General features: G+C 62.0%; 60 protein-coding genes (1 of these 60 running past the window's edge). 27 read left to right on the top strand and 33 right to left on the bottom strand.

All coding sequences use genetic code 11. The features are described 5' to 3' along the window. Positions 1-144 precede the first annotated feature (144 nt). The 10 genes from AC1DY9_RS20565 to AC1DY9_RS20520 all read left to right on the top strand — a co-directional run bounded on the left by AC1DY9_RS20565 (position 145) and on the right by AC1DY9_RS20520 (position 6,449). A complete protein-coding gene (locus tag AC1DY9_RS20565) occupies positions 145-498 on the top strand; it encodes a hypothetical protein (protein ID WP_477667513.1) in 354 nt (117 codons plus the stop codon). 63 nt (positions 499-561) lie between these two features. Beyond that, a complete protein-coding gene (locus AC1DY9_RS20560) occupies positions 562-945 on the top strand; it encodes a hypothetical protein (RefSeq protein ID WP_477667512.1) in 384 nt (127 codons plus the stop codon). 79 nt (positions 946-1,024) lie between these two features. Next, a complete protein-coding gene (locus AC1DY9_RS20555) occupies positions 1,025-1,444 on the top strand; it encodes a hypothetical protein (RefSeq protein WP_477667511.1) in 420 nt (139 codons plus the stop codon). Between the two features lie 767 nt (positions 1,445-2,211). Next, positions 2,212-3,060: a DUF1444 domain-containing protein gene (locus tag AC1DY9_RS20550; RefSeq protein ID WP_477667510.1), complete on the top strand. Its 849-nt coding sequence runs from the start codon at positions 2,212-2,214 to the stop codon at positions 3,058-3,060. A gap of 104 nt (positions 3,061-3,164) precedes the next feature. Next, positions 3,165-3,743, top strand: a complete 579-nt coding sequence (locus tag AC1DY9_RS20545; RefSeq protein WP_477667509.1) for a pyridoxine/pyridoxamine 5'-phosphate oxidase — start codon at positions 3,165-3,167, stop codon at positions 3,741-3,743. A 130-nt stretch (positions 3,744-3,873) separates the two neighbouring features. Further along, positions 3,874-4,317 (top strand): DUF4826 family protein, encoded by a 444-nt coding sequence (locus AC1DY9_RS20540; RefSeq protein ID WP_477667508.1) that lies wholly within the window; start codon positions 3,874-3,876, stop codon positions 4,315-4,317. A 96-nt stretch (positions 4,318-4,413) separates the two neighbouring features. Continuing rightward, positions 4,414-4,851 (top strand): hypothetical protein, encoded by a 438-nt coding sequence (locus AC1DY9_RS20535; RefSeq protein ID WP_457278996.1) that lies wholly within the window; start codon positions 4,414-4,416, stop codon positions 4,849-4,851. Between the two features lie 36 nt (positions 4,852-4,887). Further along, positions 4,888-5,460: a hypothetical protein gene (locus tag AC1DY9_RS20530; RefSeq protein WP_477667507.1), complete on the top strand. Its 573-nt coding sequence runs from the start codon at positions 4,888-4,890 to the stop codon at positions 5,458-5,460. 39 nt (positions 5,461-5,499) lie between these two features. Continuing rightward, positions 5,500-5,700, top strand: coding sequence for a hypothetical protein (locus AC1DY9_RS20525; protein WP_477646891.1), 201 nt, complete (start codon positions 5,500-5,502; stop codon positions 5,698-5,700). 47 nt (positions 5,701-5,747) lie between these two features. Continuing rightward, a complete protein-coding gene (locus AC1DY9_RS20520; protein WP_477667506.1) occupies positions 5,748-6,449 on the top strand; it encodes a hypothetical protein in 702 nt (233 codons plus the stop codon). Positions 6,450-6,482: 33 nt separating this feature from the next. Here the strand turns inward: AC1DY9_RS20520 and AC1DY9_RS20515 are convergent, their stop codons facing one another. From AC1DY9_RS20515 to AC1DY9_RS20505, 3 genes are all read right to left on the bottom strand, one after another. Continuing rightward, positions 6,483-7,094 (bottom strand): hypothetical protein, encoded by a 612-nt coding sequence (locus AC1DY9_RS20515; RefSeq protein WP_457278992.1) that lies wholly within the window; start codon positions 7,092-7,094, stop codon positions 6,483-6,485. A 163-nt stretch (positions 7,095-7,257) separates the two neighbouring features. Further along, complete coding sequence (locus AC1DY9_RS20510; protein ID WP_477667505.1) at positions 7,258-7,551, bottom strand: YciI family protein; 294 nt, start codon at positions 7,549-7,551, stop codon at positions 7,258-7,260. A 63-nt stretch (positions 7,552-7,614) separates the two neighbouring features. Continuing rightward, the gene (locus AC1DY9_RS20505; protein ID WP_457278990.1) at positions 7,615-8,526 is read right to left on the bottom strand and encodes a LysR family transcriptional regulator; all 912 of its coding nucleotides are present in this window, start codon (positions 8,524-8,526) and stop codon (positions 7,615-7,617) included. 168 nt (positions 8,527-8,694) lie between these two features. Between AC1DY9_RS20505 and AC1DY9_RS20500 the strand changes: the two genes are divergently transcribed. Next, positions 8,695-8,937, top strand: coding sequence for a hypothetical protein (locus tag AC1DY9_RS20500; protein ID WP_457278989.1), 243 nt, complete (start codon positions 8,695-8,697; stop codon positions 8,935-8,937). A 46-nt stretch (positions 8,938-8,983) separates the two neighbouring features. Here the strand turns inward: AC1DY9_RS20500 and AC1DY9_RS20495 are convergent, their stop codons facing one another. The 3 genes from AC1DY9_RS20495 to AC1DY9_RS20485 all read right to left on the bottom strand — a co-directional run bounded on the left by AC1DY9_RS20495 (position 8,984) and on the right by AC1DY9_RS20485 (position 11,508). Next, on the bottom strand, positions 8,984-10,075 hold the full coding sequence (locus tag AC1DY9_RS20495) for a lipocalin-like domain-containing protein (protein ID WP_477667504.1): 1,092 nt from the start codon (positions 10,073-10,075) through the stop codon (positions 8,984-8,986). A gap of 8 nt (positions 10,076-10,083) precedes the next feature. After that, positions 10,084-11,163: a PLP-dependent cysteine synthase family protein gene (locus AC1DY9_RS20490; RefSeq protein ID WP_477667503.1), complete on the bottom strand. Its 1,080-nt coding sequence runs from the start codon at positions 11,161-11,163 to the stop codon at positions 10,084-10,086. A 72-nt stretch (positions 11,164-11,235) separates the two neighbouring features. Further along, a complete protein-coding gene (locus AC1DY9_RS20485) occupies positions 11,236-11,508 on the bottom strand; it encodes a DUF1127 domain-containing protein (protein ID WP_477667502.1) in 273 nt (90 codons plus the stop codon). A gap of 71 nt (positions 11,509-11,579) precedes the next feature. On the opposite strand from AC1DY9_RS20485, the gene AC1DY9_RS20480 reads away from it, so the two are divergent. Then, positions 11,580-12,473, top strand: a complete 894-nt coding sequence (locus AC1DY9_RS20480; RefSeq protein WP_477667501.1) for a LysR family transcriptional regulator — start codon at positions 11,580-11,582, stop codon at positions 12,471-12,473. A 198-nt stretch (positions 12,474-12,671) separates the two neighbouring features. Beyond that, positions 12,672-13,337, top strand: coding sequence for a glutathione S-transferase family protein (locus tag AC1DY9_RS20475; protein ID WP_477667500.1), 666 nt, complete (start codon positions 12,672-12,674; stop codon positions 13,335-13,337). Positions 13,338-13,423: 86 nt separating this feature from the next. Here the strand turns inward: AC1DY9_RS20475 and AC1DY9_RS20470 are convergent, their stop codons facing one another. Genes AC1DY9_RS20470 through AC1DY9_RS20460 form a run of 3 tightly spaced genes read right to left on the bottom strand, consistent with a single transcriptional unit; the run spans position 13,424 to position 14,961 of the window. Continuing rightward, positions 13,424-13,786 carry a hypothetical protein gene (locus AC1DY9_RS20470; RefSeq protein WP_477667499.1) on the bottom strand — a complete coding sequence of 121 codons (363 nt, stop codon included), beginning with the start codon at positions 13,784-13,786 and terminating at the stop codon, positions 13,424-13,426. 56 nt (positions 13,787-13,842) lie between these two features. Then, a complete protein-coding gene (locus AC1DY9_RS20465; RefSeq protein WP_477667498.1) occupies positions 13,843-14,517 on the bottom strand; it encodes a glutathione S-transferase family protein in 675 nt (224 codons plus the stop codon). Between the two features lie 21 nt (positions 14,518-14,538). Further along, entirely contained in the window at positions 14,539-14,961 is a 423-nt protein-coding gene (locus AC1DY9_RS20460; protein WP_477667497.1) for a DoxX family protein, read from the bottom strand. A gap of 80 nt (positions 14,962-15,041) precedes the next feature. Between AC1DY9_RS20460 and AC1DY9_RS20455 the strand changes: the two genes are divergently transcribed. Next, positions 15,042-15,950, top strand: coding sequence for a LysR family transcriptional regulator (locus AC1DY9_RS20455; RefSeq protein ID WP_477667496.1), 909 nt, complete (start codon positions 15,042-15,044; stop codon positions 15,948-15,950). A gap of 17 nt (positions 15,951-15,967) precedes the next feature. On the opposite strand, the gene AC1DY9_RS20450 is transcribed toward AC1DY9_RS20455, so the two are convergent. The 3 genes from AC1DY9_RS20450 to AC1DY9_RS20440 form a co-directional block, all read right to left on the bottom strand. Beyond that, positions 15,968-16,183, bottom strand: coding sequence for a hypothetical protein (locus tag AC1DY9_RS20450; protein WP_477646876.1), 216 nt, complete (start codon positions 16,181-16,183; stop codon positions 15,968-15,970). 297 nt (positions 16,184-16,480) lie between these two features. Beyond that, the gene (locus AC1DY9_RS20445) at positions 16,481-16,933 is read right to left on the bottom strand and encodes a hypothetical protein (RefSeq protein ID WP_477667495.1); all 453 of its coding nucleotides are present in this window, start codon (positions 16,931-16,933) and stop codon (positions 16,481-16,483) included. Positions 16,934-17,165: 232 nt separating this feature from the next. Then, positions 17,166-19,754: an ABC transporter permease gene (locus tag AC1DY9_RS20440; RefSeq protein ID WP_477667494.1), complete on the bottom strand. Its 2,589-nt coding sequence runs from the start codon at positions 19,752-19,754 to the stop codon at positions 17,166-17,168. 193 nt (positions 19,755-19,947) lie between these two features. On the opposite strand from AC1DY9_RS20440, the gene AC1DY9_RS20435 reads away from it, so the two are divergent. Further along, complete coding sequence (locus AC1DY9_RS20435; protein WP_477667493.1) at positions 19,948-20,919, top strand: threo-3-hydroxy-L-aspartate ammonia-lyase; 972 nt, start codon at positions 19,948-19,950, stop codon at positions 20,917-20,919. A gap of 24 nt (positions 20,920-20,943) precedes the next feature. Here the strand turns inward: AC1DY9_RS20435 and AC1DY9_RS20430 are convergent, their stop codons facing one another. From AC1DY9_RS20430 to nudK, 4 genes are all read right to left on the bottom strand, one after another. Further along, the gene (locus tag AC1DY9_RS20430) at positions 20,944-21,591 is read right to left on the bottom strand and encodes an ABC transporter ATP-binding protein (protein ID WP_477667492.1); all 648 of its coding nucleotides are present in this window, start codon (positions 21,589-21,591) and stop codon (positions 20,944-20,946) included. Further along, complete coding sequence (miaA, locus tag AC1DY9_RS20425) at positions 21,588-22,562, bottom strand: tRNA (adenosine(37)-N6)-dimethylallyltransferase MiaA (RefSeq protein WP_477667491.1); 975 nt, start codon at positions 22,560-22,562, stop codon at positions 21,588-21,590. The genes AC1DY9_RS20430 and miaA overlap by 4 nt, the downstream gene beginning before the upstream one ends. Further along, the gene (locus AC1DY9_RS20420) at positions 22,540-23,781 is read right to left on the bottom strand and encodes a multidrug effflux MFS transporter (RefSeq protein ID WP_477667490.1); all 1,242 of its coding nucleotides are present in this window, start codon (positions 23,779-23,781) and stop codon (positions 22,540-22,542) included. Before AC1DY9_RS20420 ends, miaA begins: the two co-directional genes overlap by 23 nt. Before the next feature lie 62 nt (positions 23,782-23,843). Next, complete coding sequence (gene nudK / locus AC1DY9_RS20415) at positions 23,844-24,491, bottom strand: GDP-mannose pyrophosphatase NudK (protein ID WP_477667489.1); 648 nt, start codon at positions 24,489-24,491, stop codon at positions 23,844-23,846. 95 nt (positions 24,492-24,586) lie between these two features. On the opposite strand from nudK, the gene AC1DY9_RS20410 reads away from it, so the two are divergent. After that, entirely contained in the window at positions 24,587-25,345 is a 759-nt protein-coding gene (locus tag AC1DY9_RS20410) for a DeoR/GlpR family DNA-binding transcription regulator (protein WP_477667488.1), read from the top strand. A gap of 43 nt (positions 25,346-25,388) precedes the next feature. Here the strand turns inward: AC1DY9_RS20410 and AC1DY9_RS20405 are convergent, their stop codons facing one another. From AC1DY9_RS20405 to mutL, 4 genes are all read right to left on the bottom strand, one after another. Further along, on the bottom strand, positions 25,389-25,748 hold the full coding sequence (locus tag AC1DY9_RS20405; protein WP_457278969.1) for a hypothetical protein: 360 nt from the start codon (positions 25,746-25,748) through the stop codon (positions 25,389-25,391). 27 nt (positions 25,749-25,775) lie between these two features. Continuing rightward, a complete protein-coding gene (locus tag AC1DY9_RS20400) occupies positions 25,776-27,107 on the bottom strand; it encodes an ammonium transporter (protein WP_457278968.1) in 1,332 nt (443 codons plus the stop codon). 106 nt (positions 27,108-27,213) lie between these two features. Beyond that, entirely contained in the window at positions 27,214-28,164 is a 951-nt protein-coding gene (locus tag AC1DY9_RS20395) for an alpha/beta hydrolase (RefSeq protein WP_457278967.1), read from the bottom strand. A 32-nt stretch (positions 28,165-28,196) separates the two neighbouring features. Then, on the bottom strand, positions 28,197-30,107 hold the full coding sequence (mutL, locus tag AC1DY9_RS20390) for a DNA mismatch repair endonuclease MutL (protein WP_477667487.1): 1,911 nt from the start codon (positions 30,105-30,107) through the stop codon (positions 28,197-28,199). A gap of 138 nt (positions 30,108-30,245) precedes the next feature. On the opposite strand from mutL, the gene AC1DY9_RS20385 reads away from it, so the two are divergent. From AC1DY9_RS20385 to AC1DY9_RS20375, 3 genes are all read left to right on the top strand, one after another. After that, positions 30,246-30,911 (top strand): hypothetical protein, encoded by a 666-nt coding sequence (locus tag AC1DY9_RS20385; protein ID WP_477667486.1) that lies wholly within the window; start codon positions 30,246-30,248, stop codon positions 30,909-30,911. Positions 30,912-30,959: 48 nt separating this feature from the next. After that, complete coding sequence (locus AC1DY9_RS20380; RefSeq protein ID WP_477667485.1) at positions 30,960-31,613, top strand: DedA family protein; 654 nt, start codon at positions 30,960-30,962, stop codon at positions 31,611-31,613. Positions 31,614-31,740: 127 nt separating this feature from the next. Then, positions 31,741-33,591 carry an AMP-dependent synthetase/ligase gene (locus AC1DY9_RS20375; protein WP_477667484.1) on the top strand — a complete coding sequence of 617 codons (1,851 nt, stop codon included), beginning with the start codon at positions 31,741-31,743 and terminating at the stop codon, positions 33,589-33,591. Here the strand turns inward: AC1DY9_RS20375 and AC1DY9_RS20370 are convergent. The 5 genes from AC1DY9_RS20370 to AC1DY9_RS20350 all read right to left on the bottom strand — a co-directional run bounded on the left by AC1DY9_RS20370 (position 33,575) and on the right by AC1DY9_RS20350 (position 38,267). After that, positions 33,575-34,831, bottom strand: a complete 1,257-nt coding sequence (locus AC1DY9_RS20370; RefSeq protein WP_457278962.1) for an ROK family transcriptional regulator — start codon at positions 34,829-34,831, stop codon at positions 33,575-33,577. The genes AC1DY9_RS20375 and AC1DY9_RS20370 overlap by 17 nt on opposite strands. Then, the gene (locus AC1DY9_RS20365; RefSeq protein WP_477667483.1) at positions 34,828-35,280 is read right to left on the bottom strand and encodes an RbsD/FucU family protein; all 453 of its coding nucleotides are present in this window, start codon (positions 35,278-35,280) and stop codon (positions 34,828-34,830) included. The genes AC1DY9_RS20370 and AC1DY9_RS20365 overlap by 4 nt, the downstream gene beginning before the upstream one ends. 146 nt (positions 35,281-35,426) lie before the next feature. Further along, positions 35,427-36,236 carry an ATP-binding cassette domain-containing protein gene (locus tag AC1DY9_RS20360; RefSeq protein ID WP_457278960.1) on the bottom strand — a complete coding sequence of 270 codons (810 nt, stop codon included), beginning with the start codon at positions 36,234-36,236 and terminating at the stop codon, positions 35,427-35,429. After that, positions 36,236-37,192, bottom strand: a complete 957-nt coding sequence (locus tag AC1DY9_RS20355) for an ABC transporter permease (protein ID WP_457278959.1) — start codon at positions 37,190-37,192, stop codon at positions 36,236-36,238. Before AC1DY9_RS20355 ends, AC1DY9_RS20360 begins: the two co-directional genes overlap by 1 nt. Before the next feature lie 85 nt (positions 37,193-37,277). Further along, positions 37,278-38,267, bottom strand: a complete 990-nt coding sequence (locus AC1DY9_RS20350) for a substrate-binding domain-containing protein (protein WP_477667482.1) — start codon at positions 38,265-38,267, stop codon at positions 37,278-37,280. Between the two features lie 129 nt (positions 38,268-38,396). On the opposite strand from AC1DY9_RS20350, the gene AC1DY9_RS20345 reads away from it, so the two are divergent. The 3 genes from AC1DY9_RS20345 (at position 38,397) to AC1DY9_RS20335 (ending at position 41,342) form a co-directional block, all read left to right on the top strand. After that, complete coding sequence (locus AC1DY9_RS20345; RefSeq protein ID WP_477667481.1) at positions 38,397-39,410, top strand: carbohydrate kinase family protein; 1,014 nt, start codon at positions 38,397-38,399, stop codon at positions 39,408-39,410. Between the two features lie 118 nt (positions 39,411-39,528). Then, positions 39,529-40,851, top strand: coding sequence for an SRPBCC family protein (locus tag AC1DY9_RS20340; protein WP_477667480.1), 1,323 nt, complete (start codon positions 39,529-39,531; stop codon positions 40,849-40,851). A 29-nt stretch (positions 40,852-40,880) separates the two neighbouring features. Further along, positions 40,881-41,342 (top strand): aromatic-ring-hydroxylating dioxygenase subunit beta, encoded by a 462-nt coding sequence (locus AC1DY9_RS20335; protein ID WP_457279778.1) that lies wholly within the window; start codon positions 40,881-40,883, stop codon positions 41,340-41,342. Between the two features lie 65 nt (positions 41,343-41,407). On the opposite strand, the gene AC1DY9_RS20330 is transcribed toward AC1DY9_RS20335, so the two are convergent. From AC1DY9_RS20330 to tsaE, 3 genes are all read right to left on the bottom strand, one after another. After that, positions 41,408-41,623: a glycine zipper 2TM domain-containing protein gene (locus tag AC1DY9_RS20330; RefSeq protein WP_457278955.1), complete on the bottom strand. Its 216-nt coding sequence runs from the start codon at positions 41,621-41,623 to the stop codon at positions 41,408-41,410. 190 nt (positions 41,624-41,813) lie between these two features. Then, positions 41,814-43,205, bottom strand: a complete 1,392-nt coding sequence (locus AC1DY9_RS20325; RefSeq protein ID WP_477667479.1) for an N-acetylmuramoyl-L-alanine amidase — start codon at positions 43,203-43,205, stop codon at positions 41,814-41,816. Continuing rightward, complete coding sequence (gene tsaE, locus AC1DY9_RS20320; RefSeq protein ID WP_477667478.1) at positions 43,202-43,690, bottom strand: tRNA (adenosine(37)-N6)-threonylcarbamoyltransferase complex ATPase subunit type 1 TsaE; 489 nt, start codon at positions 43,688-43,690, stop codon at positions 43,202-43,204. The genes AC1DY9_RS20325 and tsaE overlap by 4 nt, the downstream gene beginning before the upstream one ends. A gap of 15 nt (positions 43,691-43,705) precedes the next feature. Here tsaE and queG point away from each other — a divergent pair, with 15 nt between their 5' ends. Further along, positions 43,706-44,758 carry a tRNA epoxyqueuosine(34) reductase QueG gene (queG, locus tag AC1DY9_RS20315; RefSeq protein WP_477667542.1) on the top strand — a complete coding sequence of 351 codons (1,053 nt, stop codon included), beginning with the start codon at positions 43,706-43,708 and terminating at the stop codon, positions 44,756-44,758. Between the two features lie 204 nt (positions 44,759-44,962). Here queG and AC1DY9_RS20310 read toward each other — a convergent pair whose 3' ends face one another. From AC1DY9_RS20310 to AC1DY9_RS20300, 3 genes are read right to left on the bottom strand one after another with little or no spacing between them, the layout of a single operon-like run. Further along, on the bottom strand, positions 44,963-45,694 hold the full coding sequence (locus tag AC1DY9_RS20310) for a DnaJ domain-containing protein (RefSeq protein WP_457278952.1): 732 nt from the start codon (positions 45,692-45,694) through the stop codon (positions 44,963-44,965). Between the two features lie 47 nt (positions 45,695-45,741). Then, on the bottom strand, positions 45,742-46,266 hold the full coding sequence (locus AC1DY9_RS20305) for a hypothetical protein (RefSeq protein WP_457278951.1): 525 nt from the start codon (positions 46,264-46,266) through the stop codon (positions 45,742-45,744). A gap of 55 nt (positions 46,267-46,321) precedes the next feature. Next, the gene (locus AC1DY9_RS20300; RefSeq protein ID WP_457278950.1) at positions 46,322-47,227 is read right to left on the bottom strand and encodes an AEC family transporter; all 906 of its coding nucleotides are present in this window, start codon (positions 47,225-47,227) and stop codon (positions 46,322-46,324) included. A gap of 110 nt (positions 47,228-47,337) precedes the next feature. Here AC1DY9_RS20300 and AC1DY9_RS20295 point away from each other — a divergent pair, with 110 nt between their 5' ends. Further along, positions 47,338-48,318: a tripartite tricarboxylate transporter substrate binding protein BugE gene (locus AC1DY9_RS20295; RefSeq protein ID WP_457278949.1), complete on the top strand. Its 981-nt coding sequence runs from the start codon at positions 47,338-47,340 to the stop codon at positions 48,316-48,318. Between the two features lie 89 nt (positions 48,319-48,407). Continuing rightward, complete coding sequence (gene xerD / locus AC1DY9_RS20290; protein ID WP_457278948.1) at positions 48,408-49,310, top strand: site-specific tyrosine recombinase XerD; 903 nt, start codon at positions 48,408-48,410, stop codon at positions 49,308-49,310. Between the two features lie 285 nt (positions 49,311-49,595). On the opposite strand, the gene AC1DY9_RS20285 is transcribed toward xerD, so the two are convergent. Together AC1DY9_RS20285 and AC1DY9_RS20280 are read right to left on the bottom strand one after the other, a co-directional pair. Further along, positions 49,596-50,882, bottom strand: a complete 1,287-nt coding sequence (locus AC1DY9_RS20285) for a class I SAM-dependent methyltransferase (protein ID WP_477667477.1) — start codon at positions 50,880-50,882, stop codon at positions 49,596-49,598. Positions 50,883-50,980: 98 nt separating this feature from the next. Beyond that, the gene (locus AC1DY9_RS20280) at positions 50,981-51,793 is read right to left on the bottom strand and encodes a ferritin-like domain-containing protein (protein WP_477667476.1); all 813 of its coding nucleotides are present in this window, start codon (positions 51,791-51,793) and stop codon (positions 50,981-50,983) included. Positions 51,794-51,944: 151 nt separating this feature from the next. On the opposite strand from AC1DY9_RS20280, the gene AC1DY9_RS20275 reads away from it, so the two are divergent. Next, positions 51,945-52,469 (top strand): gamma carbonic anhydrase family protein, encoded by a 525-nt coding sequence (locus tag AC1DY9_RS20275; RefSeq protein WP_457278945.1) that lies wholly within the window; start codon positions 51,945-51,947, stop codon positions 52,467-52,469. 161 nt (positions 52,470-52,630) lie between these two features. After that, positions 52,631-52,729: the 5' portion of an Hsp33 family molecular chaperone HslO gene (hslO, locus tag AC1DY9_RS20270; RefSeq protein ID WP_477646843.1), read on the top strand. The gene runs 870 nt beyond the window's last position; the window shows 99 of its 969 coding nt (coding positions 1-99); it begins with the start codon at positions 52,631-52,633; the stop codon falls past the right edge of the window.

The raw sequence follows: 52,729 nt of genomic DNA, 5'->3' as shown, positions 1-52,729 counted from the left end.
TACGGTAGAGCTCACATGCGCAAAATTGCACCACTCTCACTTTTCCTAGTCTTCGCTCTCATGGTTGGGTGCGATCAACCCACTTCAAAAGCGACATCACCCGTACCATCCCGGTCGGTTCAAATTGAGCGAGCAGAGTTCGGCTTGTTCACGATTGAAGACGGTAAAGCAAGTTTTACCCCTTCGAAGACCGTTCCCCTGTCGGTCAATCAGGCCTACGGATGGGTTGTGGAGCTAAGAACAAAACAAGAGAAGGTCAAGTGGCGAGAGGAATTTACTCTGCCGTCAGCTCCAGCTGTGTGGGGTAGTTCGCCCGCGGGTTCTCAAGAATTTTCAGCCGATAAAAGGACTTCCATTCTTGAGCGAGAAGTTGCTCCCAAAAACGGAAAAATTTTTAACTCATGGTCTGTCGCTGCAGGCGATCCACCGGGTCGCTACACCATCCGTGTATCAGTTGCAGATGCTGAACCAGTAGTTTTCGAGTTCGAGGTCCGGTGAGTCCTAACCCTTCCATCGAGAGGACGTCTTGCAGCTGGCTGCACCAGCTGCAAGCCGCCTCTCATGTCAAACGTTGAACTGCAGAATATGTACAGATTTCCCAAGGAGCTTGACCTGTCGTCAGTTGTCGGTGAGTTCACTACGCAATTGCGGGTTGGGCAGTTCGATCTCCAATTCACGTTCGGCTCTGTGAGCTTCGCAGTTCAATCCCCAATAAGCATCTTTCGCGACGGCGAACTGGCGGCGTACTGGGAGGAAGGAAAATGGCCAGAGCCCGGCTTCTACGACGTCATGAACGCCGGAGTCAGACGTTGCGAAATCGTCAGCGACAAGCTGTTGGTGTTTGAGTTCGAGAATGGATTGCAGATGCATCTTGAAGACAATTCAGATCACTACGAGAGCATGCAGATTGCTATCGAAGGGGACCCCAATACATGGACAATTTAATGAGCAAGCCGTTCAACAGGTCGCCCAGGGCGGACGCCTTCGGTCCCGCTTGGCTTCGACGTTGAGGTTCACCAACGAAATGTTTCTGGCGCTCAAAAGAAAAGTTGCGGATGGGTTTCTGGTTGTCGCTGATGTGGCAGGCTTGGTTCTGTCCGCTTCTGGGGCATCCGTCGTAGCCGTCCTGGGCAAATTAATGCTTGCAGTTATTTTGGGTGCTATCGCGCTTGGCTTTTTTCTGCGTCTTGCCGGTCGGCGTCAAAAAAATGCCTCGGTACCCGCGCGCACACCTGCTTGGTGCTACGTCGCCTCAGTGGTCTTGGCTGCTTTGGAGGTTGCCTTGCTGGCCGAAGCCACTAACCTGCCCCTTCGTTTCTACCAGCCAGGTTTTGAGGCGTGGCACTGGGCGCTCGTTGTGGTTGCCCTCTTCGTTGCGTACGTTGTGCACATGCAGGTCTTCCGCTCATTTACACGGAGGCAAGGTGTCGCAGCGCAGCCTTAACAAGTCGCTCGGCTGGGACAGGCCACAACAGGAGGCCACTTCGGGGCTGATGTGGCGTGCCTGGCAGCTCCAACGCTACGTGCTACATGCGTGTCGTTTCCGCCAGGGAGTCGAGTATGCTCGTGTGGAGTTTGCTGGTATTTGGCCTCATCCTGATTGCGACGGGTTGGGCGCTAAAGCCGAAACGATCGGAGAAGTGACTTATGCATAACATGTCAATCGACACGGATCCACAACTGCAGGAGGCGGCTTCGCCCCCAGTTTTGATGGTCCGGTCATCTTCACGTTAGGCTCCTTCTTCCCTGCCTCATGCTTGCAAAGCTATTCGCCGCACTCCTGGCACTCTCTGGAGTACTGCTGGTCCTTGTAGGGAGCGCGGCTATCATCCAGGCCGAACCCAACTCACCCATGTTCTTTGGAATGCTATCTGCCATCGTTGCGTTCGGAGTGGGCTGCCTCATCGCCTCCATTGGTGTCTTCAGAATGCGGCGGTACGGCTTCGTTTTATGCATTGGCCTGGGCGTCAGTGCTGCCGGCCTCGCGCTTATCGTTTCTGAACCTGTAGGCCAGGGAGTACTCTGGCCAATCTTTGCGTTCATGACGGCCAGCGGCGCTGCCGGCTTGTTTGTAAAGTCAGGCGCCGATGCTACGGGAAGAGCCGCGCCGTGACCAATCGTTCGATTTTCTTGACGGCATATTGCCTTCGCTCTACAGCCTGACAGCTCACGTCGAACTTTCGGCGTCACCAATTTGCAAGGGAGTTAGTTTTGAACAAAGCATGTGCAGTGTCGGCAAGTTTGTTGGCCTTCTTGTCAGTTGAAGCCGCAGCCCAAGCCATACCAATGGAGGAACAGACATTTACTGAATTTGCTGCACAAGCAGTACGGCGCGAGGTTGGCGACACGCCCGTCGCAATAAAGGGGCCATTTACACTGTCGGTTGGCGCATTGCAGGCCAATCTAGACAGAGTTTTCGGTTTTTGCCGCTCTAATAATTCTGGTTGCGCATCCGAAATTGATCGGTATGCCAAGGGTGTGGCGCAAGTGCTAAAACAACAGAATGCGCCGGTAGACAGAAGCTCAGTGCGCCTCGTTGTCCGGTCAAGCGAATATATCAAGCGAGCGCAGGAATCGTTGAGTAGTGATGGCCCGACGCTTCAAACGAAGCCACTCGTTGAAGGGCTGGTATCGGTAGCCGTGCTCGATACGCCGCGCGCGATGAGACCGCTTGACGATCGCGACCTGAGAAAGCTCAACATGTCACAGAATCAGCTGTTTGAGCTTGGTGGTGAGAATCTGCAAGCCACACTGAAGCCTCTCGCTGACAGTGCGAAGCCCGTCGGAAGCGGACAGATTGGCGCTATTACAGGTAGCGTGTATGAAGTCGGCCGCGTCGCCATTCTTTCTCAGTGGGCACCTCTTGCAAATGCTCAGCAAGGTCTCCTTGTTATAGCTCTTCCAACAACGGATATGGTCTTGTACATATCGGAATCTACTCCGTCAGCAATAGATGCACTTCGGGCGCTCTCAAAAGACACCGCTGCAAAATCATCCAATCCTCTTTCGCCAACCACCGTACTCAAATGGACCGCTGAGCGATGGATGCCCGCACAGTGAGCGCCAAGGTGGCCGCATCAATGCCTGACCCTTCTATCAAGAGGGCGCACCCCGGCATGCCGGGTGGAGCCGCTCATCTCAAACCTTAGACGTCAAGAGAAAATATGCGCAGTCCCATTGAGCGTTTCAAAACCGTATGGCTCGACGCCAGGAGCCGTGGGTCGTCCAAACACAGGAACGCTGTTTGTGTTTCCACCATCGATGCGGATGGATACCCCAGTTCGCGGTTCGTCGATTTGAAGGAAGCGGAAGAGACGGGTTTCGTCTTCTGCACGCATTTGGACTCTGGCAAGGCCTTGGACATCGCTCGCAACCCCAAGACCGGCATCACCCTGTGGTGGGAGCATGTCGCCACGCAGGTGCGTATCAAGGGAATTTGCATGGCGATACCGGAACAAGAGGCTGATGTCCACTGGGCGGGCCGCCTGCGGGATGCCCAAATTGCCACAGCGACATTTCAGCAGAGCCGTCCGCTTGCAAGCCTCGAGTCGCTTTCGGATCAATACGGACGCGCCGTAGCTGCGTACGATGGCAAGCCAATCCCTCGCCCCGCGAACTGGGGCGGATTCAGGCTCCGGGCCGAGCACATTGAATTTCTGGAGTTCAAAGAGAGCCGCCTGCATGCGCGCACGACCTATTCCCGCATTGGTTCCAGCTGGGAGCAAGCGTTCCTGCAACCTTAGGGTATCTCGCCGGGAGTAACCCATCATCTGAGCGGACCGCAACAGCAGGCCACGTGACACCGTGCTGTTAGTTCCGGTTCCGCGCGGCCTGCTGCTACAGTCCACTCAGCCCAAATGTTAGGCCTTAACAATGCCCGATTACGACAACCCCGAAGTTGAAGCCCAGTGGTGTGCAGAGCGCCGTGCTGAAGTATCCGAATACTTGCGGCGAGAAGGCCTGGTGCATGGCCGGATCGGCGTTGAGCCTGTGTGGCACCTTGCCCCCTATGTCTCAGTTTGGACCGTCGAAAGCCTTGAGAGCCCTGGTTCGGTGGGCTGGTGGGCTATCTCTGGCGATATGCCGAACGACTATGTTTCCTCAAGCAAGGCTGGAACTCCACGGGAAGCGGTGCATGCCATCGCTTCTCTCTGGCAGGACGCGGCTCGATGCATGGCGCGTGGAGAGCGGCACCCAACGTTTGTCATTGGTACGGGAGAGAACATGGAAGAACTCGCCCCCATGCTCGCATCGAGGGCCGGGTTACTGCTGGAATGGGCCGATGACCCAGCGGTATGGGAAGACGATGAGCTTTAACGCGCTAGAAATTTTTTCTCTAGTGACCTCGGTCTTCTCGCATCACAGGCCTGAGCCTTGCTTCGGGTGGGCACACAAACCTTAAGTTCTTCGCATATGCCATCAACAACTCAAGCCCTGTTCATTTTTCTCGCGTGGTCTGGTGTCCAGGCCGTATTGCTTCTTGCGTCGCTGCGTTCCAGGCAACCCTTGCCGGAATTGCTCGCAGCTGTAGAGAAAGTCGAGCCTTCGATGGCGCCGGCGGAAAAAGGTGACATGGCCAGAGGATTCCTCTGGATCAGCGTTGTCTGGTTCGTCCTGGCCACAACCATTGCGGCGGTTTCTTTCAGTTCGGCATCAAAGGGAAGCCTGTGGGCCCTGGCCGTTTTTACCGCCATAGGTGGCTGGTCGCTCTACGATGCAGCGTCAAGCCCTGTCGTTCTGGGCCGCATGTACCCAGGGAGCATTAAATGGACAAACTGGCTTACAGCTGTATTGAGCTCAACGGTCTGGTTATTGCTCTTTGTGATGCTGGCCATTCAATGGCTCTCCTGAAGCCGCCTGGCCTTCTTATCTCAAACGTCAGGCGTCATGATGACCATTTATGCAACCAGCAAGGTCGTACACGCTGCGCTGAGGCGCGCGCTCAGTCCATGGTTTACGGCGAACGGCTGGAAGCGGCGGCCCGGTTACTCCTGTGCGTTTATTCGACCTGCCGGGCCGGGCTATTGGTGTCTGTGGTTTCAGGTCAATTCCTGGGGAGGTCAACTCTCGGGAAGTTCGTTCACACTGAATCTGGTTCATCAGGAGTCTGCGGAATCGTCACTCTGCGGTGGGCCAAATGCCCGCGTGCTGCGTACTCTGAGTGCAGCCGATATAGAGCTCGGTTTTTCCATCGCAGCGGAGCTGGCCAAACGCATTCCAGAGCCCGCGGCATCGGATCCAGTACACGAATGGGCAAAACTTCCGGGCTATCAGGGCGAGATGTGGCGCAAGAGAATCGCTGATCTTCAGACAGTGAATCCTGACGCCTGGAAGCCGGATGTCGATGTCTGGCTGCCGTATTACGCGGTGGCTGACCTTGATCTTTGGGTCGATTTTCTGCTTCCGAGGTTTCCGCACCTTCTGCGCCAGAGCCAAGGGCAGGATTTCACCGCACAATGACGCTCATCATCCATACGCCTCCAACTACCCCGTTCACCCATGGAATCTCCCAAACTCAGAGTCGGCCAACCGATTACGCCCGAACAGTTCGATGAACTCACGGACGCGCAGCTGTCACGGCTTGTTCCCAAGGCGTATCGCGAATTTTTCCCCGGTAAAGATTTCTGCGCTGATGGGTACTTCTATCTTCACGACGGAACTGCCTGGAGCTTTTACCGAGGTGATTTCCTTGATGAATAGTGTTTGCCTGTCGCTGAGTGGCTTGGCAAACCTTTAAGGCGCCACAAATGCCGTTTCACCATAGAAGATGGCTCGTCCTGGTCGCGTTCCAGCTCGCCGTCACGCCGGCCCTGGCCATGGAATTCAATCTCATTGGGGAAACGCTGATCATGTCCGGACCGGTTATTGGCGGTGACGTTGCCCAGCTCAAAGACCAGCTTGCCACGAATCAAGTGAAGCTCGTTTTGCTGCACAACAGCCCCGGGGGCGATCTCTGGAACGGGCAAGAACTTGCAAGGCGTATTCGGGATGCAGGCCTCGACACTGCAGTCTCAGGAAAATGCGAGTCCGCATGCGGCCTTGTTTTTCTCGGAGGGGTCCACCGCTACTACAGCGACGGCGCTCCTCTGGCGAAAACCATGATTGGCCTGCACGGCGCGCACAACAGGGAAACCAAACAGGCGATGCCGCAACTTGGGGCCCGGATGGCCTATCTCATCAGGGAAATGACCGAGAAGAAGTTTCCGGACGATCTTTTGGATCGCACTGTCTATTCAAAAGATCCCTCGGATCTCACCTACATCTTTCATCCTGCGCGTTTCAAGGTGGATGGCAAGTCTCGTGGTGTCATGGAATGCAACAAACAGGCGGATGCGACTTTCAAATGCACGATGGTCGATGGCCTGGACGCGATATCAGTCGGGGTGACAACAAGCCCGGAAGTTCTTCGCCTCAGCGAGGAAGTGAAAGCAATGGTTGCAAGGCCGTGAGGCGTCGCGCGTGAAAGTGCCTCACACGCTTATTTATCTGCCGCCGCCGATCAGCACGCTATAAGCCTCACGCGTCTCCGGCGACACCGAATCCACCAGCTGCGCATGGGGTGTCTTGTGCCGCACCAGCACGCGGGCCGAGGCGATGGCCTTTGATTTGCAAAACCAGTGGCAGGTGTGCTGCATCAGGAAGAGTTCGGCCGACATCGTGAAGGCCTTGGCCTTGGGGCTGAGCCCGGCGGTATTTTGGGCCACGCGCGCAATACCGGCGGCGTGGATCGCCAGGGCAATGCGCATGTCGAAGCTCATGGCCGGCAGGATCAGCGTCGCAAAGGGAAAACTGATGGGCAGCCGGCTGACGCGGGCCTCGGGTTCAGGCACCCTGGCAAACTCTGTCGCAAATTTGCTGAACTGCACGGCCAGCTGCGCTTCAGAGTTGGCCAATTGTTGCCAGACCTGTTCGCGCCGCTCGGGCTCTTTTTCGCCGAGTGCCCGCAGGTAACCGTCAGCCAGCGTTTCCATGAGTTTTTCAATCTGGTAATTGCCCAGATGGCTGCCCAGCAGCGCTATGCGTTGGCGTTCTTCCCTGGCTTTCAGGAGGTAGGTGCCGATGGCGACAAAGGTCACCAGGAGAAAAAAGTCCATTTCAGTTCCGGTTGCATGAGGAAAAGGCTGGCAAGAGGCTTACCAGCACGGGTCGAGTGTAGTCACGCAGCCTTTTCCCGCGCTTGCGTCACGGAACACCCCTTGCTCTTGGTCCCTTTCTATCGCTGAACGGTGACATGGGTGCGACGATGTTGGGGTTTGCTTACAAAATCACCTGCCTGTCAGCCAATGCCTTGCCCCAGGCCAGCAGCCGGTAGCTGCGATGAGCCGGCACGTAGTAGGGGTCGTTCTCGACCAGCTCCGCGGCACGCGCCCTGGACGCAACCTCCATGACCCAGAGGCCCCCTACAAAGCTGTCGCCGGGCGTTTCACGCAAACCGCCTGCGATGAGGATTTCGTCCTGGTGTTGCCGAAGGTAGGCAAGATGAAGGGGTTCACGCTCCTGCCGGATCGCCAGCATGGCAGGTGTGTCGTCAAATAGGGCTATCCAGCGCATTGGGCCATCCTGATTGAAGTGATGAATGAAGTGATGAAGGTGAGGGACTTGGGGCTGTGAGATTCACGATGAGGGTTGTTTGCCCTTGCCGGGAGCCTTTGCCGGCTTGGCAGTGCGCACCTTGCCGCCCTGGCTTCCCGCCGCGGCTTGCCTTAAGCCTGCCAGGGCGGGTTCCAGTACTTTCATGTCTGCGTTGGCTGCGTAGACGGCATAAGCGGGGTACAAAAACTCCGGCTTGCCTGGCACGCGAAACAGGCGGCCTTCCTTGATGTGGTTGCGCACCACGTTTTGCCGGAAATAACCGGCACCGCCCACCGCAAGCAGGTACTCCAGCCCCAACGGCCCCAAGCTGGAGGAGACCCCGACACTGGAAAGCTCCGGGAACGCCAGGCTGTGCTGTGCCGAGAATTCGCGCCCCCAGTCCACGTAGACGTAGTCGGCGGGCTGCGGCATCTCGAGCCTGGGCGAGGTGGTGACCAGCACCAGTTTTTCTTCGATCAGCAGTTCGATCCTGAGGCCGGGGCGCTGCCGCGGTGCATAGGCAATGACGATGTCCAGTGTTCCGTGGGCCACGCGTTCCAGCAGGTCTTCTGCAACGCCCACCTCGGTGCGAAGCGCCAGATCGGGTGCGTTTTTTCGCATCCAGAACAGCCAGTCGAGCATCAGCGGTTGCCAGAGGCTGATTTCACAGCCAACGGTCACCAGCGCGCGGCGACCGGGTGGCACGGCCATCTGATGGCGGGCGCGCTCCCAGACTTGCACCAGCGTCATGGCGTGCCGTACAAACTGCTCGCCTGCGGGCGTGAGCGATGCGCCGGCCTTGTTCCTGACGAAGAGCGTGCGTCCCAGCAGTTCTTCCAGCGTTTTCACACGAGCGCTGACCGCGGTCTGGGTGACATGCAGCCGTTCTGCGGCCTGGACAAAGCTGTGGCAGGACACGATTTCGAGGAAGGTGCGGGCGAGGTTGATATCCATGGCGTGTCTCCCATTTGTCCGGCCTTAGAGGCCGTGCTCTAAATGCAATTTTTCTGCATTCAAACGCAATATAAGTCGTTTTACTTTTATACTCGTAAACCCTATATTCTCGTCATGACCTCTGTTTTGGCAATCGTTGCCGCTCACGTCACTTCGAAAGGACCTTCCATGACACGCACCGCATTTTTCACTGAGCCCGCTTCCGCCAACGCCTCTGTCGGCGGCCGTTCGTTGCAGGCTTCTTCCTCGTTGTCTTCCTTGCTGCGCAAGGTGATGGATGCTGCGCAATTTCTGCTGCCCGGTGCACCATCTGTCGCCGCTGCGCCTGGCCAGCCCTACCCATGGCTGACGGCAAATATCCGCCGCAACATGAGCCCTCGTGCCCAGCGCCTGATCCGCGCCGACTATTGATCCCTTTGGGCGCTGCGCCGCAACTGCGGCCGGCGCCGGCCTGGCGCTACATCTTCAGGCGCTGCGCATACCCCGTCATCTCCAGGTACCCCATCCCCACGCGCTTGCCGTTGCTGTCGATCAGCTCGCTCAAGCCTTCCCAGTAAATCGCGCCTGTCGACTGGCGGCTGTCCAGCTCCTGGTTGTCGATGACGGCCCTGACCGTATAAAAGTCGGCGGGCGTGCGGACGATCCACTCGACCGGATAAGTCGCTTGCGTCAGAGGGCTTTTCCAATAGCGCACGGGTTTGAAAATCACCTCGCCGCGGCTGAAGGTGTACAGCCCTCCTTTGGTTGAGCGGAACGAGCCCCCATCCCACAGCGTGTTGCCGTCTTTGCCCCGCAGCCTGAAAGCGGTGAGGGCGCTGCCGTCCAGCAGGTTCATGCCTATCCAGTCCCAGCCCGTGGCGTCTGAATGCAGGATCTCTTCGCTCCACTCGTGGTCCAGCCAGGCTGTTCCGGTAACGGCAAAGTTTTTTCCTTTGACTTGCAGGGTGCCGCGCGTGGCAAGCTGCGGCTGGCTGTAGTAGTAACTAGCCTGTTTTTCGTCAGGCCCTTTGCGCGACAGGCCCTTGTTGCCTTGCAGCAGCACGCCTTGCGTTTCTTCAAACTGCAGCTTGAGCGCAAAGTCGCTGGCCGGGAGTTCTGCGGTGTACCTTGCGCCTTCGGCTTTCAGGGACCAGTCGCGCAGTTTGACAGCCATGTCCTGCTCGCTGGCCATTGCAACGCCAAAACCTTCCCGTGCGATGCGCTGGTCGTGCCAGAGTTTGTTGCCCTGCACATCGGTGATGGCGGCATGCGCAAAAACCAGTTGCCTCGCGGCGAATTTTGACGACATGCCCTGCGTATCGTCCACGCGTGAACGGAAAAAGGTCAGCTGAAAGCCGAAGAGGCGACTATCCGCGGCCGTGGCCTGGCCGGTGATGTACCACCACTCGTTGCGAAAGCCGGGGTGGGCGCCGCGGTCGCGCGGGAACGCCAGTGTTTTGGCGGGCAGGGCGTGGGCTTTTTCAAAGCCTGCCAGACTGGCCAGGCCCGCCGCGCCGCCCAGCAACAGCTGGCGCCTTGGCAAACCGGCGGGCAACAGTGGCAGGCGCATCGGGCTCTTCAGGCCTGCGCAGGCCGCATCAACCGGTTGATCTGCTCGTTCGCTGCCGTGCAGTCGCCCATTTTTTCAGCGACCCAGTTGGCGTTGTAGTACGTGGGCAGGTAGCGCTCGCCGGAGTCGCACAGCAGCGACAGGATAGAGCCCTGTTCGCCGCGCGCCAGCATCTCATGCGCCAGCGTAAGCATGCCCACCAGGTTGGTGCCGGTCGAAGGCCCGACCCTGCGGCCCAGCAGTTGCGACAAGGCCTGCATGGCGGCCAGCGAGTCCACGTCGGCCACTTCCACCATGCGGTCTATCACCGTGCGGATAAAGCTGGCTTCCACGCGCGGGCGGCCAATGCCTTCAATGCGCGAGCCTGCGCCGGTGAGGCCGGCATCGCCGGTGCGGTGATAGGCGCTGAAAACAGACCCCATCGGGTCAGCCACGCACAGCTGGCTGCCGTGGCGCTGGTAGCGCACATAACGCCCGATGGTGGCGCTGGTGCCGCCCGTGCCGGCACCCACTACAATCCAGCGCGGCACTGGGTGCCGCTCGCGGGCCATCTGGCTGAACATGCTTTCGGCGATGTTGTTGTTGCCGCGCCAGTCGGTGGCGCGCTCGGCATAGGTGAACTGGTCCATGTAGTGGCCGCCGGTTTCAAGCGCCACTTTGCGCGCTTCGTCGTACACCTGCACCGCGCTTTCCACCCAGTGGCAGCGCCCGCCATAGAACTCAATCTGCGCCACCTTCTCGGGCGAGGTGCTGCGCGGCATGACCGCGACAAAGGGCAGGCCCAGCAGCCGCGCGAAGTAGGCTTCGCTGACTGCGGTGGAGCCGCTGGACGCTTCAACGACGGTGGAGTTCTCGTGGATCAACCCGTTGCACAGCGCGTACAAGAACAATGAGCGTGCCAGCCGGTGCTTGAGGCTGCCGGTGGGATGGGTGGATTCGTCTTTAAGGTAAAAATCAATGCCGCGCGCAGCGAATGCCGGCAGCGGCAGCGGGATCAGGTGGGTGTCGGCACTGCGCAGGTAGTCGGCTTCAATGCGGGCGATGGCGGCGCTGAGCCAGGAACTGCTGGAGGTCTGGAGGGAAGTCATTGCCCGATTCTCGCAGCAAGACCTGTTGGCGTAAAACGTCTTCTGCCGGCTTGCCGGTCCGGCGCAGGGGTTTCAGCGCCATTCCCAGCGGCGGGGCCCGAGGTCATCCATCAGGCCGGGGATTTCACCGCGGCCTATGCCGAGGTCATTGAGCTGGTGGTCGCTCATCAGCCGCAGCTCATTCAGGTTCCGTCGCCTCTGCGCGTTTTTGCGCAGGCCGGCCAGAAGCCTTTGGCTTAGCTCTCTGGCTGGAAAGCCGGGCAGGGCTCCCGGAAAAATTCTCATCGTCTTCGTCAGCATTTCGCGCGCTCCTGGTAGGAAGTGCCCTATGGTGCTGAAAATCATGATATTGTGGAAGTTGAATTTTCTGATCGAAACTATCAGAATTACTGATATCAACTAACAAGCCACCTGCCATGCGCGAACTGAACCTGGACCAGCTACGCACCCTGGTCGCCATCACTGATTTGGGCACTTTCTCTGCCGCGGCGCAGGGCCTGCATCTGGCGCAGCCCACCGTGAGCCTGCATGTGAGCGAGCTTGAAAGCCGGCTGGGCACGCCGCTGGTGGTGCGCGGCGGTCGGCGCGTTGAGCCCACGCCGGCGGGCGCCGTGCTGGTCGAGCGGGCCCGCCGCCTGCTGCGCGACGCCGACGATGCGGTCGATGCGGTGAAGCGCCACGTCGAGGGCCGCACCGGCCGCGTGCGCCTGGGCACCACTACCGGCGTGCTGGTGTACTTTTTGCCGCAGGTGCTCAAGGCCATGGAACAAGCCCACCCCGACATCGATGTCGAGGTCAGTATTCTTGGTTCCGCCGACACGCTGCAGCGCTTGCTGGACGGCACGCTCGATGTCGGCCTGGTCGCCACACCGCCACCTGCGCAGCGCGGCATGGTGATCACCCACTGGCGTAGCGACCCGATGATGGCGTTTGTACCCAAGCGCTGGAAGGCGCCCAAACATGCCACGCCCGCATGGCTGGCCACCCGCCCGCTGATCTTCAACGAAACCCCGACCCATATGTACCGCATGACCATGGCCTGGTTTGCCGATGCGGGTTTCACGCCGCGCGCGCGCATCGAGCTCAACTATTCCGAGGCCATCAAGAGCCTGGTGGCCGCTGGGTACGGCGCTGCGGTGCTGCCGAGGGAGCAGTCGCTGGAGGAGTCCAACGTGCGGCATGACGTGCAACTGGTGCCGCTCAAGCCCGCGCTGACGCGCCACACGGCCATGGTCCACAGGCCGCTGGATGTGCTCGACGGCGCCACCCGTAACCTGCTCAAGACGCTGGCGAGTTTTCGGCAGACCTGAGCAGGGGCGTGATCTGCGACGACGGGTACGCTGCTGACGGCACCCAATTTCCTTTTTTTCTCAGAATTTGCAAAAAAAGTGGCGCCGGGATGTCGATTGGGCTCTATCCCGAACGTCGTGAGGTAGGTGACCGGTCAATCGCATGTCCGGCATCAACAAAACACTCAACCAGGCATCTCAGCAAAAGGAGAAACCACCATGACCCTTCCGACGACTCCCACCATGACGGCCTTTGAACGCTCACCCGACCGCGGCCGGGGGCTGGCGCGTGACATGCGCGTTCGCTGGGCGCTTGAAGAAGTGGGCCAGCCTTACGAGGTTCGCCTTGTTTCGTTCGCGGCGATGAAGGAACCCGCCCACCGTGCGCTTCATCCTTTCGGGCAGATTCCAACCTATGAAGAGGGTGATCTTGCGCTGTTCGAGTCAGGGGCCATCGTGTTCCATATCGCAGAACGCCATCGAGGTCTGCTGCCAGCCGATGTGAATGCCCGTGCGCGCGCCGTCACCTGGATGTTTGCCGCGCTCAACACGGTAGAGCCGCCCATCATTGACCGCTCAATGGCCGTGCTCTTCGAGCGGGACAAGCCCTGGTATGCGGATCGCCTGCCCGCGCTCGAGGACAGCGTCCATGCGCGGCTGGGCGACCTTTCCAGCCGGCTGGGCAATGCCGACTGGCTTGACGGTGCCTTCAGCGCCGGTGACCTGCTGATGGTGACGGTGCTGCGCAGGGCGGGCGTATCGGGGCTGCTGGAGAAATACCCGAATCTTTCGGCTTATGTGGCCCGTGGTGAAGCGCGGCCTGCCTACCAGCGTGCTTTTGATGCGCAATTGGCAGTTTTCACTAGCGGGTCATCGGCCGCCTGAGGAGGGGCAGCCTTGGGGGCCGGTTGTTTTACGGGCTGATGGGAAAAAGCGCTTCCGTTTGGGTCATTGCCGACACTGCAACAAGCTCATTTCATCTTGGAAAAGTATTCCCAGAATCTTCCGGTGTGGACCCAGTAGAGCGTTGGGCTTAAAAAATGCAGGTGTTGCGCTGTTTCTTCACCGATGCGGCCAAACACAACAACCACGCTTGTTTCTGACTTCCAAATAACCCGATACGGTGTGACGGACCTGGCGTCCTCGAACATCGAGGTGAAGCGTTTTGGAGTGAATAGCACCTCTGTCTTGCCGAGTGTCCGAAGCATAATCGCCTGAAACTCTGTAGAGCCTGGGGGATGCTTACCCCATCCGTCAACGGTCAACCCTTTGTCAGAGCGCCAACGGCCCAGCAACCAATCGGCGGGGCCGGAGGAAGGTGTTTTGGATGGCATCGATTGAGATGACGAATTTCGACTTCTGGCCAAAAGCGGCCATCCGCTTTATAGCATCAGGCTACTTCACGCTCCGCGATGCGGCGCGAGAGTTCGGAGCCGCGGGCCAAGAAGAAGCGATGCAGCTCGCGAGCATAGCCGCTGCCCACCGCTTGCTGGACTGAGGGACGCGCAGCGAGAGCGGCGCGCCAGGCCTGCACCTTTGGCAATTGCTCAAAGAACCCAATCTCACCCACGTCGTCCAGCACATCGAAATAACGGAACACGGGCCCGAACACGGCATCGACCATGCTGAAAGATGCACCGGCGAAATAAGGCCCCTGATCCGGCAACACGGCCTCAAGCTGGGCAAACCGGCGCCCAATGTCTTCGCGGTGCCGCGCGAGGGACGCCGCATCGGCAGCGTTGTAGAACGCTCCGATGGCATTGAGCAGGGCAGAGCCGAACTCCATCCAGGCGCGGTGCTGGGCCCGCTTCAGGGCATCCGCCGGGTGCAGGCGCGGCAGCAGGGTGTCGTCCAGGTATTCGCAGATCACGGCGGATTCAAAGATTGCGTCGTCATCTACTTGCAGCACCGGCGTCTTGCCCAGCGGCGAGATGGCCTTGAACCAGTCGGGCTTGTTGGCGAGGTCGACGTTGATGCGCTCGAAGGCGACGCCTTTTTCGGTCAGCACGATGGCTGCGCGCTGCACGTAGGGGCACAGTGTGTGGCTGATGAGGGTGAGCTTCATGGTGATGTCTTTCTGCGCAGATCAGCGCGGCACCAGCAGGCGGCTGCGGCGCGCGGCCCAGGCGCCGTCACCCAGCAGCCATTGGGCGAGCGAGGCTACCAACAGGAACAGCGGGTATTCCCAGCCGCCCTTGGGACTGGTAAACACCCAGCCGTTGGGCCAGTGCACCCAGACGACCACCAGCAGCACTGGCGCCAGCAGCAGCGATGCCTGGCGGCCATAAAAGCCCAGCAGCAGCGCCGCACCGCCGAGCAATTCGACCGCCACGACGACGTAAGCCATGAAGCCGGGCAGGCCGACCGATTCAAAGAACTGTGCCGTGCCGGGCAGGGTGAAGACGAAGATTTTGAGCAGCGCGTGGGTGACCCACATGGTGCCAAGGGCCAGGCGCAGCAAGGTGGCGCCATGGCTGGCGCTGAAGTTTTCAGAAGTGTCGGTGGTCATGGTGTAAAGCCCGGCAAAGGGCGTAGCGTTGAAGGAGCCGCCACTTTACGATTGCAAGAATACAATGTAAATTGGCAATCATGAAAACATCTATTGCAAAAACGCAATACGCTTTGACGGCGTCGGACCTGGAAACTTTGCTGGCCATGGTGCGCGGCATGACGCTGGCCGAGGCCGCGCGGCGGCTGGGCGCGGATGCGTCCACGGTGTTCCGCTCGGTGCAGCGCATCGAAAAAAACCTGGGCCAGCGCCTCTTCGAAAGGTCGCGCCTGGGCTACCTGCCCACAGAGACCATGCTGGGCCTGGTGCCGCATGCGGAGCGTGTGGAGGCCGAGCTTGAAGCCGTGCGCGCCAGCATGCAGCGGCCGCATGAAGGCGTTTCAGGCCTGGTGCGGCTGACCACGACCGACGCGGTGCTGCGCGGGCTGGTGCTGCCTTCCCTCAAGCCGCTGCTGGTGCAGCATCCACTGTTGCAGCTCGACATTCGCACCGGCAATGAACTCGTGAGCCTGAGCCGGCGTGATGCCGACCTGGCGCTGCGTGCGACACGCAAGCCGCCCGACCACCTGGTGGGCCGCAGGCTGGGCGCTGTGCGCTTTGTGGTGTGCGGATCAAAAACGCAGGCCAGGGCGGTGTCGTCCAAAAAAATCCCCTTGCTTGATGCGTTGGCGGGCTTTGACTGGATAGCGCCTGACGAATCGCTTCCGGAGCACCCCTCGGTGCTGTGGCGGCGCAAACAGTTGCCCAAAGTTATGCCGCGGCACTATGCGGACGGCATTGTGGCGGTGATGGATGCGATCAAGGCGGGGTTGGGGGTGGGCATTGTGCCGCGCTTCATGCTGGCGGGAGAGCCCGGGCTGGTGCCGCTGGGGGACACCCTGGCCGACTGCGAGTCAGACCTGTGGCTGCTGGCGCACGCGGAATCGCGCCACCTGCGGAGAATTTCCGTGGTGTATGACCACTTTGCAAACAGCATCAGGCTGGACTGATGCGATGGACTTCGACTTCAAAATGCTGAAGTCCGGAAGACGACTTCCCCGCTGGGAATGTGCACGACGCGCACTTCCTGCCGCGTGGGGTCGGCCACACTTTTCACGGCCACCGCCACAGCCAGCGAGTAGTCTGCGAAAAGATGATTCGAGCTCGACGGCAGCAGGCTGCCTTCGGCCGGATCAACGTTTTCAATGCGGTAGTCGTGCGGCGGTGCTTTAGCAGGTCTCATGATGCAAGCCCTCTCTGGTGAATGCCTCCATGGTAGGAGTTCATCCCGGCGCTGTGATGACAATCGCGCGTCAGAAACGTGACCATGAGTAAGCAAACGAAAACGCCTTTCGGCGTGGTCGCCTGCATTGGAGAAAGCTAAAGATGGGAAGGCGGCAGGTGCTGCACCATGCAGCGCGCAGGCCCTGTATTCATTGGCCAACCCGCGGAGCGCCTCGTATCAAGATGTACAGCACGATAAACAGGATGAGACGAGGCTCGCACGGGGACGCGGCCATTGCCTGGCGGGCAGCAATTCTCAGTGCAGTTCGCGCCGCGGATCGTGGTCGGAGAGCTCCAGGTTTTTCATCTCGACGGCGATGGACTTCAGCATGTCGAGTGCGGTTTCAGGCGTTTGCACAATGCCCAGCCAGCCAAACAGGTGGTGGCGCAGGAACAGCAGGATCTTGCCGGTCAGCGGGTCGCAGGCAACCCAGTGCCGCGGGCTGTAGCTGGGCTCCAGCGCACTCAATGGCGGGCAGTCCAGCGGATAGGGCGGGTCCATGTCCGCGCGCAAGCCGGCAAGGCTGGCGACGAGTTCTTCGAGTTCTTCGGCCTGCAGCCTCAGGGGCTGGTTGAGTGCCAGGGTCACGCTGCCGTCGTCATTGCGGGTGAGCTGCAAGCCGTGGGACGGCCGGGAGGAGGCATGCCGTGCGAACTTGCCTGTCGGGTTCGCGTTGGCGCCGGTCAGGGGGCTGGTGTTGGTGGTCATCGCGTTCTCCGCAGGCATTTGAAAGAGAAAAAGGGAGAGAAAAAGGGGCGTGGGAGACAAGGGCTGGCAAAAAAACCTGCGCACTTGACGGCCATCGCATGAGTCACAGTGTGATGCCGGGAGCGGCCGGATGACGTCGGAAACCGGCCTCCACGCCTGTAGGACGGTACACGGGGGCTGCCCCTTGCCCGTGGCGTATCCTTTCGCGGCAAATGCCGCAAAGGGGCAAGGCTTACCAGTCTTCTTTCACCGCCAGCACGGCGTCCCGGCCTGCGGCCGCGCGGCCCGCCAGCCAGGCCGTTACGGTGCCGGCCGCCACCACCGCGGCGCACAGCAGGGCCAGGCGCAACCAGGGCACCATCAGGTCCATGGTCCAGTGAAAGCTTTGCGGGTTCACCACGTACACCAGCACGGTCGACACCGCGAGTCCCAGGGCCAGCCCCGCAAGCGCGCCTATCACCGTCCAGGCCGCGCCTTCGCCGGCCACCACGGCCAGGATTTGCCGGCGTGTCAGCCCGAGGTGCGCCAGCAGGCCAAACTCCTTGCGGCGTGCCAGCACCTGGGCGCTGAAGCTGGCGGCCACGCCGAAAAGGCCGATGGCGATTGCCACGCCCTGCAGCCAGTAGGTGACGGCAAAACTGCGGTCAAAAATCCGGAGCGATGTGGCGCGCAGCTGGCTGACGGAGGCCAGCTCCAGCAGCGCGCCGGCGCCGGACTGCTGCTCGGCCAGGCCGCGCACGGCCTGCTGCACCTGGCTGTCGCTGGCGCCCTCCGTCAGCCACAGCGCGAGGTCGTTGGTGCGCTGGTCGCCGGTCAGGCGTTCGAAGTCCGTGTGGGCGATGGCGATGGCGCCGAACTGGCGTGCGTAGTCGCGCCAGACGCCCGCCACATAAAACACGGGCGTCCCGGATCCCACCTTGCTTGCTATCAAATCAGGAGCTGCTCGCGCTCGTCCTGATTGGGCTAGAGCCATAAAAGCTTGTGAAAGTGGGCGAAAAACGGTGCCTGGGCGTGCCCCGTACAGGTCCACCATCGGCTCGCTCACATAGATGCCAATGTGCCCGGGCGGCACCGGCAGCGCCTGGCCCACCAGCGGCAGTGCGGTGGCCGGGTTGTCCAGCGGGCGGGCGATCAGGGTGACGCTGGGCCTGGCGGTATCCAGCAGCAGCTGCGTGGTGCGCAGGCTGCCCACCCGCGCCACGCCGGGCAGGCGGCCCAGCGCGTCGACAAACTCCGGAGAGAAGTACGCCGTGTCGCTGGCGGAGGTTCCCAGCGCCGTGCGCACATACAGGTCGGCCGGCAGCACCACGTCCAGCCAGTGCGTGACCGACTCGCGAAAGCTGGTCACCATCACCGTGAGCGCCACGGCCAGGCTCAGCGATGCCACCACGCCGCTCACGGCCACCGCGGCGCTTTCGCGCACGCGGCGCGCGCGCTCCACAGCCAGCAGCGGTAGCAGCCGGTGAGCCACCCGGGGGCTGAGCCGGTTGTAGATCAGCGAAATCAGCCAGGGCAAGGCGGTGATGCCGCCGACCAGCAGCAGGCCTACCGACACGTAAGCCGCCAATGGAATGCCAAATAGCGGTGGAACCAGCGCCAGTAGAGCGCCAGCAGCTATCAAAATGATACTGAACCAGTGGCCGCCGCCGGTGCCTGCCGCAGCGCCGAGGCCCTTGAGGGTTTGCGCGGGCGGCAGTTTTTGCGCCGCACGAGCCGGCCACCATCCTCCCACCCCGGCGGCAGCAATTCCCAGCGCACCGTAAGTGAGTGCGGCCCAGCCGTTCCATTGCAGGGTAGGTGCGACGCCGGAAAAGTAGCCGCCCCCCAGGTCCCCGCCCAGCAGCCGCAGCGCCAGCGCAGCCAGGCCGGAGCCCAGCGCGATGCCCAGCACGCTGCCGGCCACGCCCAGCAGCAGCGACTCGGCCAGCACCAGCTGCAGGCGTTCACGGCCGGTCAGGCCCAGCACGCCCAGCAGCGCGAATTGCTGCGCGCGTTTGGCCACACTCAGCGAGAGCACCGAAAACACCAGGAAGGCGCCTGTGAACAAGGCCACCAATGCCAGCACCGTCAGGTTGACGCGGTAGGCGCGCGACAGGTTGCTGACGCGTTCGGCCGCATCGCCCGGCGCCGTGGCGGTGATGTTGGACGGCAGCTGCAGCGACTCGATCACACGGCGCGCATCGGCGCCGGCGCTGAGCCTGAGGTCGATGCGCGAGAGTTGTCCGGCCTTGCCGAAGAGTTCTTGCGCGGCGGCAATGTCCATCACGGCCAGGGGCCCGCCACCGGCGCCGACGCTGCCGGCCACAGAAACCCTGCGCAGTTCAAGGCCGCTTTGCAGGCGCAACTCCGGCGAGTGCAATGCTTGCTGCGCGGCGGGGTTCAAGAACACCTTGCCAGGCGCAAACAGGGCGAAGCGTCCCGCGTCGGAAGACGGCACCGGCATCAGCGACGGCGCGATGGCGGCCACCGCCAGCGCGTCGACGCCGATGATGCGCAGCGGCAGGCGGCCGGTGGGGGAGGTGTCGTCCAGCGCATACGTGCTGATTTCAAGCACCGGGCTGGCCAGCGCGACTTGCGGATGGTTGGCCACGCGCGCGTACACCGCCTCGTCAAAGCTGCCCTGCACGGCACGCAGCTCCAGGTCGGGTTGACCGTTGACCGCGCGCACCGCCTGTGAGAACTCACTGAGTGCCGACGCATTGATGAGCTGTACGGAAAACGCCAATGCCACGCCCAGCATCACAGCCACCACGGCGGCGGCGTTGCGCCAGGGGTGGTGTTGCAGTTCCCGCCAGGAGAAACTTGAAAGCAGGGCGCGCATGCGCTCATTGTGCCTTTCAGCGCCGCGGCGAAACCTGCTCGCAGCAATTGAACGAATCAGCCATCTGTATCGGTACAGAATCGGGCTTTCTGGCTCTGCCCAGAAAATGCCTCGTCATTTAAGCTTGCAGTCTCTTTTGGATGCCTCCCCGGATCTTTCTGAGTTTCTACCCCGGAATGAAAGCGTATTCACCATGCAACTCCCTACCTACGACGACGTCACCGCCGCTGCCGCGCGGCTTGAAGGCCATGCGCACCGCACGCCCGTGTTGCGGTCCAGTACGGCCGATGCCCGCTGGGGCGCGAATTTCTTTTTCAAATGTGAAAACTTCCAGCGCATGGGCGCTTTCAAGTTTCGCGGCGCCTTCAATGCGCTGTCAAAGTTCGACGCGGCGCAGCGCCGGACTGGTGCCATCGCGTTTTCGTCGGGCAACCATGCACAGGCGATGGCGCTTTCAGCGCGCCTGCTCGGTATGCCCGTGGTCATCGTGATGCCCAAAGATGCACCCGCTGCCAAGCTGGCCGCCACGCGGGGCTATGGCGCGGAAGTGGTGCTGTACGACCGTTTCACCGAAGACCGCGAGGCGCTGACGAAACGGCTCGCCACCGAACGCGGCATGACCTTGATCCCGCCTTATGACCACCCCGACGTGATTGCCGGGCAGGGTACGGCAGCGAAAGAGCTGATCGAAGAAACCGGCCCGCTGGACCGTCTCTACATATGTCTGGGCGGCGGCGGGCTTACCAGCGGTTCGGCGCTTGCAGCCCGCGCCCTGTCGCCGCAGTGCAAGGTCTATGGTGTCGAGCCTGAAGCGGGTAACGACGGCCAGCAGTCGCTGCGCGCAGGCCGCATTGTGCATATTGAAACGCCAAAAACCATTGCGGACGGCGCACAAACCCAGTACCTGGGCGATTACACCTTTGCCATCATCCGGCGCGATGTGGACGACATCCTCACCGTCAGCGATGCGCAGCTGGTCGAGTCCATGCGCTTTTTTGCCGAGCGCATGAAGATGGTGGTGGAGCCTACTGGTTGCCTGGCGTTTGCCGGGGCGTGCGCCGCGCTGCAGGCCAACCCGCCGGCTGCCGGCGAAAAGGTGGGCGTCATCATCAGCGGCGGAAATGTTGATTTGAAGCGCTACGCGGAACTGCTCGCCCAGCCTTGACGCCCTGAATGCGAGGAGCGCAGCTTAGGGAAGAATCCCGTCTGCGTTTAAATGCAGCCGGCGGTCTGCGCGTGCGGCCGCGGCTTCGGAATGGGTGACCAGCACCAGTGACGCGCCGTGCTCGCGGGTCTGGGCAATCAGCGCATCCATTACTTTGGCGGCCGTCGTTGGGTCCAGGTTGCCGGTGGGTTCGTCGGCCAGCAGCAGGCTGGGCCGGTGCACCAGGGCGCGGGCAATCGCCACGCGCTGCAGCTGGCCGCCGCTGAGCTGTTGGGGCAAACGCCCGCCCATGCCCGACAGGCCGACCGCATCCAGCAGTGACTGCACGCGCGCGTCGTCCGGCTCGCCGAGCAGCAGCAATGGCAGGGCGACGTTTTGCGCGACATCCAGGTGCGGCAGCACATGAAAGGCCTGAAACACAAAACCCACATGGCGCCGCCGCAGCAGCGCACGCTGGTCATCAGTCATGGCGCCCAGGTCCTGGCCGTTCAGCAGTACCGTGCCTTCGTCCCAGGTATCGAGCCCGGCCATGCAGTTGAGCAGCGTTGATTTGCCGACGCCTGATTCGCCGATGATGGCGACGAATTCGCCGGGCTCAACATCCAGCGTGACATGGCTGAACACGGCAGTTGTGCCGTAGCGTTTGGCGAGGTCCCTGAGTTGAAGGCTCACGTTATCTGCCTCACGGAAGCGTCAACCAGCGCAAGCACCTGCTGCAACGCATCGGCCGCATCGCAGGCCACGACCTGGCGCTGCGGCATGGAGCGCAGCCAGGTGATCTGGCGCTTGGCCAGCTGGCGCGTGGCGAAAATGCCTTTGTCGCGCAGCTCGGCCAGCGGGTAGTTGCCATCCAGTGCTTCCCATGCCTGGCGGTAGCCGACGCAGCGCATCGAAGGCAGGTCGGGGGTGAGGTCGCCGCGTGCGCGCAAGGCTTTCACTTCGTCCATCAACCCGCCGGCCAGCATGGCGTCGAAGCGTTGGGCAATGCGCTCGTGCAGCCAGCTTCGGTCTTGCGGTTCAAGGGAAATAAGGGCTGTAGCCATTGATGGCTGTGCGCCAGCAGCTATGTTTTTTGTAGCGTTTTGCTGATGAAAGGATGACAGCGGCTGGCCTGACACGCGGAAAACCTCCAGCGCACGCGAGATGCGCTGCGAATCGTTCGGTGCGAGCCGGGCGGCCGTGACCGGGTCCACCCGGGCCAGTTCGGCATGCAGCGCCGGCCAGCCGTTGGCGGCTGCTTCGTCGGCAATCAGGGCGCGCGTGGCGGGGTCGGCCCTGGGCATGTCGTCCAGCCCGTCGAACAGCGCCTTGAAGTACAGCATGGTGCCGCCCACCAGCAGCGGCAGTTTGCCGCGTGCGCGGATGTCTTCCATCAGCCGGTTGGCATCGGCCACAAACTCGGCCGCGCTGTAGGCGTGCAGCGGATCGCGGATGTCGATCAGGTGGTGCGGCACAGCGGCCAGCTCGGCCGGTGTGGGCTTGGCGGTGCCGATGTCCATGCCGCGATAGACCAGGGCGGAATCGACGCTGATGATTTCCACTGCGTGGCGCTGCGCGATGGCCATGGCGGCGGCGGTTTTGCCGGAGGCCGTCGGCCCGGCCAGCGCGATGCCGCGCATGTCAGGCCCTGGCTGCGGCCTCATGGGCAGGCTCTCCGTATTTCTGGATCACGGTCCAGGCCGTGGCGGCGATCAGTACGCTCCAGAACCAGACGCCGTTGGTCAGCGGCCGCACCGTGCCGTCCATGTGGGTTCCCAGCCAGCCGCCCATGCCGAAGGCTACGACCATCATCAGAAAACCGTTGAGGGCCGAGGCAGCGCCCGCCGCCTGGGGGAAGGGGCCTACCGCGCCGCTCTGCCCGCAGGGCTGGTGCACGCCATGCCCCAGCATGAACAGGTAGTAGGGCAGCATGATGGCCCAGACGTTCTGGATGCCGGCCCAGGCCAGCACGCCCATCAAGGTTCCGCCGGCCAGCGTGAGGCACGCGGCCACAGCCACCGAGCGCCGCACGCCAAAGCGTGGCAGCAGCCGACGGCAGATGAAAGTGCCGGTGAGGTAGCAAAAACACATCGAAAACATGATGAGGCCGTAATGTGTTTTGGTCAGGCCCAGCACCTTGATAAACACGAACGACGAGGTGGCCAGAAAAGTGAAGAGGCCGCCGTAGGAGGCCGCGGTCAACACCGAAAACGCCAGGAACGTGGGGTTGCGAAGAATATGGACCCAGGTGCGCAGCAGTGTGGCTGGCTGCAGCGCACGCGGGTTTTTCTGTGCCAGGGTTTCTTCAAACCGCAGCAAGACGAGGGCCAGCGTGGCCGCGCCGAACACGGCCAGTGCCATCAGGGCCATGCGCCAGCCGAAAAGCTCGGACAGCAGGCCGCCCAGTGGTGCACTGATACAGGCCAGCACGCCCAGGCCGCTCAAGCCCTTGGACATGGCGCGGGCGCCTTCAAGCGGCTGGTACAGGTCGCGCACAATGGCGCGCGCGCACATCACTGCCGCGCCCATGGCGGCGCCCTGCACGATGCGCCAGGTGATCAGCAGCGTCATCGACGATGCGAGCGTGCTGCCGACGGAGGCGAGGGTGTAGGCGCACAGACCCCAGAGCAGGATGGGACGGCGGCCGAAGCGGTCAGACAGCGGGCCCCAGATCAGCTGGGAGGTGCCGAAGGCCAGCAGCAGGGCGCTGAGCGTGAGTTGGGCCTGCGACATCGGCGCGCCGAAGCCTTCGGTCAATGCGGGCAGGGCGGGCAGGTAGAGGTCGGTCGTGACCGGCTGGATGCCCAGCAGCATCGACAGCACCAGCACGACCATGCCGGGCGACATGGCAGGCGCCGCGGTCTTCGAAACAGGAACATCCATTGAGCTGAGCGTATCAGACAAACGCTGGCGTGGCTCCGCGGAGCGGCCGTCTCCAGAATGGCTCAGGACCCGGAAGAAGAGAACGGAGGGCGCAGGGGGAGCAGGCGGTCCAGGCCGGTGATTTTTGCATGCTGCAGCAGCATGATGGTCTTGGCGTCTTCAATGGCGCCGCTGCGCACCATGGCCAGCGCGTCTTCCAGCAACAGCTCGATCACCTCAATGTCTTCGCCTTCATTGACGATGCCGCCGCCTTCCCCGGTGCGGTCCGAGCTTTCGTAGGAGGCCACGAAGAAGTGCAGCTTTTCAGTGACCGAGCCCGGGCTCATGTAAGCCTCGAACACCTTGTGCGGTGCCTGGATGCGGAACCCGGTTTCTTCGGCTGCTTCGCGGCGGATGCAGGTCTCGGGGTCGTCGCCATCGAGCAGTCCGGCGCAGGCCTCAATGAGCATGCCGTCGGCGCAACCATTGACCCAGGCCGGCAGCCGGAACTGCCTTGTCAGCACCACGGTTTGCCGCCGGACGTTGACAAGAAGGATCGCTGCGCCGTTGCCGCGGTCGTAGACCTCGCGTGTCTGCTGCTGCCACGTGCCGCCGCGGCGGCGCAACTCGATGGTGAGTTTGCGCAACACATACCAGTTGTCGGACAGGCGTTCATCGCCGAGCACGCGCACGTGTTGTGCGGGCGGTGGAGTCAGGAAGGAAGGGCGCATTCGGGTTGGTTGATTTCGTGTAATATCGTGCATTATCATGAAATTTCGTGCAATGTCCAGTTCCAGACCGCACAAGAGACCGGAGCCGAAACCCGATGCTGACCAGCCAACGCAAACACCTGCTGCTGACGCGCCTTGACCGTGACGGGCAACTGGTTGCCAAAGCCGTCAGCCAGGAATTGGGTATTTCGGAAGACACCATCCGGCGCGACCTTCGCGAGCTGGCCCAGGCAGGCAAGCTCCAGCGTGTCCATGGCGGGGCCTTGCCTGCTTCGCCGGCCGTCGGTAATGTGGCTGTGCGTGAGCAGATTGCGCCGCTGGACAAGCAGGCCATCGGCCAGGTGGCGGCGGCCATGGTCCTGCCCGGGCAGGTGGTGATCATTGACGGCGGCACCACAGCGTTGCAGATGGCGCGGCACCTGAGTGAAGACCTCCATGCGACGGTGTTTACCCACAGCCCGGCGGTTGCCCTAGAACTGGCGCGTTGTCCCCACATCGTGATTCAGCTGCTTGGCGGGCGGCTTTTCCGGCACTCCATGGTGGCCATGGGGGCCGAGTTGATGGAGCAGCTCTCGCGCTTGCGGGCGGATGTGTTTTTCATGGGGGCGACCGGCGTGCATGCGTCGGCGGGCGTGACCACGGGAGATTCCGAAGAAGCCGCCGTCAAGCGGGCACTGCACCGCTGTGCCTCGGAGACAGTGCTGCTGGCATCGGGCGAAAAACTTGGCGCGGCCTCGGCCTGCCGCATCATGGCGTTGGCCGATGTGTCGGCGGTGGTGGTTCACAGGGGCACGCAAGCAGCGTGGATCAGCAGCGCCAGACGTGCCGGCGTGCGCGTGGTGAGGGCCGGCTGATCAAGCCTGGGGTATCAGGGCGCTGTCGGGGCGGCCAGGCTGTTCAGCGCAGGCCCGACTTGTACCGGGCGATGGCCTTGGCCCGCAGGTCTTCGCTGATTTCTGTTTCGCTTGCGGCGGGAGCGGCAGCCACTACGGCGGGCGATGCTGCGGACGCTGACAGCAACGGTTCGCTGCCGCTGCGGGGTCCGAAAATCTTGGTCTGCGCATAGGCCGCGTAGCTGCGCAGGCGCTCGTCCTTGCTGTTGAGCGCTTCCTGAATTACCTCAGTGGCGTACGGCAGGTCGTGCAGGAATTGATGGACATTCAGTGAACGGCCGAACTCCCGCTTCATGGGAATGACCATCCGCACCGCGTAGGCCATGAGATCGGAGTCGTCAGGCGGTGTCATGGTTAACAGCATGGTTTACGTGTCTTGATGGGTGGGAACTCAAGCACCTGAAATCATCTCGCCGTGCTGGGCAAGGTCAAGGCCCAGTTCTTCCTCTGCCGCGGTGACGCGAAGGCCTGCCAGGGGTTTGACCACCAGCAAAATCAGCCAGGTCGCGACGCCTGCGTAAGCTGCAACGGCGCAGGCTCCCACGAGGTTGGTAAACACGGTGGCGGTCACGGGTGCAATTTCCTTGAGCGCAAAGACCGGGGTCAGGACCGTGCCGATGATGCCGCCCACGCCATGCAGGGCAAATACGTCAAGCGAGTCGTCAATTCCTGTGGCACGCTTGAAGCGGGTCACGGCCAGGAAGCAGCCGACGCCGCCCGCAAAGCCCAAGACCGATGCGCCCATGACGCCGACAAAACCGGACGCCGGCGTGATGGCGACGAGGCCGGCAATGGCGCCTGTTGCCATGCCCAGCACGCTGAACTTGCCGCGCTGGACATATTCGCAAATGCCCCACATGAACGCGCCGACGCAAGCTGCCACCTGGGTGGCCAGCAGGGCGCCCACGGCGCGTGAACTCGCCTCAAAGGCCGAACCGGCATTGAAGCCGAACCAGCCCGCCCACAAGAGCCCGGCGCCGATGATGGATATCAAGAGGTTGTGCGGCACCATGGGTTCGGTTCCGAAGCCTTTGCGCGGACCCACGACCTTGGCCGCCACCAGGCCGCTGAAGCCGGCCGCGATGTGCACCACCGTGCCGCCCGCAAAGTCCATATGCCCCATGCTGGCGAGCCAGCCGGTGGGTTGCCAGATCCAGTGCGCCACAGGGGCGTATACCAGGATGGTCCAGAAGGCCGCAAAGAAAATGGTGGCGCTCAGGCGCATGCGCTCCACGGTGGCGCCGATGATCAGTGCGAAGGTGATGATGGCGAATGCCAGCTGGAACAGGAAGAAAGCGGATTCCGGCACGGAAGGCGCTGAAACGTGCGCGCCGACTTTTGCGCCCAATAGTCCTTCGCTTAGCGCGCGGCTCATGTCGCCGATCCAGGGGTTGCCGGGCGTGAAGGCCAGTGAATAGGCAATGCCCGCCCAAACCAGCGTGACAACCGTGGTGGCCGCAAAAGTGTGCGCCACGATGGAGAGCGCATTTTTGGCCCGCATCATGCCGCTGTAGAACAGCATGATGCCGGGAATGGTCATCAAAAGCACCAGCACGGTCGAGATGAGCATCCAGGCGGTGTCCGCGCCATTGAATTTCGCAACGGCAGGCGCCGCGGCAGCGGCGGCGGTCTGGGCGTGGAGAGGGGTAGATGCCAGCAGCGCCAGCGCAGGGGCCAGCAAAGTGAAGGCAGACGACCTGCGGGTAACCAGGACTTGGCTCATACATTCCCCTCTCGTTGTTTCAGCTGTTATCAGCTGCTATGCGGTACGGGGAATGTTACATCCGGCTACATGTATTGGGTAAGTAAAAAATACCCGTTTTTGGGCATTATTCCTTGTTCTGTAGCATTTCGGCTTGTTTTGGGGCGCGTTTGCCGCCAGCCACCTGCAATGCCTCATTGTGCGCACCGTCAGCAAGGCTCCTGTCCATCCGAAACAGCTGTGCCAGCGCTTGTCGGTACTGGGGCTGGCCGACCAGGTTGGTGTCGTGGTGCGAGCCACCCGGCACCAGCAAGAAGAGCTTGGGCTGCGCTGCAGCGTCATAAAGCTTGCGCCCCAGGTCCGGCAGGATCAGGCGGTCTTCGCCGCCATGCACCACCAGCAGGGGGGAGCCGATCTTGCCGACTTTTCGGACGGCCTCGAAACGCTGGGTGATGAGCAGCGACACCGGCATCCAGCCCCACTGGGACGTACTCACGACATCGGCGATGGAAGTGAATGTGCTTTCGACAATCGTGCCGCTTTCATCGGCCACCTCCGTGGCCAGGTTGATGGCAATCGGCCCGCCCAGCGAGTGTCCGAAGATGTAACGGGGACGGTCGGGGTACTTTTTGGCCAGCCAGTCCCAGGCGGCGCGGGCGTCTTCGTAGGCCGATGTTTCCGACGGCAGTTCGTAGGTGCTTTTACCAAAACCGCGGTAGTCGATCCCCAGGACCGAGAAGCCGAGCTCCTGCATGCGGCGCATGCGCGGCGCGGAGCCGGTGACGTTGTAACGCGCGCCATGCAGGTACAGCAGCACGGGGGTTTTGCTTGCGGCATCCGACTCGTCTGCCGGCAGCCACAGGCCGTGCAGGCGGACGGGGTGGTCGCCGCCACTGCCGCTGGCGGCGTTGAAGTCAATCCAGACGTCTTCCATTCCCACCGCGGCGGCTGCAGCCCCGCCCCAGGTGCGGTCGCTGGGCTGAAAGATCCAGGCTCGCTGCTTTTCGTCAAGGGTGGCACAGCCCGCCAGCAACGCCAGCGTCATCAGGAAGGAAGTAAAGAGGTGCCAGCGTTTCATGCAAGTGAATGATTCGCCGGGCGCCGGAAAGTTCAGCGTCCGCGCATGAAGAGCGTGTCAAGCTCCCGGATGCTGACCTGCCGCCAGGTGGGCCGCCCGTGGTTGCACTGGTCGGAGCGCTCAGTGGCTTCCATCTGGCGCAGCAGGGCGTTCATTTCGTCGAGCGTGAGCTTGCGGTTGGCGCGCACGGCGCCGTGGCAGGCCATGGTGGACAGCAACTCGTTCCGGGCCCGCTGTATGACGGTGCTGGCGTCGTGCTGGGCCAGTTCGGCCAGCACGCTGCGGGCCAGTTCCACCGCATCGCCCTGCGCCAGGCTGGTGGGCACGGCGCGCACCGCCAGGGTTTTGGGCGAAAAAGGCGTGATTTCCAGGCCCAGCGTTGCCAATGCCTGGGCGTTGGCCTCGGCCGTGGCCACTTCCTGGGGGCTGGCGGCAAAGGTGGCCGGAATCAGCAGCGGCTGGCTGATGATGCTGGCGCCATCGGCACCGTCCATCTGGGTTTTCAGGCGTTCATAGACGATGCGCTCGTGGGCAGCGTGCATGTCCACAATGACAAGGCCCTGGGTGTTTTCGGCCAGCACGTAGATGCCCTGCAGCTGGGCGATGGCGCGGCCCAGCGGCCAGTCGCCGGAGGGCAGGGCGCTTGCGCCTTCAGGCACGCCCGCCATGCCATTTCCGACCGGGGGAATGGTGACGTACAGGGCATCCTCGCCAGATTCCCGCTGGCTGGGCGCGACGGCTTGCGATGACGGCCACATGGCGTCAAAGTCGGAGGCCCTGTGACCGCCGTTTGCTACAAAATTGATAGCTGGTTGCGCCCATCCCTGTTGCGCAAAAGCCTTGTTTTGCTCAAGAAATCCGGTGGGCGTGACAGCAGCGTCTTCCGCGCCTGCCTGGGCAGCTGCCGTGGAGCGCGGGATGGCCAGCGCGTTTTCGGTGGCGTGGCGCACCGCCTGGTGCACCTCACGGCTGTCGCGAAAACGCACTTCGATCTTGGTCGGGTGCACGTTCACGTCCACGCGGGACGGATCGATCTCGACATACAGCGCATAGACCGGCTGGCGGTGGCCATGCAGCACGTCTTCATAGGCGCTGCGCGCGGCGTGGGTCAGCACCTTGTCGCGTACGTAACGGCCGTTGACATACGCGAACTGCTGGTCGGCGCGCGAGCGGGCGGCATCCGGAATGCCGGCGACGCCCCAGACGCGCACGGCGGGCAGGCCGTCGGCGCGGCGCGCTGAACTCTCATAGCTGACGGTCACGGACTGCTCGACAAATTCGCTGCCCAGCACATCGGCCAGGCGCTGCTGGTGGGCGTTGTCGCCTGTCGCCGCGCGCCATTGTTCGACCAGCTTGCCTTCGTGCCAGATCGCAAAACCCACATCGGGCCGCACCAGTGCATGGCGGCGTACGGCTTCGATGCAGTGGGCCAGTTCGGTGGCATCGGTCTTCAGGAATTTGCGGCGCGCGGGCGTGGCGTAAAACAGCTCCCGCACTTCCACGCTGGTGCCACGGTTGCGCGCGGCGGGCTTCAGTTCGCCGGTGCGGCCGTCAAGCTGCCATGCGTGTTCATCCGCGGCGGTTCTGGACAGCAGGCTCATGTCGGCGATCGAATTGATCGCCGCCAGCGCCTCGCCCCGAAAACCCATGGTGCCGACGGCTTCCAGGTCTTGCAATGAGGCAATCTTGCTGGTGGCATGGCGCCTCAGGGCGACGGGAAGTTCTTCGCGCGGGATGCCGAAGCCGTCGTCTTCGACCACGATGAGCCGTACGCCGCCGGCCAGCAGCCGCACAGTCACTTGCGTGGCGCCGGCGTCCAGCGCGTTGTCCACCAGCTCGCGCACGACGGACGCTGGGCGCTCCACCACTTCGCCGGCCGCGATCTGGCTGATCAATTCATCGGGAAGTTCGCGGATCGGGCGGCGGGCAGGAAGAGGGGTCATTGCTACTGATTTTACGGGTTGGGCTTTTTGGAGTGAGGAAGCAACAAGTCCGGCAACTGCCCCTTTTCCGGATCTTGTAAGATTTTGTTGCGACAACCATCATGGTTCCGATTTATTTTATTGATGTAAGGGAATCCCATGCGATTGAAAGCCCAAGCTTCTTCCTTGATCTTCGCCCTTTTTCTTGCCGGTATGGCGCAAGCGCAGGTGCAAACACCCAAGGTGCCCGTGTGCATACAGGATGAAAGCATCAAGGAGCGGTTTTTGCCAGTCGAACTTCTCACCGGCAACCCCATGACAGATAGCCGGGAACTGGTATTTGCAGCGGTTGATCGGGTGTATCCGTTTGTCGACGAGTTACCCGATGGTTCTGTGGGCAAGGCAGACGTGACACTCAAAGGACCCATGCAGTGGGAAGGCCAGGGCGGTACTGTCTACGAAATCTACGAACGCAAGGTCCCGCGTGCGCACGAGCGTTTTGCGCTGACGCCCGACCGTACCGCCATTGGCCGGGTGTATGACCAGCGTTTTGGCAACGCGACCAACGAGGGGAAGTTTCCGGTGGGCATGTGGTCGCAGGGCCAGGTACGCCGCTACAACACCACTTATTTTTCACCGAGAGGCACGCGCAACGAAGTGACGTCCGTCGAGATTGAAAAGCTTTCATGCGTGTATGACGGCACACCCGGTGCCGTGCAGTATGGCTGGAAAACCGGTTCGGGGACGAGCTACGGCTATATCTATGCGCCTGGCAAGGGTCTGGTACATGTCATGACGCGGGTCAGCGGCAACAGTGGCCGCTGAGGCCGGTACGCGGCGGGCGCGGGTTTCATACCTGTCAAAATCACCGGTATGGAATTTGCCACCTTTCTCATTGATTTCATTCTTCATGTCGACAAGCACCTGGAAGCCTTTGTCACCAGCTACGGCGCGTGGGTGTATGCCCTGTTATTCCTGATTATTTTTGTGGAAACCGGCGTGGTCGTCATGCCATTTTTGCCGGGTGATTCACTGCTGTTTGTGGTGGGCGCGATGTGCGGCGTCGGCCTCATGAGTTTTCCGGTGGCGGTGGCGTTGCTGTTTGTGGCAGCTGTGCTGGGCGACCAGTGCAACTACGGCATAGGGCGAGCGTTGGGTCCCAAGGTGTTTCAGTGGGAAAACTCGCGTTGGTTCAACAAAAAGGCTTTTGACCAGGCCCATGCGTTTTACGAGCGGTACGGCGGTATCACCATCATCGCGGCGCGTTTCATGCCGTTTCTTCGTACTTTTGCCCCCTTTGTGGCGGGCGTGTCGGACATGACGCGCAGCAAGTTCACGCTGTACAACCTTGTGGGCGGTGCACTGTGGGTCGGCGGCATCGTGACGGCTGGTTATTTTTTCGGCAACATCCCGTTCGTCAAAACCCATCTCGACAAGATCATCTGGGCCATGATTTTTATTCCCGGCCTGATTGTTATTTTCGGCGCCTGGAAGGCCAGGCGCAAAGCAGGCAACGCCGGCGCCTGAAGGTGCGCTGATACGCATCCGCCCAAGAGGCCTGTTGTTGAACGGGCTTGATGCAACGCAGTCACGCGCAACTGCGCACGTGATAAAAAATGACAGTGCCGCCTTTCTGGCTGGCAGGAAAACCTGAATGAACATCACTCCCCTGGATATTGCCGCAGTGCACACGCTGCCGGAATTACTGGCCTTTCGCGTGGCACACAGTCCCGAGGCTGAGGCTTACCGTGAATTTGATGCCCTCACCGGGCAATGGCACAGCACCTGCTGGGCTGAGGCCAGCGAGCGGGTCGCGCAGTGGCGGCGCGCGCTGGCGGCCACGCAGCTGCCGGCCCATGCGAGTGTTGCGATCCTGCTGCCCAACGGCCTCAATGCCGTGAGCATCGACCAGGCGGCCCTGTCGTTGGCGCTGGTGCCTGTACCGTTGCATGCCATTGACAATGCCGGCAGCATTGCCTACATCCTGGCGGACTGCGAAGCTTCCCTGCTGATGGTGTCGTCGCTTTCACAGTGGCAGGCCGTTGAGGCTGTCGGAACGCCCTTGCCGGCGCTGCGCTGCGTGGTGGTCGCCGTGCCTGAAGCGCCGTTGAGCGGGGCGGGTGGGGCGGTGGCAGTTGTGCCCCTGGCCGACTGGCTGGCGGCGGGGGAAGGGTACGCCGGCTTGCTGCCCGCACCGCAGGAGGACGACCTTGCGGCCATCGTCTATACCTCAGGCACCACGGGCAAACCCAAGGGTGTGATGCTGACGCACCGAAACATCGTGTCCAATGTACGGGCCATCCTGTCGCTGGTGGTACCGATGGTGGACGATGTGTTCCTGTCGTTCCTGCCGCTGTCGCACACGTTTGAACGGACCGCCGGTTATTACCTGCCCATTGCCGCCGGAAGCTGCGTGGCTTATGCGCGTTCCGTGCCCTTGCTGGCCGAGGACCTGAAAACCGTGCGTCCCACCGTGCTGATTTCGGTGCCGCGTATTTACGAGCGCGTATTTGCCAAACTGCAGGAGACACTGACGCAGTCGCCGCTTAAAACACGCCTGTTTCTGACGGCGCAGTCTGTCGGCTGGCGGCGGTTTTGCCGCGCACAGGGATTGCTTTTGGCGGAAAGCGAAAAAAGTCCGTGGGCATGGCTGGATCCCCTGGTTTGGCCCCTGCTGGAGCGGCTGGTGGCCGGAACCTTGCGGGCGCAGTTTGGTGGACGCGTGCGGGTGGCGGTGAGCGGTGGTGCGCCCTTGTCGCATGCGGTGGCACGCTGTTTCCTCGGGCTAGGCCTGCCGCTGCTGCAGGGCTACGGCATGACGGAGACATCGCCCGTGGTGTCGGGCAATGGTGTGGACGACAACGACCCGGCCACAGTGGGCAGGGCCTTGCCGGGTGTCGAGGTGCGCATCAGCGCCAACCAGGAACTGCAGGTGCGCGGCCCGCTGGTAATGAAGGGCTACTGGAAACGCCCCGAAGACACGGCCCGCGTGCTGACGGACGACGGCTGGCTGTGTACCGGAGACCAGGCCGTGATCGATGGCGGGCGTATCCGCATCATGGGACGCCTGAAGGAAATCATCGTGACGTCGACCGGCGAAAAAGTACCGCCGGGCGACCTCGAGGTGGCGATTGCCGCCGACTCCCTGTTCGACCAGGTCTTTGTGGTCGGTGAAAACCGCCCCTTCATCGCCTGTGTGGCAGTGGTCAACCCGGCGGAATGGCGGCGTGTGGCTGCGGCGCTGGCGGTGGACCCCGAGGACCCGGCCAGCCTGCACCTGCCGGCTGTGCACAAGCTCGCGCTGGAGCGCATGGCCGCCCAGGCGAAGGACTTCGCACGCTACGCGACGCCGCGTGCCGTGTACCTCACGCGGGAGCCGTGGACGCCCGAAAACACCCTGATGACGCCGACGCTCAAGCTCAAGCGCAACAACCTGATGGCTCGTTATGCGCGCGAAATCGAGGCGATGTACCGTCCCGAAGCGCGGATCAGCGGCCACCCTTGAGAAACAGGTCGCGGTCGGGTGCGAAGTTGGCATGCAGAGGCAGCATGGCACCGCCCAGTGCGCGAGCGTCGGAGCCAATGCTGCCGGCCATCACCTGGGCGGGCCAGAGACCTTCCCAGTTGTAGCGGCCGAGTGCTGCGCCCGTGGCTTCAATCAGGCGCTGCAGCAGCGGGCGGCAAAAGGAGCCATCCATCACCACGGCATCGATATCCAGCAGGGCCGTTGCGCTGACCACGCTGTGGGCCAGTGCATTGGCGGCGCTGGCCACCCAGGCCTGGGTGTCGGACTCGAACGGCGGCTGCAGGGCGCGTTCGTCGTAGGCTGCAGCCGGGTCAAGCCCGCGCGCCTTGAAACACTGCTCCAGTTCCCACAGCGAAGCCTGGCTGACCAGCTGTGGCGGCGCGCCGGGTGGCTGGGCCGCCTGCAATGGCAGCGACGCCACGGCGCCGGCGTTGTTGTGGATGCCTGCGTGAAGTTGTGAATTGATGACCAGGCCGCCGCCCACAAAGGTGTCGACAAACAAGTAGAGAAAGCTCTTGAGGTCGCGTCCGCGGCCCGACACCAGTTCGGCCACGCAGGCCGCCGAGGTGTCTTTGGCAAAACTCACGGGCAGGTCGGTCATGGCTTGCACTTCGGCGCTGAGGTCGATGTGGTTCCAACGGTCCGACTGCTGCGCCGACAGCCCCAGCATCCGGTGCCAGCCACCGAGCTGGAAGGGCGCGGCCACCCCCACACCGACCAGCCGCGGAGCCAGTGCACCGAGTTGCTCACGCAGGGTGCGCAGGTTCTGGCCGATCACGGGGAGCAGGGTGTCGGCATCGGGGAAGGCATAGGCCAGCGACAGGCGTTGGCGGACCTGCCCGGTGAAGTCGACCAGCAACCAGTCGGTGCTGCGCCGGCCAATCTTGATGCCCACTGAGAAGGCGCCGTCGGGGTTCAGCGCCAGCGGCACCGAGGGTTGGCCAATGCGCCCGCGCACGCGGTCGTGCCGGATCAGCAGGTCGTCTTCTTCCAGCCGGGCAGTGATCAGCCCGATGGTCTGTGCGGTCAGGTTGGTCAGGCGGGCCAGTTCGGCTTTGGGTACGCTACCGTGCAGGCGGATGGCCTGCAGCACCACGCGTTCATTGAACTGGCGCATGCCCACGTGGTTGGAGCCGCGCTGGCGCAGCCACACAGGCGTGGCTGCTTCGGATTCCGCGGGGGTAGCGGGAGTGGCCGCAGTGACAGGAGATTCGGTCATGGACGCACATTTTCGCCGATGACCCCTTTGCGCAGGATGAAGTTGCCAAAAGGCTGCAATTCACCCGTCACCACAATCGCATAGGCCTGGCGTACCCGCTCATAAAACGCGTAGCGCTCAACGGCCTCGGCCTGCTGATGCGGCAGCCACCCCGGGGCCAGCAGCGCCAGTACCTCGCGCTGTAGCTCCGAACGGTAGGGTGCCTCGGTACCGCTGACCTGCATGTAAGCCACCGGGTGATCCACATCTTCAGCCAGAGGCAGCAGCGAAGCCACGGCCCGTGCTGTTCGCGCCATGCCGTGGCCAGGCAGGCGCAGCACGGGTTTGCCCGCGCCCACACTCATGGCCGTGAAATTGGCATCGGCCAGCAGCAGCGCGTCGTCATGACCCATCTCGGCCAATACCTTGAGCAACTCGGGCGTGAGCAGGGGGTCAATGCCTTTAAGCATGAGCGGGCCTCATGCGTTGCGGTGTGACAAGCGTGGAAGCTTCTTCTTCACCAGCCGGGGCCGCGGAACCGGCTTCGCCGGGCCGCAGGCGCAGCGCCCCCTCGGGGGGCAGCGAGGACACGTCAGTGCCGAGCGTGGGGGCTGTTTCAGGCAAGCGCGGACTCCGGCAATTCTTCGGCCGTCTTGGCGCCCGTCATCACGGCCACGGTGTCGCTCATGCTGATGATCTTGGGATTCACGACCGCCGCACGGCGGCCCAGGCGCTGGATGTGGATGCGGTCGGCGATTTCAAACACATGCGGCATGTTGTGGCTGATCAAAATGACGGGCAGGCCTTTGTCGCGCACCCGGCGAATCAGCTCCAGCACCATGTTGCCTTCTTTCACGCCCAGGGCGGCCGTGGGTTCATCCATGATGACCACATGCTGCGCAAAGGCAGCGGCGCGCGCCACGGCCACGCACTGGCGCTGGCCGCCGGAGAGTGTTTCCACGGCCTGCGTCATCGAACGAATCCCGACCTTGAGCTCCTGCATGCGGGCAATGGCCTGCTCCAGCATCTTCTTCTTGTCGAGCACACGCAGCCAGCGGCCCAGGGGACCGGGCCTGAGGAGTTCGCGGCCCAGGAACAGGTTCTCCGCAATGCTCATGGCAGGGGCCACCGCCAGGTCCTGGTAGACGGTTTCGATCCCGGCACGGCGCGCATCGATGGGGGACTTGAAACGCATCGGCTTGCCGTCGAGCAGCAATTCACCTTCGTCGGGCACAGTGGCGCCCGACAGTGCCTTGATCAGCGAGGATTTGCCGGCGCCGTTGTCACCGATCACGGCCAGGATTTCGCCGGCGCGTAGTTCGAAGTCGGTACCGTCCAGTGCGGTGACCTGACCGTAGCGTTTGACCAGCCCTTTGGCCTGCATGATCAAAGGCGCAGGAGTTTGGAGGGGCGTTGGGGTGTTCATCAGCGAGGCCCTTTGCGCGACATCTGGTCGGCCGCGACCGCCAGGATCACCAGAATGCCGGTAATCAGTGTCTGGTAGACGGAGGCAACGCCCATCAGGGTGAGACCGTTGCGAAACACGCCCACAATCACCGCGCCGACGAGTGTGCCCAGAATGATGCCGCGTCCGCCAAACAGGCTGGTGCCACCCAGCACCACGGCGGTGATGGCATCCAGGTTTTCGGTTTGCCCGGCATTCGGGTCGCCGACGCCGGTGCGCGCCACCGACAGGAGCGCGGCGATGCCGTAAAAGAGGCCGGCCAGTGCATAGACGGCCACCAGCACGCGGTCGACCCGGATGCCGGTCAGCCGTGCGGCTTCGGCGTTATTGCCCACTGCATACAGGTGCCGGCCCGGTGCGGTGTCACGCAAGACAAACCACGCCAGCAGGTAGAGGCCGATCATGGCGACGGTGCCCAGGCTGACCTCCGTACTGCCCAGATCGAAGGTGTTGCCCAGCGCCGTCAATTCCGTCGGGAGGTTGGGAACGATTTGCGCGTTGGAGTAAATCTGGGTGATCGCAAATGCGATGTTCAGTGTGCCCAGCGTCACGATGAAAGGGGGCAATTTGATGCGGGTGACCAGCAGGCCATTGAGGAGGCCGAAGCCGGTCGTGACCGCCAGGCCGCAAGCAATGGCCAGGTAGGGGTCGATGCCGTAATTCACGGCGAACTTGGTCATCACCATGCCGCCCAATGCCATCACCATGCCGCAGGACAGGTCGATGCCGGCCGTCAGGATGATCAGGGTCTGCCCAATGGCCAGCACGCCGACGACCATCACCTGCTGCAGCACCAGGGACAGGTTTGCGCCCGTCAGGAAGCGGTCTGACTGGGTGGTAAAAAAGATGCAAGTGGCCAGCAGGGCCAGCCAGGGGCCGAGGGCCCCCCACGGGATGTGGCGCGAAGACAGGTTCATCGGTAAGGGCCCAGGATGAGGAAAATGATTTTGTCATCCCGCACCGGGTTCGGTCCGGGATGACAGCTGGCAAGCAGCAGGTCGATTACTTGGTGCCCCAGCAAAGGTCCATGCCGGTTTTGACGTCTTTGCTGTCTACGCCCGGGAGAGCTTTGGCCGAGATCAGGGTCACGCCGGTGTCGGTGTAACCCGACGCTTTTTTGCCGCCCTTGGCGTAACTGACGCCTGCTGCCACGCCCAGTGCCGCCATGGTCAGGGGGTATTGCTGTGAAGTCGCGGTGATGACGCCGGCTCCCGTGTCCTTGATGCCCTGGCAGCCGCCGTCGACCGAGAGGATGGTCACGCCTTTTTCCTTGCCGGCCTTTTTCAGTGCATTGAATGCGCCGGCGGCGGCCGGTTCGTTGATGGTGTAGACCACGTTGATATCGGGATTTTTTTGCAGGCAGTTTTCCATGGCGGTCTGGCCTTTGGCCTGGTCACCAAAACTGTCAGCCATGCAGACCACGGCTGGGTCTTTGGACAGCTCGTTGGATTTCGCGTCTGCCGCTGCCAGGCCGAAACCCTTCATGAAACCGTTGTGACGCTGTGCGCCCACGGGGTGACCGGGGAACAAATCGAGCGTGGCGATTTTGGCTGGCTTGCCGGCCATGGCCGCTTTGGCGTACTGGCCAATCAGCACACCGGCCTTGTAGTTGTCGGTGGCAAACAGCGCGTCAGCTCCCGCAAAAGGGCTGTCCAGTGCAATGACCTGCACGCCCTTGGCCTGCAGTTTTTTGACGGTGGGTGCGATGGCATCTCCGCTGGCGGTGATCAAAATGGTCTTGGCGCCGGCGGCAGCCATGTTTTCGAGGGCCGTGATCTGTCCAGCGGTGTCGCCGTCCGATTTGCCGGCGGCGGTCAGCAGCTTGGCGCCGAGTTTTTTGGCCTCGGCTTCAGCGCCTTCCTTCATCTTGACGAAGAAGGGGTTGGTTTCGGTTTTGGTAATCAGGCCGATCACAGGTTCGCCCGCTGCAAAGGCCGATGTGGCGGCCAGCGCGAGGCTGGACAGTGTCAAGAGAGTGGTGGTCTTTTTCATCAAATTGTCTCCTTGTTGAATCGACATTCCAGGCCGCCAGGCACTGGAGTTCGCGGGAAAATACCCATGAGTGCTGGGCGTTGGTGAACTATAGTGGCGCTTGAGTTATTAAATCAAGTTGTTTTAGTTATGGATTACCCTGAGAAAAACCCTGAAAAAGTGCTGCAAGTTGCAACCGCTGGTGAAGCGTTGATTGACCTGATCGTTCAATCGGACGGACGTTATGAACCCTGCCCGGGTGGCGCTGTTTTCAACCTGACGCGCGCGCTGGCCCGGCAGGGCGTCAACACCCTGTACCTCAACCCTCTGTCGCGCGATCGCTTTGGCCGCCAGCTGGCCGCAGCGCTGACCGGAGATGGTGTGCGGCTGGCCTGTCCACAGCCCGTGGCACAAAGCACCTCACTGGCCGTGGTGGGGCTGGATGACGCAGGCCATCCTGACTATGTTTTTTACCGGCAGGAAGTGGCGGACCGTGCAGTCACGGCGGACAGCCTGATCCAGTCGTGTCAGCGCGTCCCCGGGCTCGAGATGGTGTACACCGGCGCCCTGGCGCTCGCGCCCGAGGATGCGGGCCGCTACCTGCCGTGGCTGCGAGCCCAGCATCAGGCGGGCAGCGTGGTGGTGGTGGATGCCAACCTGCGGCCGTCGGTCATGCCGGACCTGCTGGCCTACAGGCGCAATGTGCACGCTGCGCTGCAACACGCCGACGTCGTCAAGGTCAGCGATGAAGACCTGGAAAGCCTGGAGACACCTGGCGCTGATGTATTTGCGCGGGCGCAGCATCTGCTCGGCACGAGCGGTGCCGGCTTGCTGGTTCTGACCCTGGGGCCGCACGGAGCCTGTCTGTTGACACGCGATGGCCGGCAGTGGCGCGCCCGCGAATCCCGGCCGTTGGCGGTGGTGGATACCGTGGGGGCGGGTGACTGTTTCCTCGCCGGCTTCATGGTTGCCTTGCTCGCGCGGAAAACCGCTGCGAGCGGTACTGGCGCTTTGGTGGCGTTGGTCGGCGATGACGCGGGGCGCAGTTTGCTGGCCCATGCTGTGGCCAGCGCCAGCTTGTGTGTCATGCAGCGTGGCTGTGTGCCTCCGACCGGGGCGGAAGTGCAGGCCAGGATTGAACAGGCAACCTGCGTATTTGACTGACGGCCGCTACCGATGCCTTACTGAAAAGATCAGGGAAAGAAGTCAGAGATCGTAAGTAAGCGTATTATCTGTCCGAAATCCTGTGCGCAGGTACGCTGCAGGACCCGGAGACACTCAGATGAACGCACCCCATACCCTGTCACGCTGGAGCGACCCCGGCTCCAGTCGCGTGCCCTTTTGGGCCTACACCGATGCGCAGCTATACCAGCGCGAGCTGGAGAAAATCTTTTACGGCGCGCACTGGTGCTATGTGGGCCTGGAAGCCGAGATTCCCAATGTGGGCGACTACAAACTCAGCCATGTCGGCGAACGCCAGGTGCTGATGGTGCGGGACCGTATCGCGCCCAAAGACCGTGCCACCGACCACGGCATACGCGTTGTTGAAAACCGTTGCGCCCACCGTGGTGTGCGCTTTTGCCAGAACCCGCAGGGCAATGCGCGCAGCTTTGTCTGCCCGTATCACCAGTGGACCTACAAACTCAACGGCGACCTGGCGGGGTTGCCCTTCAAGGACGGCGTGAAAGAGGGTGATTGCGTCAACGGCGGCATGCCCGAAGGGTTCGATCTCAAGGATCATGGGCTGACCAAGTTGCGTGTTGCAGTGCTGCACGGCCTGGTGTTTGCCACTTTCAGCGACGACACCGAACCGCTGGAAAACTATCTCGGCCAGCAGATCACGCCGTGGTTGGACCGCATCTTCAAAGGCCCTGACGGAGCGCGCAAGCTGACGCTGCTGGGCTACAACCGCCAGCGCATTCCGGGCAACTGGAAGCTGATGATGGAAAACATCAAGGACCCTTACCACCCCGGCCTGCTGCACACGTGGTTTGTGACCTTCGGCCTTTGGCGTGCCGACCAGAAAAGCCGCATGGTGATGGACGGCGAGGGCCGCCATGCCGTGATGATTTCGCGCCGCAACGAGGGTGGGCAGAACGACGCCGTGACCGAAGGCGTGACCTCGTTCAAGGCCAACATGGCCCTGCATGACGACCGCCTGCTGGACGTGGTGCCCGAGCCCTGGTGGAAGATGCCCGACCCATCCAGCCCGGGCAGCGACATCACGCCCACCGTGACTATGATCACGCTGTTTCCCAGCCTTATCATCCAGCAGCAGGTCAATTCGCTGAGCACACGCCATATCGTGCCGCGTGGGCAGGGTGAGTTTGATTTCATCTGGACGCACTTCGGCTTTGCCGACGACACCCCCGACATGACGCAGCGTCGCCTGCGCCAGGCCAACCTGTTCGGCCCGGCCGGTTTTGTCAGTGCGGATGACGGTGAAGTGATCGAGTTCAGCCAGGCCGGCTTTGCACAGGCTGGCGACACCGGCTCAACACTGTGCGAGCTGGGCGGCACCGGCACCGAGATGACGGAGCACATGGTCACCGAAACCCTGATCCGCAGCATGTATGCCTACTGGAAGAAAGTCATGGGTCTATGACGGCGACTGAACAGGGACTGCAGCGCCTGATGCTGCAACTGGAGGTGGACCAGCTCAACGCAGCCTACGCGGCGGCGCTGGACGAAAAGCGGTTTGATGCGTGGCCGGAATTCTTTGTGGAAGAGGGCAACTACAAGGTGCAGGCCCGCGAGAATTTTGACCGCGGCCTGCCGCTGGCCCTGATGGCGCTGGAAAGCCGGGGCATGATGAAGGATCGGGTGTATGGCGTCACGCAGACGATCTATCACGGGCCTTATTACATGCGCCACATCGTCAGCCCGGCGCGCATCCTCTCGGAGGAAGGCGATGTCGTCAAGGCCGAGGCCAACTACGCGGTGTTCCGCACCAAGCCGGGCGGCGTGAGCGAGGTCTACAACGTCGGGCGTTATATCGACGAGCTCATCAAAAAAGACGGCGTCCTGAAATTCAGGAGCCGTCTTTGTGTGTATGACAGCGAGATGATCCTCAACTCGCTGATCTATCCGGTGTAGCAGGGATACTGGTGCAGGCAGCACCAACCCGGCAGGTGCCGGGGCCGCGTTGCCTGGCGTTTCTTTTAGCGCCTCTTACCGACCTCGTTACCGATCACCGCTCCGGCCGCCGCGCCGCCCACGGTGCCCAGGGTGCTGCCGAATACGGCATTACCGACCAGGCCACCGGCCACGGCACCAACACCGGTGCCTATCTGTGCATTGGTCGGGCTGGTGCTGCAACCACCCAGGCCGATCAGTGCCGCCGCTGCTACCGCTGACATCATCAATTTCGTATTCATCCTGTCCACCTTTGCTCAGAGTTTCAGGCTCTTGCTGGGGTATTCACATCGTGAAGTCCTGACCTTGCCTGTGATTTCACTGTAGGGGGACGGGTATGTGGAGGTTGTAGGAGAAGGTTGCCGCGGCGTGTCGGCTTGCCGCGGTCTTTGGTGGTAATTTTCGGCGCATCAATGCGCGCCGATGCGGTACTTAAACAGCGCGGTTGCGCGCCAGCGGCGGGTTGCGCGCGAAGTAGCGCGTGATGCCGCGCATCAAGGCGTCGGCCAGCTGTACCTGGTATTCGTCGCTGCGCAGTTTGGCTTCTTCGTCGGGGTTGCTGATGAAGGCGGTCTCCACCAGCACGCTGGGGATGTCGGGCGCTTTGAGGACAGCGAAGCCGGCTTGCTCGACCTTCGGTTTGTGCAGCTTGCCGACATTGCCGATCTCGCCCAGCATGGCACTGCCGAGCTTGAGGCTGTCGTTGATCTGCGCCGTGGTGCTCATGTCGAGCAGGGCTTTCTGTACCTGGGCGTCCTTGGCCTTGACGTTGATGCCGCCCACCAGGTCGGCGGAGTTTTCTTTATCGGCGATCCAGCGCGCGGCGCTGCTGGAGGCCCCTTTTTCGCTGAGCGCGAAGACGCTGGCGCCTTGCGGTCGTGCCGTAAAAAATGCGTCGGCATGGATGCTGATGAAAAGGTCGGCCTGCACGCGCCGCGCTTTTTGCACGCGCACATGCAGCGGCACAAAGAAGTCGGCATCGCGCGTGAGGTAGGCGCGCATATTGGGCTGCTGGTTGATACGGTCGCGCAGGCGGTGCGCGATCTGCAGCACCACGTCTTTCTCGCGCGTGCCGCCGGGGCCGACGGCGCCGGGATCTTCCCCTCCATGGCCCGGGTCCAGCGCGACGATGACGAGACGGTCGGTCTTGTTCTTCGCAATGACGGCCGCTTCGGGCGAGGTCTTGGCGCCGCCGGGGGTGGCAGGGCCGGTCGTTGGCCCGTGGGCCTTGTCCTTGTCTTTTTCCGCGACGACTGCCGGCGGTGGCTTGCCGTCGGCCTGCTTGCCCGACTGCCGCGCGATCAGGTCGGCGATAGGGTCGTTGGCGGGGGCGGGTGTGGTGCCCGGTTGCCTGTCGGCGAGCTTCTCGGCAATCAGGGCTTCGAGCGGGTCGGCGACCTGCGTCGGGTACAAGTCGAACACCAGCCGGTACTGGTAAGCCGCTACAGGCGGCAGGGTGAATACCTGCGGCTGGATGGGCTGCTTGAGGTCTATTACGAGCCGCACCACGCCAGGGGCGTTTTGCCCCACGCGTATGCCCGAGATATTCGGGTCGTCGGATTTCACCTTGGCGACCAGTTCGCGCAGCGCGGGAATCAGGTCTATGCCTTCCATGTCGACGGCAAGGCGCGGCGGGTCGGCGATGAAAAATTGTTTTGCCTTGATCTCGCCGTCGGATTCGATGGTGAGCCGCGTGTAGTCTTTGGACGGCCAGACACGCACGGCCACGATGGTCGCGCCGCGCGCGATGTGCTGCACGCCCAGCAGAAGCACCACGCTGCCCAGTTGCAGGGCGCTGCGGCGGGTGACGGGCTGCCGCTTCATGCCAGCAATTCCGCGCCTGTGGGCGTGTGAGCCGTCAGGGTAACTGTGCGGGTATCGTCCGGCAGGACTTCCAGGTGGAGCAGCAGATCAGGTTGCGGCAGATGCGGTCCTGCTTTTTCCGGCCATTCGACCAGCTTGAGCCCGGTGCTGGCAAAGATGTCGCGTAACCCCGCCTCTTCCCACTCGCGCGGATCGTTAAAGCGGTAGAAGTCAAAATGCCAGATATTCATCTTCGGCAAAGTGTAGGGCTCGACCACCGCATACGTGGGACTTTTGATGCGGCCTTCGACGCCCAAACTCTTGAGCAGGTGGCGCACAAAGGTGGTCTTGCCGGCGCCAAGGTCGCCCTGAAGCTCAATGAGCGCGCGGCCAATGGCGGGATGACCCGCCAGTGCCTGCGCGAAGGCTGCCGTGGCCGCTTCGTCCTGCCAGGCAATGTTTTTTACAATCAGCGGGTGCCCGCCAGCAATTCTTTGAACAGTCATCAATTCGTTTCTCAAATTCAAACTTGGGCGCGCGAGCTTGGATTTTCGCAAATTGGCGTGGCCGGTGTGGATTTATCGTCGGCCGAGCCTGGATTATCAGCCTGGCTCGCTGCAGGCTTCCATGGTGACATGCATTACATGGCGGCGCACGGGCTCAAACGGGCCCGGCCGGCCGAGCTGATTCCGGGCACCATCAGCGTCATCACGGCACGCATGGACTATCTGCCTGCATCGACGGCTGCCGCCCCAGGCGAATGGCAGGCCCTTGAGTTCAGCCGGCTTGAGCGGCCGGCGGAAGGCATTGTGTCGGTGTATGCACGTGGCCGCGACTATCACAAGATCATGCGCGCCCGTCTGCAAAAACTCAGCGAACGCATCTCCGGCCACGTCGGTCAGCTCGGCCATCGGGCTTTCACCGACTCCGCGCCCGTGCTGGAGGCCGAACTGGCAGCCCGTAGCGGCCAGGGCTGGCGCGGCAAACACACCTTGCTGCTCAACCGGGAGGCGGGCTCCATGTTCTTCCTGGGGGAAATCTACGTTGACATTGTCCTGCCGCCCAGCGAGCCGGTGACGCCGCACTGCGGTACCTGCCAGGCCTGCATTGACGTGTGCCCCACGCGGGCGATCATCGCGCCCCACAAGCTGGATGCGCGGCGTTGCATCTCTTACCTCACCATCGAACACGCGGGCCCGATTCCCCTGGAGCTTCGCCCGCTGATGGGTAACCGGATTTATGGTTGCGACGACTGCCAGCTGGTCTGCCCGTGGAATAAATTCGCCCAGCGCAGTGCCTTGCCCGATTTTGACGAGCGCAGCGGCTTGACGGGGCAGCAGCTCGTCACCCTGCTTGGCTGGACGGAAGCGGCGTTTTTGCGATTCACTGAAGGCAGCCCGATACGCCGTATTGGCCATGAGCGCTGGCTGCGCAACCTTGCGGTGGCCATGGGCAATGCCCTGCGGGTGCTCGATCCTGAGGCGGGACAGCCCCTGCGCGAGGCCCTGCAAATGCATGCCGCTTCTCCCAGCGAGCTGGTGCGGGAACATGTGGCCTGGGCCCTTGATCAGTAAATTTGAACGAAAATGGCCTGCAGCCCTTTGGAGACAAGCGCAAGCAGCTCCTAAATCAATAGCAAAGCATTTGGCATGTCATGCGCTTGAGCGATAAGCGCATATTAGACTTAAGGCTCGAACCGAGGTGCTGGCTTCGCGCCGGCCATCAGGCATCCGACACGAAGTGCCTGACCGGGCAGCCACAAAAGGCAGCGCGGTCTTTTAGCAGTCCCAGCGCCGGTAGTTCTGGTAGCACAACTCGCGAATACGGGCTTTGTCTCTGGCCAGCTGGTTTTGCGCTTCCCTTACCTTGTTTTGTTCACGTGATTGGGCTTCGTACTCCTTGCGCTGCGCTTCACGCTGTTCAGCACTGGCTCTTTGTGATTCCAGATAGCTGCGCTGCGCTTCCGCTGAACGGACATTGTTGATTGCGCGCTCGCTTTCTTGGCGGAATTGCCGCTCTTGCTGTGCTGCCTGCTTGGCAATCTGCTGTCTGTTCGCTTCTTCCGCAGCCAGACGGAGTTCTTCCTTCCTGGCATCCTCTTCCGCTTGTACCTTCAGCCGAAGTTCTTGTGCGGCCTGTTCCTTGCGCGCAGCTTCACGCTTGGAGCTGATGTAAAAACTCCCTGCGAACAGCATTGCAACTCCCACAGCCAGAATGACCACAACACGTGTGAGTCCCGACGATTCCTGCTCGACTTTGATTGTTCTGTCCAGACGTGCGGCCGCGGGCCTCGTTAGCGTACTGCTGAGCTTGCGATCATGCGCAGCCCTGGACTCGTCGTCTCGCAGTACCTGGTAGGCGGTTTTGACTTCCAGGAATCTGTCAACGGCTTGTGGGTCAGCCGCCAGCCTGGCCGGGGAGTAATGGATATTTGCCTTGTTAAAGGCCACTTCAATGTCTTCTTTGTTGGCGTTTCCGGGTACTCCCAGAACCAGATAGGCTGACTTCATGAAATCCCTGTGAGGTAGATATTGTTAGTGGTTATCCGCGACGGAGCCTAGCGCCGGCTTGACGTACTTACAGTTACTGTGATTCTTCTTGCTGTATGTGCTTCAGCTCCGGCATCGACACCTGTAAGTCGGGAATTTTCTGGATAGACGCTCGGTGTCGATATAGCAAGACGAGCTTTGCTTGTCCGTTTGCTGTCCATGCACTCGGCCTCAATGGCTCCCCTAATCTCTGCAGGATTGCCTTTCTTGGCAAACACGGAAGAAACCAGTTCTTTTTGCTGAATTTTTTCCAACCGACCAATAGTTTTGGCATCAATTTGGGCATGCAAGCCCTCAAGGGTTTCCTTGTGGGCTCTGGCCTGAATAATGGGCATGGCACGGGCTCCCAAATCTGCGCACTGCGTGTCGGCAGCGGCATTGACCTGTTCCTTGCTAAAGGAGCCAGTTAAGGAGGAATACTTTTTCTGGATCTCGGTGTCGCAGGGTTTGTCCTGGAATGTGGCTCCACATTTGAACAATTGCTGACTGCTTGCTGCAGAACACGCGATCGCCGCAAATACGGCGACCATCATTGGCCTGTAAATTCCCACGTATTTCCTCCCTGCCGGCGTCTGATGTCACAAATTTTTACATCAGTATACCGAGAGCGAAAGGCAGGCTAAGAATGCCCAGCATTGTTGAAAGTGTCACCAGGCCCGCCACGTAACCCCCGTTGTAGCCCATGCGCGCCGCCAGCACGTACGCGCTGGAGGCCGTCGGCAAGGCGGAAAACGCCAGCAGGATGGTGCTTTGTACGGACGACAGCCCGAAGGCTTTGCACAGGCCCAGGGCCACGACCGGCATCAACAGATGCCGTATCGACAGCACGGCCACTGCCAGCGTTTTGGCTTGCGACAGGTGACCGAACTGCATGCCGGCGCCTGCTGCCATCAGGCCCAGGGCCAGCGAGGCGGCTCCGATGCGGGTCACCGTGGGTTCGAGCCAGACAGGCAGGGTAAAGCCGAGCAGGTTGGCCACCAGGCCTGTGGCCGTGGCAAGGATCAGCGGATTGCGCACCAGCTCGCCCATGAAGCCGCGCTTGGCGTGCCGCGCCATGGGCCACACCGCCGCCACGTTGAAAAGCGGCACGCATACACCAATCAGCACGGCGATCAGCTGCAGGCCCTGGCTGCCCGCCAGCCGGTCGGCCAGGGCCAGCGCAATGAAGGAGTTGAAGCGAAACGCCACCTGCGCGCTGGCGGCGTGCTCACGCGAGTCGATGTGCCTGCCCAGCCAGGGCAGGTGCGGCAGGCTGTAGGCCATCGCAATACCGGCTATTCCCAGCAGGATGCCGGCGCTGATGAGGCTGGAGGCGGCGCCCAGGTCCAGCGGGCTTTTGACGATCGAATGAAAAAGCAGGACCGGAAACAAAAAGTAATAAACCAGGCTCTCCACCTGTTCCCATACGGTGCGGTTGAGGGCGGTGTAGCGGCAGACGAGGTAGCCGCAAACAATCAGGGAAAAGTCGGGAAAAAGAAGCTGCGCGTAGTTCACTCGCCGAGAATAACCGCAATCCCCCCGGGTTTGCCCTTATGCGTAATCCACAACTGCGGGGCATGAATGTTGCGATTACCATTTCTGCTGTTTTTATTGAAGGACTGAACATGCAACGTCGTTATCTGTTTGCCTATTCCGTGGTGTCCGCGCTTGCGCTGGGCGCCGCCGCAGGCCCCGCATTGGCACAGGGTTATCCCAACAAGGTGGTCAAGCTCGTGGTGCCGTTTGCACCGGGTGGCACCACTGATATCGTCGCCCGCGTCATCTCCGAGCCACTGGGCAAGGCCTTGGGCCAGAGCGTGATCGTCGAAAATCGGGCCGGCGGCGGCGGCGTGGTGGGCGCACTTGAGACATCGCGCGCCGTTCCCGATGGTTATGCGTTGGGCGTGGCCACGGTGTCCACCACCGCGGCCAATCCGGCCATCAACCCCAAGATCCCGTACAACACGCTGACGGACTTCACGCCCATCATCAACATCGCCGCAACGCCCAACATCATTGCGGTACACCCGAGCTTTCCGGCGCGCAACTACAAGGAGTTTGTGGCTGAGCTCAAAAAGAACCCCGGCAAGTATTCCTATTCATCCTCGGGCACCGGTGGCATCGGTCACCTGCAGATGGAGCTCTTCAAGAGCATGTCGGGTACTTTCGTGACGCACATCCCCTACCGCGGCGCGGGTCCGGCCCTGAACGACACCGTGGCCGGGCAGGTGCCCATGATTTTTGACAACCTTCCATCGGCCCTGCCGTTCATCCAGCAAAAGCGCCTGATCCCCATTGTGGTGGCCGCGCCCCAGCGCCTGGCTGTGCTGCCGGATGTACCCACTTTCAAGGAAGTCGGCCTGGAGCCTGTGAACCGCATGGCCTATTACGGCATCATCGGCCCGAAAGGCTTGCCAAAGGACGTGGTCGACAAGGTCAGCGCCGGGGTGAAGAAATCGCTGGAAGATCCGGCGATACGCAAACGGATCGAAGACACCGGCTCCCTGATCATTGCGAATACGCCCGAGCAGTTCACGGCGCAGATCAAGGCCGAATTTGATGTCTATAGAAAAGTGGTCGACTCGGCCAAGCTCAAGCTCGAATAGAACTTTGAAGCCGGGCTGACCGGAAGCAAAGCTACCCGTAAGCCGCCGCGCATTCAAATGTGCGGCGGCTTTTTTGTTATGGTCACCCCATGCAGCCAGAAAGCCAGTCCAGTATTGATGGGTTTATTGACGCCTTGTGGCTGGAAGACGGGCTGTCCAAAAACACCCTGGCGGCTTACCGCCGCGACTTGTCGCTCTACGCCGGATGGTTGGCTGCCAGGGAGCAGGGAGGGCGAAAACTTGACGAGACGGCGGAGGCCGATCTCAACCGCTACTTTTCGGCCCGGCACGCTGCGACCAAGGCAACATCCGCCAACCGGCGCCTGACGGTGTTCAAGCGCTATTTTCGCTGGGCATTACGCGAGCACCTGATTGCTGCAGACCCGACGCTCAAACTCCAGTCGGCAAAGCAGGCGCTTCGGGTGCCCAAAGTCATGAGCGAAGCCCAGGTTGAAGCCCTGCTGGCCGCACCCGACGACGGCACGCCGCTGGGCCAGCGCGACCGCGCCATGCTGGAACTGTTGTACGCCAGCGGCCTGCGCGTAAGCGAGCTGGTGGGCCTCAAGACATTTCATGTGGGACTGAACGAAGGGGTGCTTCGCGTCATGGGCAAAGGCAGCAAGGAACGGCTGGTGCCCTTCGGCCAGGTGGCACGGGAATGGATTGTGAAATACCTGGCAGACGCGCGGCCGGCCATCCTGGGCGGGCAGCAGACCGACGACCTGTTTGTCACCGGCCACGGCAAGGGAATGAGCCGCGTGATGTTCTGGATGCTGGTGAAAAAATATGCGCGGCTTGCCGGCATCAACTCGCCGCTGTCTCCGCACACCTTGCGCCATGCATTTGCCACGCATTTGCTGAACCACGGCGCCGACCTGCGCGCGGTGCAGATGCTTTTGGGCCATGCCGATATTTCCACCACGACGATTTACACCCATGTGGCGCGTGAACGGCTCAAAGCGCTGCATGCGCAGCACCACCCCAGGGGGTAGTAGAGCCCCACGGTCGTTCGCTGCGTAACTCGCTGCCCCCGAGGGGCCGCCCACCCTACGGCCCGGCAAAGCCGGTTCCGGCGCTCATGCTGGCATGAATAGTTCCGCGGGCGTAATCGAGTAGAGAGGTATTTCACCAGCAGGTGCCGCGGAACCGGCTTTGCCGGGCCGCAGGCACCGTCCCCTGCAAGGGGAAAAGGGCTACACGAAGTGAGCCCGATAGGGGTGTGCCGATTTTTCGGCTTCGCCGGCCCCCGGCGCCGCCCCCTGCAAGGGGGGAACAGGCTACACGGAGTGAGCCTGGACGGGGGTGTACATGTAGTCCCGGTTGAACGGGTAGCTAGACTGGGCGCCGGTGACCGGTGTGTTGTGCACATCACCTGAGGGCCGCGCCGCCAGCATCTGGTGCAGCGAGATCCAGCCTTGCTCAAAGCTCATTGCGCTGCCTGCCAGGTAGAGGCGGTAGGCGCGCAAAGTCTTCTCCGCGCGTTCGGCGCCGCCGTCTGCGGCCAGTACCTGACGCGCGTCGTCCAGCCTGGCCTCCAGGGCGTCCGACCAGTTCCACAGCGTGCGTGCATAGTGGGGGCGCAGGTTTTCGGTGTCCACCATCTCCAGGCCTGCGCGTGACATGTGCTCCAGCACGGCGCTGACGTGCATCAGCTCACCGCCGGGGAAGATGTACTTTTCGATGAATTCGCCCATGCCGGCGCCGAGCTGGCGGTTTTCCAGGCCGCCGGCCGTGATGCCGTGGTTCATGACCAGCCCGCCCGGGGCCAGCAGGCGCATGATCTTCTGGAAGTAGGCCGTCATGTTGGCATGGCCCACATGCTCAAACATGCCCACGGACGAGATCTTGTCGAAGGGCTGGTCTTCCGGCATGTCGCGGTAGTCGCGCAGCTCCATGCGCACGTGCCCCTCCAGGCCTTTTTCCTGAATCAGCCGCTGCACGTGCGCGTGCTGGTTTTTCGACAGGGTGATGCCGGTGGCATCGACGCCGTAATGTTCGGCCGCCCACATCAGCAGGGCGCCCCAGCCGGCGCCAATGTCCAGGAAGCGTTCGCCGGGCTTGAGCATGAGCTTGCGGCAGATGTGGTCGAGCTTGGCTTCCTGGGCCTGGGCCAATGTCATGGCGTTGTCGCTGTAGTAGGCGCATGAATACACCCGCCGAGGGTCGAGCCAGAGCGCATAGAAGGCGTCGGACACGTCATAGTGGAACTGGATTTGCGCTGCATCCCGGCTTTGGGTGTGGGCGGCCAGGGACTTGGCGCGGTGCAGCAGGCCGGACCACCAGCCGGTGTCGCTTTGCACCGGGTTGCCGGGCAGCAGTTTGGTGACGGCGCGCATCACGTCGCGCATGGCGCCCTCGAGCTGGAGTTTGCCTTCGACGTAGTCCTCTGCCAGGGCGCCGATCTGGCCGGCCTTGAGGCGGGCGATGGAAGACCAGTGCGAAAACGCGAGCTTGACGGGGGCGTTAGGCTCTCCGAGACGCTGGCCCTGCGGCAGCTGCAAGGCGATGTCCGCGGGCAAGCCCGGCATTTGCGAAGGGATGTCTGGAACGAGATGCCGGATCATGCGCAAACTCCTTTTCAAGAGTTTTGCAGTCTAGCGCTGTTCGAAAATCCCTGCCGTGACTGTATGTGTAGGAATTCGCCGCGTCCTGGAACCTGTTGCTAGACCAGAAGCGCCAGTTCCGCCTCGTCAAAACCAGCCCGCCGGCGGGCGTCCAGGTTCAGCGGGCCCTTCAGGCGAGGCGCCCCATACTGCCTGGCCAGCACCGGGTAGGTCGCCACCGGATCCAGGCCCCGCTGGGCGCACAGGTAGCGGTACCAGCGGTTGCCGATGGCGACGTGGCCGATTTCGTCGCGCAGGATGATGTCCAGGATGTCCACGGCTCGCAGCGCGTCCGGCGTGCCGACCTTGCGCAGCTTGGCCTGCATGGGTGGGGTGGCGTCCAGGCCGCGGGCCTCCAGGGTGCGCGGCACCAGCGCCATGCGCGCCAGCACGTCGCCTTCGGTTTTGGCGGTCATGTCCCATAGCCCTGTGTGCGATGGGAAATCGCCGTAGTCGTAACCCATGGCCTGGAGATGGGCGCGCAGCAGGCTGAAATGGTGGGCTTCTTCGGCGGCTACCTGCCGCCAGTCCAGGTAGTAGGCCCGCGGCATGCCGGCAAAACGCCAGATGGCGTCCAGGGCGAGGTTGATGGCATTGAACTCGATGTGCGTGACGGCATGAAGCAGGGCCGCCAACCCCTCGTGTGTGAAAGGTGAGCGCTTGGGTACATCCAGGTGAGAGCGCAGTTCCGGCCGTTCCGGGCATCCGGGCAGACCCGGCGGCGCAGGAATCGCCAGCTCCTTTGCTATCAAAACAGTAGCTGCTTGCGCTTGCGCCTGTTGGGCCAGGCGCACTTTTTGCTCTGGATTTTTGGTGAGAAGGGCCTGCAGCGCTTGCTGGCGCAGTTCTGCAGGGGCCAGTAGATCCGTCATGAATCCATTGTCGTTGATACCTCGGGATGCCGGGATTGGTTGCCGGCGGTGTACGCTGAATGACAGGGGAAGCTGCCTCCTTACAATCGGTGCATAGCCGCCACGCTCTTTCCCGTTTGTGGCCTTTGGCTTTAATTTTGAGTGAGAACGCATGGCTATTTATCAATTGGACAAGCTGACCCCCACCGTTCCTGCGTCTGCCTGGGTGGCCGACAACGCCCAGGTGATCGGCGATGTGCGGCTTGGCGAAGACTGCAGCGTCTGGTTTGGCGTGGTGATCCGGGGCGACACCGAAACCATCACGGTGGGCCGGGGCACCAATGTCCAGGACAACAGCGTGCTGCATGCCGACATGGGCGTGCCCCTTACCCTCGGGGAAGACGTCACGGTGGGCCACCAGGTCATGCTGCACGGCTGTACCATCGGCGATGGTTCGCTGATCGGCATCCAGGCGGTTGTGCTCAATCACGCAAAGATCGGCAAGAACTGCCTGGTCGGGGCGGGCTCCGTGGTCACCGAAGGCAAGGAATTCCCGGACGGCTCCCTGATCATCGGCAGCCCCGCCAAAGCGGTAAGGCAGCTTTCCCCCGAGCAGATCGAGGGTTTAAAAATGATCGCGAAGCACTATATAGAAAATGCCCAGCGCTACAAGGCCGGGCTCAAGAAAATCGCCTGAACGGCACTTAAGCATGATCAAACCCAATAAATACACACAGAGCGCTAGCGTCGGAGTTCCCATTCCAGCAGGGGCCGCGGAACCGGCTTCGCCGGGCCGCAGGCGCAGCGGCCCCCTCGGGGGGCAGGGAGCTACACGAAGTGAGCGACCGTGGGGGCCCAATGTCTGAGTTGCATAAATTCATCTTTGAAGGCCTGCCGGTTCGCGGCATGCTGGTTCGCCTGACCGATTCCTGGCAGGAAATCCTCAAGCGCAGACAG

Source organism: Polaromonas sp. P1_F6 (assembly GCF_056405695.1).
This window is presented reverse-complemented; position numbering and strand designations above follow the sequence as displayed.

What these genes read in the sequence shown, in the direction of transcription:
- AC1DY9_RS20515 (WP_457278992.1), bottom strand. Translation starts at nt 7,094, where the DNA reads ATGGACTTTTTTCTCCTGGTGACCTTTGTCGCCATCGGCACCTACCTC.
- AC1DY9_RS20330 (WP_457278955.1), bottom strand. Translation starts at nt 41,623, where the DNA reads ATGAATACGAAATTGATGATGTCAGCGGTAGCAGCGGCGGCACTGATC.
- AC1DY9_RS20505 (WP_457278990.1), bottom strand. Translation starts at nt 8,526, where the DNA reads ATGGATATCAACCTCGCCCGCACCTTCCTCGAAATCGTGTCCTGCCAC.
- AC1DY9_RS20440 (WP_477667494.1), bottom strand. Translation starts at nt 19,754, where the DNA reads ATGCGCGCCCTGCTTTCAAGTTTCTCCTGGCGGGAACTGCAACACCAC.
- AC1DY9_RS20470 (WP_477667499.1), bottom strand. Translation starts at nt 13,786, where the DNA reads ATGCCATCCAAAACACCTTCCTCCGGCCCCGCCGATTGGTTGCTGGGC.
- AC1DY9_RS20480 (WP_477667501.1), top strand. Translation starts at nt 11,580, where the DNA reads ATGCGCGAACTGAACCTGGACCAGCTACGCACCCTGGTCGCCATCACT.
- AC1DY9_RS20510 (WP_477667505.1), bottom strand. Translation starts at nt 7,551, where the DNA reads ATGCGCTGGATAGCCCTATTTGACGACACACCTGCCATGCTGGCGATC.
- AC1DY9_RS20465 (WP_477667498.1), bottom strand. Translation starts at nt 14,517, where the DNA reads ATGAAGCTCACCCTCATCAGCCACACACTGTGCCCCTACGTGCAGCGC.
- AC1DY9_RS20405 (WP_457278969.1), bottom strand. Translation starts at nt 25,748, where the DNA reads ATGCTGTTAACCATGACACCGCCTGACGACTCCGATCTCATGGCCTAC.
- xerD (WP_457278948.1), top strand. Translation starts at nt 48,408, where the DNA reads ATGCAGCCAGAAAGCCAGTCCAGTATTGATGGGTTTATTGACGCCTTG.
- AC1DY9_RS20410 (WP_477667488.1), top strand. Translation starts at nt 24,587, where the DNA reads ATGCTGACCAGCCAACGCAAACACCTGCTGCTGACGCGCCTTGACCGT.
- AC1DY9_RS20490 (WP_477667503.1), bottom strand. Translation starts at nt 11,163, where the DNA reads ATGACTTCCCTCCAGACCTCCAGCAGTTCCTGGCTCAGCGCCGCCATC.
- AC1DY9_RS20525 (WP_477646891.1), top strand. Translation starts at nt 5,500, where the DNA reads ATGGAATCTCCCAAACTCAGAGTCGGCCAACCGATTACGCCCGAACAG.
- AC1DY9_RS20540 (WP_477667508.1), top strand. Translation starts at nt 3,874, where the DNA reads ATGCCCGATTACGACAACCCCGAAGTTGAAGCCCAGTGGTGTGCAGAG.
- nudK (WP_477667489.1), bottom strand. Translation starts at nt 24,491, where the DNA reads ATGCGCCCTTCCTTCCTGACTCCACCGCCCGCACAACACGTGCGCGTG.
- AC1DY9_RS20420 (WP_477667490.1), bottom strand. Translation starts at nt 23,781, where the DNA reads ATGGATGTTCCTGTTTCGAAGACCGCGGCGCCTGCCATGTCGCCCGGC.
- AC1DY9_RS20400 (WP_457278968.1), bottom strand. Translation starts at nt 27,107, where the DNA reads ATGAGCCAAGTCCTGGTTACCCGCAGGTCGTCTGCCTTCACTTTGCTG.
- AC1DY9_RS20545 (WP_477667509.1), top strand. Translation starts at nt 3,165, where the DNA reads ATGCGCAGTCCCATTGAGCGTTTCAAAACCGTATGGCTCGACGCCAGG.
- AC1DY9_RS20485 (WP_477667502.1), bottom strand. Translation starts at nt 11,508, where the DNA reads ATGATTTTCAGCACCATAGGGCACTTCCTACCAGGAGCGCGCGAAATG.
- AC1DY9_RS20370 (WP_457278962.1), bottom strand. Translation starts at nt 34,831, where the DNA reads ATGACCGAATCTCCTGTCACTGCGGCCACTCCCGCTACCCCCGCGGAA.
- AC1DY9_RS20475 (WP_477667500.1), top strand. Translation starts at nt 12,672, where the DNA reads ATGACCCTTCCGACGACTCCCACCATGACGGCCTTTGAACGCTCACCC.
- AC1DY9_RS20555 (WP_477667511.1), top strand. Translation starts at nt 1,025, where the DNA reads ATGTTTCTGGCGCTCAAAAGAAAAGTTGCGGATGGGTTTCTGGTTGTC.
- AC1DY9_RS20560 (WP_477667512.1), top strand. Translation starts at nt 562, where the DNA reads ATGTCAAACGTTGAACTGCAGAATATGTACAGATTTCCCAAGGAGCTT.
- AC1DY9_RS20350 (WP_477667482.1), bottom strand. Translation starts at nt 38,267, where the DNA reads ATGAAAAAGACCACCACTCTCTTGACACTGTCCAGCCTCGCGCTGGCC.
- AC1DY9_RS20280 (WP_477667476.1), bottom strand. Translation starts at nt 51,793, where the DNA reads ATGACGGATCTACTGGCCCCTGCAGAACTGCGCCAGCAAGCGCTGCAG.
- AC1DY9_RS20495 (WP_477667504.1), bottom strand. Translation starts at nt 10,075, where the DNA reads ATGCGCCTGCCACTGTTGCCCGCCGGTTTGCCAAGGCGCCAGCTGTTG.
- AC1DY9_RS20355 (WP_457278959.1), bottom strand. Translation starts at nt 37,192, where the DNA reads ATGAACCTGTCTTCGCGCCACATCCCGTGGGGGGCCCTCGGCCCCTGG.
- AC1DY9_RS20395 (WP_457278967.1), bottom strand. Translation starts at nt 28,164, where the DNA reads ATGAAACGCTGGCACCTCTTTACTTCCTTCCTGATGACGCTGGCGTTG.
- AC1DY9_RS20295 (WP_457278949.1), top strand. Translation starts at nt 47,338, where the DNA reads ATGCAACGTCGTTATCTGTTTGCCTATTCCGTGGTGTCCGCGCTTGCG.
- AC1DY9_RS20360 (WP_457278960.1), bottom strand. Translation starts at nt 36,236, where the DNA reads ATGAACACCCCAACGCCCCTCCAAACTCCTGCGCCTTTGATCATGCAG.
- AC1DY9_RS20340 (WP_477667480.1), top strand. Translation starts at nt 39,529, where the DNA reads ATGAACGCACCCCATACCCTGTCACGCTGGAGCGACCCCGGCTCCAGT.
- AC1DY9_RS20345 (WP_477667481.1), top strand. Translation starts at nt 38,397, where the DNA reads ATGGATTACCCTGAGAAAAACCCTGAAAAAGTGCTGCAAGTTGCAACC.
- AC1DY9_RS20335 (WP_457279778.1), top strand. Translation starts at nt 40,881, where the DNA reads ATGCTGCAACTGGAGGTGGACCAGCTCAACGCAGCCTACGCGGCGGCG.
- AC1DY9_RS20445 (WP_477667495.1), bottom strand. Translation starts at nt 16,933, where the DNA reads ATGACCACCAACACCAGCCCCCTGACCGGCGCCAACGCGAACCCGACA.
- AC1DY9_RS20365 (WP_477667483.1), bottom strand. Translation starts at nt 35,280, where the DNA reads ATGCTTAAAGGCATTGACCCCCTGCTCACGCCCGAGTTGCTCAAGGTA.
- tsaE (WP_477667478.1), bottom strand. Translation starts at nt 43,690, where the DNA reads ATGACTGTTCAAAGAATTGCTGGCGGGCACCCGCTGATTGTAAAAAAC.
- AC1DY9_RS20285 (WP_477667477.1), bottom strand. Translation starts at nt 50,882, where the DNA reads ATGATCCGGCATCTCGTTCCAGACATCCCTTCGCAAATGCCGGGCTTG.
- miaA (WP_477667491.1), bottom strand. Translation starts at nt 22,562, where the DNA reads ATGAGGCCGCAGCCAGGGCCTGACATGCGCGGCATCGCGCTGGCCGGG.
- AC1DY9_RS20435 (WP_477667493.1), top strand. Translation starts at nt 19,948, where the DNA reads ATGCAACTCCCTACCTACGACGACGTCACCGCCGCTGCCGCGCGGCTT.
- AC1DY9_RS20520 (WP_477667506.1), top strand. Translation starts at nt 5,748, where the DNA reads ATGCCGTTTCACCATAGAAGATGGCTCGTCCTGGTCGCGTTCCAGCTC.
- AC1DY9_RS20310 (WP_457278952.1), bottom strand. Translation starts at nt 45,694, where the DNA reads ATGAAGTCAGCCTATCTGGTTCTGGGAGTACCCGGAAACGCCAACAAA.
- AC1DY9_RS20530 (WP_477667507.1), top strand. Translation starts at nt 4,888, where the DNA reads ATGATGACCATTTATGCAACCAGCAAGGTCGTACACGCTGCGCTGAGG.
- AC1DY9_RS20450 (WP_477646876.1), bottom strand. Translation starts at nt 16,183, where the DNA reads ATGAGACCTGCTAAAGCACCGCCGCACGACTACCGCATTGAAAACGTT.
- AC1DY9_RS20385 (WP_477667486.1), top strand. Translation starts at nt 30,246, where the DNA reads ATGCGATTGAAAGCCCAAGCTTCTTCCTTGATCTTCGCCCTTTTTCTT.
- AC1DY9_RS20275 (WP_457278945.1), top strand. Translation starts at nt 51,945, where the DNA reads ATGGCTATTTATCAATTGGACAAGCTGACCCCCACCGTTCCTGCGTCT.
- AC1DY9_RS20460 (WP_477667497.1), bottom strand. Translation starts at nt 14,961, where the DNA reads ATGACCACCGACACTTCTGAAAACTTCAGCGCCAGCCATGGCGCCACC.
- AC1DY9_RS20325 (WP_477667479.1), bottom strand. Translation starts at nt 43,205, where the DNA reads ATGAAGCGGCAGCCCGTCACCCGCCGCAGCGCCCTGCAACTGGGCAGC.
- AC1DY9_RS20535 (WP_457278996.1), top strand. Translation starts at nt 4,414, where the DNA reads ATGCCATCAACAACTCAAGCCCTGTTCATTTTTCTCGCGTGGTCTGGT.
- AC1DY9_RS20500 (WP_457278989.1), top strand. Translation starts at nt 8,695, where the DNA reads ATGACACGCACCGCATTTTTCACTGAGCCCGCTTCCGCCAACGCCTCT.
- AC1DY9_RS20380 (WP_477667485.1), top strand. Translation starts at nt 30,960, where the DNA reads ATGGAATTTGCCACCTTTCTCATTGATTTCATTCTTCATGTCGACAAG.
- mutL (WP_477667487.1), bottom strand. Translation starts at nt 30,107, where the DNA reads ATGACCCCTCTTCCTGCCCGCCGCCCGATCCGCGAACTTCCCGATGAA.
- AC1DY9_RS20305 (WP_457278951.1), bottom strand. Translation starts at nt 46,266, where the DNA reads ATGATGGTCGCCGTATTTGCGGCGATCGCGTGTTCTGCAGCAAGCAGT.
- AC1DY9_RS20455 (WP_477667496.1), top strand. Translation starts at nt 15,042, where the DNA reads ATGAAAACATCTATTGCAAAAACGCAATACGCTTTGACGGCGTCGGAC.
- AC1DY9_RS20375 (WP_477667484.1), top strand. Translation starts at nt 31,741, where the DNA reads ATGAACATCACTCCCCTGGATATTGCCGCAGTGCACACGCTGCCGGAA.